Genomic DNA, 57,671 nt, shown 5'->3' with positions numbered 1-57,671 from the left:
CCGTCGCCTTATCGGAGGCAGACGCAGTTACGCCACCGGGCAGTGCCACGGGTACGTGCGCCTCATTGGACTGGCGCGCAATCTGAACGGTCTCATTAATCCACTCGGTCACGGTGGCGAATACATCCGGGTTCAGGGAGTAGAGGCGACGCTGCCCTTCCACGGTCACGGAGACCACATCTGCATCACGAAGGACTTTCAGGTGCTTCGAAATGGTCGGCTGGCTCATACCCAGCTTTTCAACCACTGCACCCACTGTGTGGGTTTGCTCAGCGAGAATACGCACAATTCGGCGGCGAGTCGAATCTGCGATGACAGAAAAAACATCAGAATGCATATAGCGATTATGACATATAAAGTGGCGTCTCAAGCTTAGAATGAGGCTGATACAGAAATTACCTTCAAAAATTCTGAATAGCCCCTGAGCACTAGCCCAACATGAAGTTCTGAAAGGGAGAAAAGCATGAAGTGCCTATCACATCTAATGTTGATTTCCTGTATCTCATCCCAGGCATATGCGAACCAACCAGCCTCTCAATACTTATATAGCTAATGCAGAATATATAGTTTTCGTGGTTCCACCCACAAAACCAGTCACACGCCTTCTCCAAGCTCACATATTTAGCCCCAAACCACCAAAGCCTCAACCCCCTCAGCAGGCACCCAGCGCGATACACTAGAAGGCGTTAAACACAGGCTCAAACCGCCACCCAACGTACCAATACCCAGACACCGCTGAAGGAGGCGCATGGGACGCATCATCCGCCGCACCCGGCGCCGACACCACCACCCCCAGGGCCAGCTCAACCGCCGCTGGGATACCCTCAGCGGCACCACCTCCGAGCCCCAAAAGCAGCAGACTCGCCAAAGCCGCCGCGACCGTCTCGAAGCTGAAAACCTCAGTATCCTCAACAGCGTACCCGGCATTAAGCTCGACCGCATGCCCGCCCTGCGCGACCACACCCACGAGAGTCCCGATGCTCAGCACAAACGCAACCTGCTAGAGCTCGACCGGAAAACCCTCGAACGCTTCCGCGACTTCATCGACTCCTCTGTTCTGGCGTCCCCCTCGCGCACCGCAATCAGCGCCTTCATCCTGGTCATCAGCTTCTTCACCATCATGCTGTCCCTGCCAATTTCTTCGGCAGACGGGCAGCGCATCGCGCTACACCACGCAGTCTTCACCTCAACCAGCGCGGTCACCGTGACCGGTCTGACCACGGTCTCCACAGCAGATCAGTGGTCAACCTTCGGTCAGGCAATAATTCTTCTCGCCTGCCAAGTGGGTGGCCTGGGCACGCTGACCATCACCTCCCTACTCGCGCTGGCTATCGGCCGCAAAATGGGTCTGCGCACTAAACTCATCGCGCAGGAAGACCTCAACATCAGCCGACTCGGTGAGGTCGGCGGCATCGTCAAAGCAGTAGCGTACGCATCTTTCTCCATCGAAGCGTTCATTGCTATGCTCCTCACCCCGCGCTTCCTCGCGCTCGGTGAAGCACCACACGAGGCTCTATGGCACGGCGTTTTCTACGCCATCTCCGCCTTCAACAACGCCGGATTTACCCCACACTCGGACGGTATCGTACCCTACGGCCACGACCTGTTCATTCTCGGACCCATCTGTGCCGCCGTATTCCTGGGTTCACTCGGGTTCCCCGTATTCATTGCGATTCAGCGTAGCCCCTTGCACCCCTCACGCTGGCAGCTGACCGCAAAACTGACCGTGGTCACAACCCTCTTCTTCTTCGGTCTTGGCGCCTTCTTCTGGGGTCTTTTCGAATGGAATAACCCCGCAACCATCGGCTCCTACTCCCCCGGCGATAAAATCCTCAACGCCATCTTTGCCTCCGTGATGATGCGTTCGGGCGGGTTCAACCTAGTTGATATGGACACCATCACGCCCGTCTCCACCCTGCTGACGGACATGCTCATGTTTATTGGTGGCGGCTCCGGCTCGACCGCGGGCGGCGTGAAGGTCACCACCATTGCCGTGATTGCTCTGTCCATCCTTGCCGAAGCGCGAGGCGACCAGAAGGTCGTCGCGTTCAACCGCACCATCCCCGAGTCATCCCTACGCATTGCTATCTCGGTGCTTGTTATGAGCGCTACCATGGTGTGTATCGGCGCAGCGACTCTGGTTATGATTAGCGGCGCAGACCTCAAGGAAGTCATGTTCGAGGTCATCTCCGCCTTTGGCACCTGCGGCCTATCCAGCGGGCTCTCCTCAAGCCTGCCACCTGCGGGCGTGTACGTGCTCAGCGTGCTCATGCTTATTGGCCGTATCGGCACGACCACCGCCGCAACCGGCTTGGCGATGCGTTCACGCCGCCGCCTCTACAAGTTCCCCGAAGAAAGGCCCACCATTGGCTAGTGCACATAACGCCCCCGTCCTCGTGATCGGTTTGGGCCGTTTCGGTGCTGCTGTTGCCGCGCAGCTGCGTGTGCAGAATAAAGAGGTCCTCGCCATCGAGAAGGACCCCGAACTGGTACAGAAATGGTCCGGCGTGCTGACCCACGTGGTCTCCGCAGACGCGACCGATATCAACACCCTGCACCAGTTGGGTGCTGACGAGTTCGGCTCCGCCGTCGTGGGTGTGGGCACCTCCGTGGAGGCGTCTGTGCTGATTACCGCAAACCTCGTAGACATTGGTGTGGAGCGTATCTGGGCGAAGGCTATCACCCCCGCACACGGCAAGATTCTGGAACGTATTGGCGCACACCACGTGATCTACCCGGAGGCGGATGCCGGCCGCCGCACCGCGCACCTCGTCTCGGGTCGATTGCTGGACTACATTGAGTTTGATGACGACTTCGCGATTGCGAAGATGCGCCCGCCGAAGGAAACCCACGGCTTCACCCTCGCCGAGTCGGATATCCGCTCCAAGTACGGCGTGTCCGTGGTCGGCATTAAGTCCCCCGGTGAGGACTTCACCTACGCGGACGCGACCACCAGCATTCACTCGCACGACATTCTGATTGTGTCCGGCCAGGTGGATTTGATTGAGCGTTTCGCGGCACGCCCCTAAGAATATTTTTCCTCGCTACCTTGAGGAGCCCGCGTTTGAGCAACCCGCGAATAGACACAGAAAACAGCCTCTTCCCGTTCTGCCGGGAGGAGGCTGTTTTTTCTATAGTTTTACCCAATCAGAGGGATGCTACCGGGCAGTATTAGTCCCCGCTGGTTAATTCCCGCTGATTAGTCCTCGTCAGCGGTGTACAGCTGACTCATTTCCGCCGAACGGGTGGTGCAAGCGCGCATCGCATCATTGGTCAGCTGGAAGAGGCCACCGTCCACGAAGGTGTTCAGTGCACGCTCGGTGGTGCCGTTCGGGCTGGTCACGGCGCGACGCAGGGCGGGCGCATCCGGGTTGGTATCGAGCAAGAAACCCGCTCCGGCGACGGTTGCGCTGGCAAGCTTGAGAGCGGTCTCATGATCCAGACCGAGCTCCGCGCCCGCGGCAGCCATCGCCTCCGCGAGCAGGAACGCGTATGCCGGACCGGAACCGGAGACAGCGGTGACCGCATCCATCTGGTCCTCGCGAACCTCAACGACCAGACCGACAGTTCCCAGGATCTCTTCGACGAGCTTCTTCTGCTCATCCTTCACGGATTCGGTGGTGGAGATCGCTAGCACGCCCTTGCCCACGGAGGAGGGGGTGTTCGGCATGCAGCGAATAATGGGCTGACCTGCAGGAAGGCACGCGGCGAGGGTTTCGAGGGTCACACCAGCAGCAACGGACACCACGACAGTATTCGGTGCGAGGGCGGGCGCAATATCGCGGGCAAGCTCGACGATGCCGTAGGGCTTCACGCCGAGCAGCACGACGTCTGCGTGGGCGGTTGCCTTGTGGTTGCCGTCTGCTTCGCCGCCGGTAGTGATGATTTCGACCTTGTCGCCAAGGCGCTGTGCGAGGGCGGCGCGAGATTCTTCGCTACGCACGGTGGCGCGGATGTGGGCGGGGTCGTGGCCTGCAGCGAGCAGACCTGCGGCGATGGAGCCGTTCATGGAGCCGGTGCCGAGAAAAGCAATAGTTGCGGTCATCGTTGATCCTTCCTAATGGGGTGCCTGCGCCGGGTGCCGGCATGCGTGCCGCCGGTGTGTTCCGGGGCTACTGTTCGGTGCGCGGTGGGCGCGTGGAGACGTACCCTTCCAGCATAGCGGGTACGGCTACGGGCATGTGACCTGGCTCGTGTTTCTGGTGCTTTTTCTGGGCGGCAGACTCACTCTGCGTGCCCCACCATGTACCGCCCCGTTTCTCAGCTTGTGGCCCGCCCACGAGCCGTAGAACGCGCGGGCGTAGAATGAAAGCAGCTTCAGCGGCAGCAGTTTTGTGCCGGGTATGAAGCGCCCAACCAACACACGACACCCCTCATTTTTCTATGTCTTCCCATACTGCTTCCTCCTCAAATAGCCCGCATATTCCTGCGGGTTCCCACTCTTTTTCGTTTCGCCTCCTGATGGGGCTGACCCTTGCCGCACTGGTCACGGGCGTGTTCAGCGGTCTGGGTGCAATTGCCCTGCACTATGTTCTGGACTTTATGCAGGAGCTGACTTTCGGTCAGGCCGAGGGACATCACCCGATGGTCACTGACGGCGCTGACCCGGCACGCCGCGCCTTGATTTTGGCGGCATTGGGCCCGTTTGTGGCGTTGGTGTGGTACTACCTGCAGTCGGGCGGTCGGCGTGTAGTCGGCGTGAATTCGCAGATTGCCGGTGCTACCGAGGAGGACCGTACCCCTTCGCTGTGGCAGCAGATTTCGCATTCGGTGATTCAGATTGTTGCGGTGGGTGCGGGTTCCCCGGTGGGTAAGGAGGTCGCGCCTCGTGAGCTGGGTGCGCTGGCTGCGGGTCGGTGCGCGTGTTTTCTGGAACGTATGGGTAGTACTCGCCCGGATGGTGCCCCGCTGCTGGGTGCTCGTGAGCGTCGTCTGCTGGTGGCGGCGGGTGCGGCGTCCGGTTTGGCGGCGGTGTATCAGGTTCCGATTGGTGGCGTGGTGTACCTCGTGGAGGCGATGGCTGTTGGTTTGAGCCTGTGGTCGCTGTATGTGGGTGCGGTGACGGTGTGGACGGCGACGGTCACGGCGAATCTGGTGATTGTCAATGAGCCGACGTACCCGGTGCCGCAGCTTCCGTTGGATGCGACGACGTTGACAGTGGCGGCGCTGACGGGTGTGGTGTTGACTCCGTTGGCGTTGGGTTTTAGGGCGTTGTCGCAGCGTGCGGAGAAGATTAAGGCGAAAGACCGTTCTCTTTTGTGGCGTATTCCGGTGGCGTTTGCGCTGGTCGCGGTGGTTTCGCTGTGGCTTCCAGAGATTTTGGGTAATGGTCGTCTGCTGACTCAGCACACTTTTAATGAGGCACTGGCGGGCGGCCTGGGTGCTGGGGCGGTGGGTTATGTGGCGGCATTGACTGTTGCGAAGGCTGCCGTGGTGGTGTTGAGCCTGCGTTCGGGTTCGTATGGCGGTACGTTGACGCCGGGGTTGGCGTTGGGTGCGGCGGCCGCATTTTGCATGGCGGCGCTGGTACTGTGGGCCTTCCCGGGTTTGGGCGGGGTGCCGGGTGGCGCGTCGATGGTGTTGTATGCGGCGGCATTGACGGGTACGGCGGCGTTTTTGGGTGTGTCAATGAATGCGCCGTTGTCTGCGTTGGCGTTGTTGATTGGTTTTACGGGTCAGGGTGCGAGTGCGTGGCTGCCGATGGCGGTTGCGGTGGGCACGGCGGTGCTGACCCGCTGGGCTTGGACGCGGGCGTTCGGCGCTAAGAAGTAGGTTCTGACAGGTGGCGGGCAGCCCCGGATGCGTGTGTGCATCCGGGGCCGTCCGCTTTTTAGACCGAGGTTTTCGATAGGTTAGTGTCTTTGGTCGTAGTTAAAAACCATGGCAGAAGACACTAAACCATGGCACAAATTCTGCGGGGGGGTACAGCTCCCTCATAGCGAAAAGCCACATGTGTTTCGAGAAGCCACCTATGATATGGCTGTTAGAAACACATGTGGCTTCTCATATCTCCACTCAGCACATTTAGAGATAACCTGAGCTGAGAGGACAGTAAAAAATATTATTCAAGCTCCAGTTTTTTCAAGAACTCAGCCAAGGTTTCTCCAAACTTTTTCTTCAATTTAATTTTCCCCTTCAAATCACCATTCAATTTATCGTCTTTATACGAACCCCATAAAACTTTAGTCTTACCTTTCAAACTACGCCTCACATAATGCCCAGGGCAGAAGTAGCACCAGAATTTATGCCACCTCTTCTTAAACCACCCCTTGCCCGCCCAAGGACAATGCACATAATCTGCCCACTCATCTAACAATATCGAATATCGCAGTCTTTCTGTCATGAGCTTTTTTTCCCAGTATTCATTCGTCTTCAAAGAAGAAGGATCATAATTTTTACCTAGCAATTTATATTTATTTTCAAGGAATCCAACACGCATCTTTCTTATGCAAAAATTTGCTTCAAGAACCCCGCTATCACGGTTTGGAAAAATATTAAGAAACATAGGTCCCAAAAGAACGATTACAATTATTGAAAAAGCAAGAGCACCCCATGCTTCTTCCCAAGGGATGCCAGAAAGCACATTTATCAAGACCGGAACTAAGGAAACTATAATTATAATTAGGTAAATAAACCATGTAATAAAAGAAGATTTTGGCCTAATATAATCATCTACAGAAAGCTCAATTCCTCGATTTATATCCGGGTTATTGATTTCATATATTTTCGACTCTGGAAGTTCCATTACAAGTTTTTGTGCCTGAATATTAGAACATTCAGAAATAACCTTCCGTTCCCATACAGCTCTCTCAAGAGCAATTCTCCGAGATGCTTCAATCTCCCTATATTCTCCCGAAGCTATAGAAAGCGCATCTACATTCTCAAGGTTAACAAGCCCTTTATACTTCTCGGATACTTCGAGCCAGGTCTTATATCGAGTCAGCTCTGGTGGAGTAGCTTGTTTAGACAGTTCCATTTGTTTGTCAGTCTTCCGACCACTCCGCCAAGCAACAAGGAGCGTTCCAAGAAGAGCAATTACAGCAGGAACCCAAGCCGCCCACAGCGGCGCACTCGTTGCTTTAGCGTCCTGATTCCCATCAGCAAACAAATGCGCCAATAGTATGAGATTCATATTCCTTATTCGTCCCTTTCCGACAACTTTGTGGGTGGATAAACTTCCTAGACAGCCGCATTTTACATCGTTGTGCAGCTGTCAGCGTTCACAGATTATCACGAAATGATAAAGAGCATCATGAACTCAACGCGCGGAAAACCCCGCAGGCCGGTGCCCATCACACACCAGCTTGCGGGGTTCATCACCATGTTCTACTCACACAGGAGGGTCTTCGGGTTGACCGGAGTACCCGTACCCTCCGCCAGGTGCTCAATACGCTTCAGGATCAGGCCCTCACGCAGCGCCCACGGGCACACACGCATCGTCTCAATGCCGAACGCCTCCATCGCCGCCTCCGCAGCAATAGCACCCGCCAGCATCTGCTCCGCACGTGCCTTCGAAACACCCGGCAGATCAGCACGCTCAGACACCGTCATCGCCTCCATGCGACGAGTCCACAAACGCAAATCCTGCAGATGCATCTCACGCTTCACATGCGGGCCCGCCGAATACGGCGCCGCACCACAAATACGCGCCAACGAACGGAACGTCTTCGACGTACCCACCGTCATATCCGGCGCACCATAACGCAGCAAATTCTCCGCCACCGGGGCGATCTGCTCACGCACATACTTACGCAGACGCTTCACCTGCTTCGGCTTCGGCGGCTGCTCATCAAAAAACTCACGAGTCAGACGGCCCGCGCCCAACGGCACACTCATCGCCGCATCCGGCAACGCATTCGTGCCCGTCGAGAACTCAAACGAGCCGCCACCAATATCAAAATTAAGGATGCGGCCCGCACCCCAGCCCTGCCAGCGGCGCACCGCAAAGTACGTAATCGCCGCCTCCTGGTCGCCCGAAATACCGTTCAGGCTCACACCGGTCTGCTCACGCACCTGATGCAGCACCGCCGCACCATTACCCGCCTCACGGATAGCGCTCGTGGAGAACGCCAGCAGGTCCTCCGCCTCATTCTCGATAGCGAAGTCGCGGGCACTGGTTACGAAGCGGGTCAACGCATCCGCACCTTCCTGCGAGATATTGCCCTCAGCGTCGAGGTACTGCACGAGCTGCAGCGGAATCTTGTGCGACGCGTACGGCTCGGGGCGCGCTCCAGGGCGGCCGTCAATCAGTAGCAGGTGGACCGTATTCGACCCGACATCCAGAACTCCCAGGCGCACGATGCGCTCCCCTCCCCCGCCGCGCGGCGGGATATTGTCTGTGTGCGGTACCGCAGGTGCGGCGCCTCTTCCAGTCTGTCAGAGGCGCGGCTCACTCCGCAAACAATCCGGGCGGATGCCCAGCATCAGCACAGCACGGGCATAAGAAACACAGCGCGGGCACAAAACGCGCCGAACCTCCGAACGCGCCAGGCACGCATTCCTCGGGTACCGTTCCCCGGGCATGTAAAAGGCGCAGGAGGCGCCCCACCCCCACGCGGGGAATCAGGGGCGCATCCTGCGCCTTCAGTAGAATAGCTACTCGGCGGTCTTCTTTGCCGCGGTCTTACGAGTGGTCGTCTTCTTCGCGGTAGTAGTAGACTTCGCAGTCGTCTTCTTAGCCGTAGTCTTCTTAGCAGTGCTAGTTTTCTTAGCCGTAGTGGTCTTCTTCGCGGCGGTCTTACGCTTGACCGGGCCCTTCGCACGCTTGTCAGCAAGCAGCTGCACCGCACGCTCGTGGGTCAGAGACTCCACCGACTCCGCACGCGGAACCGTAATGTTCGTAATACCGTCGGTGATGTACGGGCCAAAGCGGCCGTCCTTTACCACGATCTTCTTCTCGCTGACCGGGTCCACGCCCAGCTCAGCCAGCGGAGGCTTAGCCGCCGCACGACCGCGCTGCTTCGGCTGGGAGTAAATCTCCAGCGCCTGCTCCAGCGTAATCGTGAAGATTTCGTCCTCGCTGCCAATCGAGCGGGAATCCGTGCCCTTCTTCAGGTACGGGCCAAAGCGGCCGTTCTGCACGGTAATTTCCGCGCCCTCAGCGTCGGTACCGAGTACGCGCGGCAGGCTCATCAACTGCAGTGCCTGCTCCAGGGTCACGGTCGCCAAATCCATGGACTTGAACAGGGACGCGGTACGCGGCTTGACGGGCTTCGGCTTCTTCTTCGGCTTGGGCTTGCCGTTCTTGTAGTATTCGGTCGGCTGCGCGTCCAGGTACGCCTGAATCTGTTCCTCGGTCATCTCTTCGATAACTTCGGTGACGTAGGGGCCGTAGCGGCCGTCGCGTGCCACAATCTGGTTGCCGGAGACGGGGTCCACGCCGAGCACGCGGCCGTCGGACTTGCCCTGTTCGAGCAGTTCACGTGCCTTCGCTTCGGTCAGTTCGTCCGGTGCCAGGTCGGCGGGTACGTTCGCGCGGATTGGTTCGGTCAGTTCGCCGGTCTCGGTGTCGAGGGTGCCTTCGGCTTCCAGGTAGGGGCCGAACTTGCCCACACGTAGCACAATGCCGTCCGCAATCGGGATGGAGTTGATGCTGCGGGCATCAATCTCGCCGAGGTTGTCGACGATGGGCTTCAGGCCGCGCTTGGAGCCACCGCCGAAGTAGAACTCGCCCAGCCATTCGACGCGAGATTCTTCGCCGCGGGCGATGCGGTCGAGGTCTTCTTCCATCTGCGCAGTGAACTCGTAGTTCACGTAGGGTCCGAAGCTGGATTCGAGCAGGCGCACCACGGAGAACGCGATCCAGGATGGAATCAGCGAACCAGAACGAACGTTCACGTATCCGCGGTCCATGATGGTCGAGATAACCGCCGCGTAGGTGGACGGGCGGCCAATGCCCAGCTCGTCCAGGGTCTTCACGAGGGACGCCTCGGTGTAGCGCGGGGGCGGCAGGGTCTCGTGACCGGCGGGCTCAATCGCCTCGGCGGTCAGTGCCTCGCCGGTGGTCAGGTTCGGCAGGCGCTTCTCAGCGTCCTTCGCCTCACGCTCAGCCACGCGGGATGCGTCAACGCCCTCCTCGTAGGCGGCAAGGAAGCCGCGGAAGGTGATGACGGTACCGGATGCGGCGAACTCGGCGTCCTGGCCGTTAGATGCCACGGCGCCCAGGCGTACGGAGGCGGTGGAACCGGTCGCGTCAGCCATCTGGGAGGCGACGGTACGCTTCCAGATCAGTTCGTAGAGGCGGAATTCGTCGTTGGACAGGGAGCCGCGCACAGCGTCCGGGGTGCGGAAGGTGTCACCCGCGGGGCGGATTGCTTCGTGGGCTTCCTGGGCGTTCTTGCTCTTGGAGGTGTACACGCGCGGTGCGGAGGGCACGAACTCGGCGCCGTACAGCTCGGATGCCTGGCGGCGTGCGGCGGAGATTGCCTGCTCGCTCAGTGCCACCGAGTCGGTACGCATGTAGGTGATGTAACCGTTTTCGTAGAGGCGCTGCGCCACCTGCATGGTCACGCGGGAGGAGAAACGCAGCTTACGTGCGGCTTCCTGCTGTAGGGTGGAGGTGGTGAACGGCGCTGCCGGGCGGCGCTTGTACGGCTTGGTCTCAACGGAGCGCACCGAGAACGCGGCGGGCTGCAGGGCTGCGGCGAGCGCGCGGGCGGCTTCCTCGTTCAGGTGGGTGACCTTGGAGGTGTTGAGGGTGCCGTCGTCGGCGAAGTCCTTGCCGGTTGCGATGCGGTTGCCGTCTACGGCGACCAGCTTGGCGTCGAAGCCTTCGGAGGATGCGGTCAGGAAGCGTCCGGACAGGTTCCAGTAGTTGGCGGCGACGAATGCCATGCGTTCGCGTTCGCGCTCAACAACGAGGCGGGTTGCGACGGACTGCACGCGACCTGCGGAGAGGCCGCGGCCGACCTTGCGCCAGAGCACGGGGGAGATTTCGTAACCGTAGATTCGGTCGAGGATACGGCGGGTTTCCTGTGCGTCGACCAGGTGCAGGTCGATATCGCGCAGTTCACCGAAGCCACGCTGAATGGCTTCCCGGGTGATTTCGGGGAAGGTCATGCGGTAGACGGGTACCTTGGGCTTGAGGACTTCCTTCAGATGCCACGCAATGGCTTCACCTTCGCGGTCACCATCGGTTGCCAGGTAGAGCGCATCTACTTCTTTGAGCTTGCGCTTGAGTTCGGCGACCTTTTTCTTTTTATCGGGGTTGACCACGTAGTAGGGTTCGAAGTTCTCTTCAACGTTGACAGCGAACTTGCCCACGGGGCTCTTTTTGAGGTTTTCAGGCAGTTCGGAGGGCTGCGGAAGGTCACGGATATGGCCCATGGACGAGTCGACAAGGTAGTCCTCGCCGAGGTAGCTGCTAATGGTTTTGACCTTGGAGGGAGACTCCACAATCAGCAGGGCTTTTCCGGTCTTTGCCTGAGCGGGCACGGCACTCCTCTATCTGTGTATTGAAAAGCTACATATTCAACCATAACCTACGCTGGCGCTTGTGAGCGTCGGCAGGTTGTGATGTACGTGGGTGAGTGGTGGGTGGGGATGTAGTTTGTGTTGAGTTGATGTGGTGCGTTCGGGGCATTTCATGCGGCGAGCGCGCGGTGTCCCGGCGCGAGGCGAGCTGACCCGGTTCTGGTTTATGTGGGCCGGGAGTGTTGAGCTTGCATGAGTGCGCGGGGTACTCGGTACATCATACGGTACCGGAGCGGTGGTGTGTGCACGGGCACTGGAGCGCACCGCACCCGCTTACCTGCGCTTCTAGCTGGTGAGGGTGTCAGAGTCTGGGTGGGTTCCGTCCAGGTATGCGGGCAGCAGCGGGTATTCGCGGCCGTACACAGTCTGCGGCACGATACGCACCCACTGCATTTCGTGGGTTTCGGAGTCTGGCAGGTCGAAGGTGCGCACGATCTGCGGGGTCATTTCCGGCGGTAGCCAGTGGGCTATACCGACCACGATGACGGATCGGATGCCGTCTTCAAGGGTTTCGTCGATTTCGAAGGCGACGCGGCGGCTGACCACCACGGAGGAGAACTTGTTACCGCGGGTGGTGCGGATGTAGATTTCCTGTTTGTCGTCTTGGTGGGCAACGGCGTAGAGCACGGGCAGCACATCGACGTGCTGTCCGTCAGTGAGGATGAGGCGGCCGAGAGTGTTCGCGTGCAGACGCTCCCAACACTTGTCGACGCTAATACTTTCATCGGGGTACAGGTTACTCATGGTTTCAGTGTATGCGATGGGGTGACTGCTCTTGGAGTAGGTTACAGTTTTGGTCAGCAAGTGGAGCGCTGTTCGAGTGCGTAGAATGGTGTGCATGACTATTTCTGCCGCCACTTTCGCTCCCGAGTACGCCGCTGTTGCGGATGCTCCCCGCAGCGATGATTACGCCCGCCTGACCCGCATCCGTGAACGCCTGCTGGCGTTGAACTACAGCTATGACGCTGTGCAGGAGCTACTGGGCGTTGAGGCGGCTGAGGCATTAGCTCGTGACCAGGTGGTGCCGGGCCTGTGGCGTGTGGAGCAGATTCTGCGCGGCGATTACAGCGTGGAGGAGAAGAACCTGGCGCGCCTGCTGGCGTTTTTCCTGCTGGCTCGCCCGCTCACTGAGGCTGAGGCAACTGAGGTTTTCGGCAAGGCTCTGGTTGATTTCGAGGATGCCGCGCTGATTGAGCGCGACACTGCGGATTCTGCCCGCTGGTCCGCGAGCGTTGATTTGCGCCCGCACGCCGCCGATGACGGCACCGAAATCTTTGTTGCCGCCGACCTGGGTGCGCATCAGCGCCCCGGCGTGCTCCGTAAGGATCACGTGCTCGGCATTGGTCATGCCTCACTGACTCTGGCGCAGATTACCGAGCGCACCCCGGTCAAGCGTGCCCTGGATGTGGGCACCGGCTGCGGTATTCAGACCTTCCACCTGCTCGCCCACGCTGAGCACGTGACCGCCACCGATATTTCGGAGCGTGCCCTGGCGTTCACCCGTTTTAATCTGCTGCTGAACGCGCAGACGCTGAACATTGATCCGCAGAACCCGCAGGCGCGCGTGAGCCTGCGTGAAGGTTCCCTGCTGGAGCCGGTTGCCGGTGAGCTTTTCGACCTGGTGGTGTCGAACCCGCCGTTCGTGATTACCCCGCGTGTTGCCGGTGAGAACGCACAAGAGCAGTTCACCTACCGTGACGGCGGCCTGCCCGGTGACGAAATTGTGAGCACGATGGTGCGTCAGCTGCCGTCGGTGCTGGTGCCCGGTGGCCGCGCGCAGATGCTGGGCAACTGGGAAATTATTCGCGATTCGGAGGACCTGGAAGCACCGCGTCCGTGGGATGAGCGCCCGCGCGCCTGGGTTGCCGACGGCGGCGCGGAGGCGTGGTTTATTCAGCGTGAGGCGCTGACCCCCGCCTCCTACGCGGAGACCTGGTTGAAGGATGCGAGTGAGAACCGCGACCGCAGCCACTACGAGCAGACCTACGTGGCGTACCTGAACGACTTCGCTTCCCGGAACGTTCATTCTATTGGTTTCGGCATGATTTGGTTGCGCCGCCCGACCGAGGCGACCGCGGCAGGCCTGACCGAGCCCCTGCAGCGTTTCGAGGAGATTACCTACCCGATTCAGCAGCCCATCGCCCTCGCCCTCACTGAGTCTGTGCGCCGCTACGACCGTCTCGCCGCTATGGACGATGAGGCAATCCTCACCGCACACCTGGAGGTCGCCGAGGACGTCACTGAGGAACGCCACGGCCGCCCCGGCGCCGAGCATCCCAGCGTCATTTTGTTGCGTGCTGGTTCGGGTCTGTGCCGCACCCAGCTGCTCTCCACCGAGACGGCGGGCTTTGCTTCGGCGAGCGATGGTGAGCTTGCCGTGGGTCAGATTGTGGCGGCTCTTGCCATGCTACTGTCATGGCCCGAATACGATGAGGCTGCCGCCGCGGCACGCGGTACGCAGGAGCAGCATCCGCGCGACACTCTGCTGCACGCGGTGCGTGAGCTGGTGCTCAAGAGCTTCTTGCACTTTAGTGACGAGCACGCGGGCGCAGAATCGGCTGGTGAAAATGCCGCTGAGGCACATGCGGCAGAAGCGCAGGGCTAGGCGTGCGTATTTGGTCCCTTCACCCCTGCCTGCTCGATCGGCGCGCCCTGGTCGCTTGTTGGCGTGAAACCCTGCTGGCGCAGAAGGTTCTGCGGGGTCTGACTCGCGGGTACACGAACCATCCGCAGCTGATTCGTTTTCGCACGCATCCGCAGCCGCTGGAGGCGGTTGCCGCCTACCTGTCCGGGCTGGCGGATGAAGCGGATGCCCGCGGATACTCGTTCAACCGCGCACTGATTGGTGCGGGCAAACACGGTGCGGGCGAGAACGATGCCGACAAGACAGAAAGCCCGTACACTTCGGTGGCACTGATTCCCGTTCCTTTGGGTCAGCTGGAGTACGAGCTTGCCTTTCTGCTGCACAAGGTGGCGGGGCGCGACCCCGAGTGGGAGCACCGGTTGAACAAGCGCCTGGCGGCGCGCGGCGAGCTGGCGGCGTGTGCGCATCCGCTTTTCGAGGTGGTTCCGGGCGCTATTGAGCCCTGGGAAAAGACGAAGGACTTTTAGACAGAAGGATTTCTAAGAAGGTGAGCATAGTAATGCCCCGGCGGAACCCTTGCGGGTGCCTGCCGGGGCATCGCTGTATGTGTGGCTAAGCTGTATGGAAACAAGCATCTCAGCGCATTACAGAGCGCTGGAAACAGCATGGCACGGGGTCTTTACCCCAGGACCTTCACCTCAGGGTCTTTATTTGGTGGTCAGTGCGGGCTTATTCTCCTTCACGATTGCCTCAAGCATCTTCATGTTGAAGTCCACACCCAGCTGCAGTCGACCCGCCGCAATGAGATCGGCCATGGCGGCAAGTTCAGCCATGTAGAGCGGGTTTTCGTAGCGCATATCTGGGTTGCAGCACTGGCTCTTCATCGTCGGGTGACGGGTCAGTCGTCCTCGTCTTCGAGGTCCCCTAGCACTTCGAACGGCGACTCGACGTCGCCGCGCCAGGCCTCCAGGCCTTCGCGCACCGCGAGCACCGCCACGACCAGCGCCGCGACCGAGTCAGCCCACCACCAGCCGAACAGGCTGTCGAGGACGAGGCCGATGAACACTGCACCGGAGAGGTAGATGCACAGGATGAGCTGCTTGGCGTCGGCCATCACGCTCTTGGAGCCCAGCTCCCGCCCGGTGCGGACCTCAATCCACGCCAGCAGAGGCATGACGACCAGGCTCAGCGCGGTGATACCGAGACCCAGCGGGCTGTGGTCGGGGCCCTCCTGGCCGACCAGGGCCAGCACCGCGTCGATCGAGACGTAGGCCGCCAGCGTGAAGAACGCGATGCCGATGGCCTTGACGGTGACCGTTTCCCACCGCTCAGGGTCCTTGCGGGTGAACTGCCAGGTGACGGCCGCGGCCGAGAGTACCTCGACAACCGAGTCGAGCCCGAAGCCAATGAGCGCCGCGGACGAGGCGAGGACGCCTGCCCAGACTGCGACGATTGCCTCGATTACGTTGTACGTGATCGTGAAGCCGACGATGAAGCGGACGCGCCGGTGCAGCATCGCGCGGCGCGCGGTGGTCAGAGTCTCGCTCATGCCCCCGCCGCCGTTCCACAGCAGCCCGACACCGAGCATGCCGGGTCGATGCACGGCGCGGCCTCGTCCACCGCGAGCGTGACGTCGATCAGGGACGTCAGTGCCGCGGCGAGGTGCGGGTTGGCGATCTCGTAGCGCGTCTGGCGGCCCTCGGGCTCGGCAACGACGATTCCGCAATCGCGCAAGCAGGTCAGGTGGTTGGACACGTTCGAGCGGGTCAGCTCCAGCTCGCGCGAGAGCACGGCTGGATAGCTCGGGCCGCCGAGGAGGGTCATCAGAATCCGGGAACGTGTCGGGTCAGCCATGGCGCGGCCGAGCCGGTTCATGACGTCGAGGCGTGAAGCAATAGTCAACATACGATAACTATACAGTGATTACTGACCAATCGTCCACTTGTGCGGGCTGCCGCACGCGCTCCGCGCCCTTGCCCTCGGGAGGCGGCAGAGTTCGCGCTCATCAGCAACCACCGCCCATCACGGAAGCGACGGCGGCGCGCGGCGAGCTGGCGGCCTGTGCGCATCCGCTTTTCGAGGTGGTTCCGGGCGCTATTGAGCCCTGGGAAAAGACGAAGGCTTTCTAGACAGGGGGACTTAGAACTTCTGCTGTGCCTGAAAACCTTTGCACAAGCTTTTAAAGCGCGGTAAAAGCCCCGCTCCCAAACGATGGGGGCGGGGCTTTTACGATGGCAAGAGAGTGCTGTCTTCTACACCGGGCAGCGCCGGAGCAAGTCACGTATGATACGCGATGCACCCGGACCCTATCGACTGAGTGTGAAGGTACAGGGCTTGAAAACCATTACGTTTGCGCGTAATCTGACAGATCGTTAATTACTGTCTGCGCCGAACGTCGGCTCCAATATATTCCCTGTTGTATTCTCTTCAGTCGCCCTAGTGTAGGAGACGTATCCTCTGGATTAGCAGTGACGAATAGTCGAGGTAGTCTGCAGCTCGTTATTCAGCTGAACGGCCGGCACCTCAGCACCCGAGTAGGTGATGGTAGCCGAATCCACCTGCGAGGTCAGCGTGAAGCTATTGAAACCGTATGCACCGTTAACCTGAATCACACCGGGCAGAATAAGGACCTGGCCGTAGTACTTAGTACCGGACTGGGTCAGGGTGTAGTCCTTGCTGGTGGTGTAGGTAATGGTGCCAGTAAGGCTTGCGGTACCGTCGCCGTTATCCTTGACGGTGGGTGCAGAAGCAGCCCAAGTGCCAGCCACGTTCGCGTTAGCAAGGTAGGTAGCAGTGGGTGCCGGCAAATCGACCGAGCGGCCAGTAAGAGCCTTAGTCCACTTCTGGGTATAGCGCCCAAGACCAATGTCCTTGAGGGTATACTGCCAGTAGCCGGTGGTCGGGACCACTACGGTCACCTGGGTGCTAAAGCGTGCGCCTGCCTTCAGAACCGCCTTAGAACCGGGCACGTAACCGGTACCGGTCTTTACCGCAGTGGTGGGCACAGAGAACCAGAAGCCGGTCGAGCTAACATAACCACCGCTAACACCGCTACCACTGTTGGTCACGGGAGTGTAGCTACCCGCACCAACCTTCCCCTGGCCATTGGCGGCGCAACCGTTAGAATTGACGTTCATGGTCGGGGTGTAGGTACCACCGTTAGCCCAGTATGCCTCAGGGCTGGTGGGGCCGTTAAAAGGACCGTCATCGCTCTGAGAATAACCGACAAAACCGCCGTTACAGATAGTGGTCACGAAGAGACCGTATTCACTGCCAGCGGTGTTACCGGTGCTCGCCGCGTATGCCGGAACGACGGCGGATGCAGCGATAACGGGGGTCGCCCAGGCTGCACCGGCAGCCAACTGGCGACGGCTCAGACCGGACTGCTGAGCCTCGGTGGACGATTTTTCAAGGGTCATGAGGAGTAGTCCTTAATCTTGTACGTTGAGTGATAATTCACGATGCGCTACCGGAGATGCTCCGAAGGGCAACCGTAGGAAGAAATGCTCGCCCACAAGATCATTTTTATCCTTAGGTGAGCGTCTGGCTTACCCACTCCGCGATGCATGATTATCGCTGGAGAATCCTGGGTGGCGTATTAACAATAGACAAAATCCAACGATATTGAAAGTGCATGATGATGTGTTGGTGAAAATAATTTGCATTACGCACCTTGAGCGATTTATTTTCACCAGGGAAGATGTGTGGCTTTAATCTGACACGCAATACATAACAGCCCTCACCAGGAACCTAAACCCAAATAAACCCACAAAACCGCCCCCCATCCCCCCAGAAAACCAACATTGACTTTTAAGTAGAGGGGGAAACTTTTTCTATCTCTATGATATTCATCACTTACCACCTGTTGAAGTTTAACATCCTTCAACAAGCTTGCCCTACATCACTCAATCACCAAGTCAGATAACTTTATGAAGCATAACCTACTCCCTATTTTAAATGATTCAAGGGCATGTCATAACAGGATCAAGCCCCCCTTTGGTAGTCAGCGCGGGCTTAATCTCCTTCACGATTGCCTCGAGCATTTTCAGGTTGAAGTCCACGCCCAGCTGGTTCGGGATGGTCAGCAGCACGGTGTCCGCCGCCTGAACCGCTTCATCACGGGCAAGTTCTTCGGCAATATCCGCCGGGTCACCAATGTAGCTACGACCAAAGCGAGAGAAGCTGTTGTCGATAATGCCGGTGTAATCCTGCGAGTCCTCCGCGGCGCGGCGACCGAAGTAGCGTGCCGAGATTTCATCAATAATGGGCAGCACCGAGCGAGACACCGAAACACGCGGAACACCCGAATTACCCGCCTTCACCCACTCGGAGCGGAAGAGGCGAATCTGCTGCGCCTGCTGCTGATCGAAAGGAATGCCCTTATCCTCCAGCATCAGGGTTGAAGACATGAGGTTCAGACCCTTCTGCGCGGTCCACACGGCGGTGCTATCAGTGCCTGCACCCCACCAGATGCGCTCACGCAGACCCGGCGACTGCGGCTGGACGGGGGCGTACTTACCCGCCACGCGAGCACTGGGCGCCATGCCCTCACCCTCAATTGCCTTGAGGAAAATATCGAGGTGGCGGCGCGCCATGTCGCTCTCGTTTTCACCTTCTGCCGGGTAGTAGCCGAAGCTCTCAAAACCGCGGATGACGGATTCGGGCGAACCTCGGGAGACACCCAGCTGCAATCGGCCCGCCGCAATGAGGTCTGCTGTAGCGGCAAGTTCCGCCATGTAGAGCGGGTTTTCGTAGCGCATATCAATGACGCCGGTGCCGAGCTCAATGCATTCGGTCTTGGCCGCGATTGCAGATAGTAGCGGGTAGGGAGTTGCCTGCTGCTGGTCGAAGTGGTGCACGCGGAAGAACGCGCCGTCCAGTCCGATGTCTTCGCCACCTACGGCGAGGTCGATTGCCTGGTGCAGTGATTCTGCGGCGGAGGGTACACGGGAGCCGGGGACCTCAGCCCAGTGGCCGAAGGAGAGGAAGCCGAGCTTCTTCTCGTCGCCGCGCTTAGGTTCGAGGTGGCTGATGCGAATGGATTCGTCGAGCTGCGGGTCGAGTTGCGGAGTGCCGGGGTTGTTCATAGTTTTTCCTTTGTGGGTTGCGCTCGGGCTTACGTAGTACCGGGCTGGTGGTTTAAATTTAAACCCCAATACTTTACAAGTCAAGTATTTATTTCGGAGTATTACGCACAGAGCACCGCTCCCCTTCACCGCACGTATCACCCACCCCAAACCCAAAAAAGGGACACAGAAAAGCCCCGCAGCACGAACACATCGCACCACCGGGCCCTTCCTCAACAGCTAAAACTGCAACTATAACGACAGAAACAAACTGCCCTAGGAACGCTTCGCCAACGGAACCCACAGCTCCATACGGTAATCAGCCGCCTGCATATCGCCGCGACCGTACACCTCAAGACCACCCACCGGGCGGTACTGCGGATTCTTCGCGAAGAACGCTTCCTCAAAGCTGGCAAAACCAGCCGGAATGGACTCCGAAATCGGGCCGGTCACCTCAACCACCGCATAGGTACTCGCAGGCAACTCCAACACGCCCAAACCAAGCTTCACCGCGCTCGCCGGCTCCGACACCAGGAAGCCCGCTGTGTAGCGGACCTGCCCCTTCGGGTTCGGCTGAGTGCACATACCCAGGTACTGGGTCACATTCAGAACATCCAGCATCGCCGGGGACGCCTTCTGATTCAGCTCATCCCACAGCGAGGAGAAGTCGCCATCCAGGGGGAACACCTGCGAAACCCCGGCAACAATCAGCGCCGGGTGCTCCTCAATGCGAGGTTCAGAAATCTGAATCGCACCGCCCTTAGCGAATGCCATTAGGCATTCACCTCAGCTGATTCACGGTCCACCGAGCACTCGGGCACACAGTGGCGCTTCGCGTCATCAGCTGCGCACTCGGGGCAGAGCAGAACCAGCTCGCGGCAGGAGTCATTGGAGCAGTTCTCGAACTTATTAGATGGAGCGCCGCACTGTTCGCACTTGCCGATGGTGACGGTGTCCGGGGTGAACTCCATGTGCATACGCTTGTCGAAGACGTAGAGCGAGCCTTCCCAGAGTTCCTTATCGCCGTACTTCTCGCCGTAACGCACGATGCCGCCGTCAATCTGGTAGATCTCCTTGAAGCCGCGGTTCTTCATGAGCGCGGAGAGAATCTCGCAGCGAATACCACCGGTGCAGTAGGTGACGACCGGCTTGTCCTTAATGTGGTCGTACTTGCCGGACTCGATCTCGCGGATGAAGTCGTGGGTGGTGCGCACGTCGGGAACGATAGCGTTCTTGAACTTGCCGATCTTCGCCTCGAACGCGTTACGGCCGTCGAAGAAGACCACGTCGTCGCCGCGCTCATCAACAAGCTTGTTAACCTCTTCAGGCTTCAGGTGCACGCCGCCGCCAACGACGCCGTTCTCGTCCACCTGCAGCTCGTCGGGAGCACCGAAAGCCACAATCTCATCACGTGCCTTCACGGACAGGCGGGGGAAGTCTTCCGCGCCACCCTCGGACCACTTGAACTCTATGTTCTTGAAGCCGGGGTACTTACGGGTTTCCTTGGTGTACGCCTTGACCGCGTTGATTTCGCCGCCGAGGGTGCCGTTAATACCGTGCTTGGAAATGAGGATGCGCCCGCGCAGGCCGAGCTTCTCGCAGAGGGCACGCTGCCAGAGCATGACCGCCTGTGGGTCGGCGATGGGGGCGAACTGGTAATACAGAATAATCTTATTTTGAGCCACGAAACTATTTTATCGTCATATACGCCTAAAGCATGCAGATTTTTTGATACATGCGCGCTGGCTACGGGGTCGGCAACACAAAAGCGGTACCGGGGCGGGATTCGGGCTCAGAGTTAGGCTCGGGGTCGGGGCAGGAGCCGAGCGGATTCAGCGCCAGATTCCGAGCCGTCGTTCAGGGCAGTGCATGACCAGAGGCAGGTCGGGGTGTAGCCGGCCGCTCTACAATGGAACCCATGCCGCACAGCACCCCTTCGCAGAACACCAACCAGCACCCCGAACAGCAGCCCACGCACCAGCCCGAGCAGGGGCATGCGGCGCGCCCAAAAACGCTCCGTTACCGTGAGCTGCCCACGAGTGCACAGCAGGTGCTGGCGCCCCTCCTGCCGGAGGCGGAACACACCGGAACCCTGCCCGAGCAGGTAACCCATATTCACACTATCGCCGCTAGGGAGGCGAGCTACGCACCGTGGCCGCAGTGGTTGCATCCGCGTGTGGTGGAGACTTTTGAATCACTCGGCATTGCCGAGCCCTACGCCCACCAGGTGCAGGCAGCGAACGCTGCCCATGCCGGTCTCGATGCGGCGCTGGCGGCGAGTGCGGCGCGATACGGCTGGCAGGCGGGGCGCATCGAAGCTGAGCGTATTGAGGGGTCGGCGAAGGCTCCGCACGCCGAAGACGCAAAAAGTGCAGGCAGCGGCGGACACGTGATTGTGGCGACGGGTACCGCCTCGGGCAAGACCCTGAGCTACCTGATGCCCACTCTGGACGCTATTTATCGCGCATCGTACGGTGAGCCGGTGAGCTCAACTTCCTCGTATTCTGGGGTGGAAAACCTTAATAATAGAGCGAATATTCTCTATATTTCGCCGGCGAAGGCACTCTCCGCCGACCAGCTCACCGCCCTCACTTCCTACAACCTACCCGGACTCCACGCGGCAAGCTACGACGGGGACACCCCCATCGGCGAACGCCGCTGGATCCGCGAACACGCCAACTTCATTCTCACCACCCCGGACATGCTCAACTACTCAATTCTGAGCAATCACCGGCAGTGGGCGTCCTTCCTGCGCGGACTGCGTTACGTGGTGCTTGACGAGGCGCACAGCTACCGCGGCGTTTTTGGTGCGCATATCGCCAACCTACTGCGCCGCCTGCGCCGCGTCTGCGCACTCTACCGCACCGTACCCGTGTTCTACGGCGCCTCCGCAACCAGTTCCAACCCGGTCGAGTCTTTCTCCAAGCTCATTGGCGTGCCACAGCAGGCGGTCACAGCCATTACCGAGTCCACCTCCGCACGCGGTAAAACCACCGTCGCGCTCTGGGAGCCTGAATTCATGCCACCCAAGGCGCACGATCAGCTCGCCAAGGGTGCCCGCAGCACCCAGCAGCAGGCGGTCCAGTCGAAGGCCGAGCAGGAGGCGCCGCGCCGTGTCTCCCCCGTGGAGCAGGGCGCGCAAATGCTCACCGATCTGGTGCTTTCCCGCACCCGTTCCCTGGTTTTCGCCGGTTCGCGCCGCAGTGTAGAAATCCTCTCACAGAAGACCCAACGCTACCTCGACGAGGTGGAGGCGGGCCTCGCCCACCGCGTCGCTGCATACCGCGCCGGATACACCCCCGAAGAGCGCCGCGAACTCGAACGCAAACTCCGCAACGGCGAACTGCTCGGCTTGGCCAGCACCTCCGCACTGGAGCTGGGCATTGACATCTCCGGACTGGACGCTGTACTCGTGGCGGGCTGGCCGGGCACCCGCGCCTCCTTCATGCAGCGCGTGGGCCGCGCGGGTCGAAGCGGTCAGGACGCGCTCGCCGTGCTCATTGCCGACGACAACCCGCTCGACACCTACCTGGTGCACCACCCGGAGGCAATTTTCGGGCAGGAGGTGGAGGCAACCGTTTTCGATCCGACGAACCCGTACGTGCTCTCCCCGCAACTGTGCGCCGCCGCGCAGGAGGCACCCATCCGCGCCGAAGAGCTGTCCCTCTTCGGGCCGCACACCGCCGCCCTGCTTGATCGACTGGTACAGCAGGGGTACCTGCGTCGCCGCCCGGACGGCTGGTACTGGACGCACGCCGAATCAGCCGCTGACCTGGTCGATATCCGCGGCACCGGCGGCGGACCCTACCAGCTCATCGACACCGAAGACGGCACCGTGGTTGGCACCATGGACGCCGCACACGCCATGAGTCAGGGGCACCCGGGCGCAATCTACATTCACCAAAGCGCGCAATACGTGGTCGAGTCCCTCAGCGAGGGCGAGCGCGTGATTCTGCTCAGCCGCGTCTACCCGGACTACTACACGCGCGCCATTGAGAGCACCGAGGTGCGTATTCTGGCAGAGCGTGCGCGGGTTAGTTACGGTACGCAAAATGTTGGGAAAGCGGTTCCCAGCGAACCTGCTCCCGGTGATCCCACTCCTGGAGAGCATATTCCCAAAATCTCTATCCCCGAGATTGACACGCAGCAGCTCGCCCCGCTCACCATGCACCGCGGGCAGGTTCAAGTCACCGACCAGGTCACCGGCTACCGGCGATTCTCCGTCTACGGCGGCGAATACCTGGGTGAAGAGGCACAACCCATGCCACCGGAAGTACTCATGACCGAGGCGGTCTGGTTCACCTTCGAGCCCAGCTATCTGTTCGGCGCGGGCGTGACCGAAGAGGACGGCCCCGGCACCCTCCACGCCGCCGAGCACGCCGCCATCGGACTGCTGCCGCTTATCGCCACCAGCGACCGCTGGGACTTAGGCGGACTCTCCACGCTGCTTCACGTGGACACCGGCAGGCCCACCATTTTCGTTTACGATGCCGCACCCGGCGGCGCGGGCATTAGCGAGCGCGGCTTCAACGCGGTTGCGCAGTGGCTGAGCGCAACCCTCGAAGCGATTGAAAGCTGCGGATGCGAAAACGGCTGCCCTTCCTGCGTGCACTCGCCCAAATGCGGCAACCGCAACGAGCCGCTCAGCAAGCACGGCGCACGGGCGCTACTTACGGCGATGCTGCAGAGCATTGTGGAGGCGTAGGTTACTGCAGGAGGCGTAGGCGTACTGGGATGACAACTACCGATGAGCGTAAATAGCCTAGTCGGCTATGCTTTCTGGCGCAGGCGGGTTTTCTGACTCGGGAGGTTCGGGGGCTGAGTTCTGCTCAGCTTCCAGCTCTTCCTCCAGATCGGCAACCTCCGCAGAACTCAGCTCCTCCGTGCTCCCCGTCGCGTGTTCTTCTTCGGGGCGCCCTTCTTCGATGTACTCAGCCCCGGCGCGGGCACGCACCCTCGCCGGACCCAGCGTGCCCATGGGGCCTGCAACCGGGACGGCGACCGTCACCTCCACCGTTTCGGGGCGATCCGGAAAAGTGCAGGATTCCAACTGCGCGCCGTAGCGTTCGGCAAGATTCGCAGCAACCGCACACGGGTCCCCCTCAGTGAGCCCGCGGTAGGCGTCCGCTGCCGCAAGCGCACTCAAATCAGCGGCTGCGGACGCCCTGCGGTTCGCGGACACCACCCCGATGAGCCCGGCAATCACCACGGTCAGAACCAGTAGCGCGGCAATAATGGTGAGGGCGAGGACGGTGCCGCTACCCTCTTCAGGGTGTTCTTCCGCGTACCGGGCAAGGACCGAGCTTTTATTCACCATCATCGCCGGTACTTTCTTCGCTGCTGGCGCCACCTTCAACGCGGGCGTGGGCGTCCGCCCGCAGTACCCAGCCGGTTGCTGACCCGATCACGCCGGGGGCGGGACGGCTCACCCGCACGTGCACTTCTCGGACGCGACCCACATCCGTGGCGACCACATCATCAGAAGCGGCAGCATCAGGAGAAACAGAAATCTGCACCCTCTGCGCGGGGTCGACGCGACTGACGGCGGAGCGAATCTGCGCCTCGGAATCTCCGCGGGCGGCAGCTCGTGCAGCCGTTCGCGCGGACTCCTCTACCTTGATCTGCGCAACGCCCGTGGAGGCAGCACCCAGGCAGAGGGCGAGCACCACCGTCACGGCGGGTAGGGCGACCGCAAATTCGGCGGTAATCACGCCCTCTTCTGCGGGGCTCTTACGCGGGGTCGAGGGTGCCGGTTCCGCCCCGGCTTTCCCCGCGGAGCAGGTGCGCCACAAAGCACCCAAATTCACATGATCGTTCATTCTTTATTCCTCCCTTCTGACTTGATTTTCCAAAGAACCTAGCATCTAGGGCAAAACCCTACGGAGGGTTTTCTGATACCCCTAGAACAGTCCCGTATTGCCCGCAATCGACAGGGCGTTACGCACAATATCCAGGAGCATGGAACGCACCTCATCTGACTTGAGAATCAGCACCAGCAGACCCGCAAAACCGACCGCCGCAAGCATCACAATGCCGTACTCTGCTGTGGAGGCACCTTCCTCAGGATCCCCCGTCGGGGCGTACTCTTCGAGCACTTTGTCGCCGCTCCCAGCGGGTACATGTTCGGCGCAGCCGGGCGCGTGCTCACCCAGACTGCGGCAGGTGGCGCCACATTCGTCCAGGGTGCAGCCCTCGGCGAGCGCGCGGGCAATAGTCAGCGCCTGCTCGGGGTTCAGATTGTTCGTGTTCATATCAATCTCCATTTCGTGAGGGTCAATCTTAGGGCCGGTGTGGTTCAGCTCAGCATCGCTAAAAAGCTCAGGGCATTCTTCGCGCAGCTGCTTCATGGTGGTTGCGATGGCAATGGACAGCGGTACGGGACCCAGAATGGTCTGCGTTTCTGCATCGGGTACGGCGGGCTGAATTTCAGACGGAGCGCCGACCGGAGTATTTACCGGAGCGCCCACAGTGTGCAGGTCGTGGCGGATTGCTTCGCAGAGGGTGTTCGTCATTGGTTTTCCTTTCGTTACGCCCTGAATATTCGGGGCGGGGCGGGTGCTCATCCGCGTTGACGGCAGATGGGCGAGGGTCTAAACTTTTGGGCATTTCAGCTAGCCAACAGCGCTTATACGCATGGTTCTTTAGCTGGTCAGCGTGGGCAGTAGCGAAATGAGGATGGGCACAATGCCCAAGCAAATAAAGGCGGGCAGCGAACACAGCCCGAGGGGCACCACGAGCGCTACTGAGAGCTTTCCGGCGGCGCGTTCTGCCGCACGGCGCTCGCTGAGGCGGTGCGCATCAGCAAGGGAGAGCAGCAGCGCCGTGCTGGGTGCACCACCCGTGTAGGCGGGGGCAAGCGCATCCCGCAGCTCGCCGAAGGTTCCCGCGGCGGAGCCTGACCAGGCACTCCCCCAGCCGCTGCCCATCTGTAGGCGCTGGCAGACCGTGTGCAGAGGTCGACTATTGAGTGCCTCGGCAAGGGTGCCCAGGGCAGCAAGCGGCGCAAGCCCAGCTCGCAACTGCGCGGCAAGTAGCTCCAGCACGAGAGCGGTATCAATGGGCACGGCACCGGCTGGTGAGGCAATCTTTTCCGTCTCAGATTCAGCATTCGCTGTCCGCACACTCTCCACCTCTGCCCGATGCACCAGCGCGGCGGTCCAGCGGCGCCCGGCGAAGGCGAGCCCCAGCCCGAGCAAACCGGTGAGCACCCCGAGAATGGAGCCGGTCAGCACGCCCACGGGGTCACTTCCCATGAGCACACCCAACCCCAGGCCGAGCAACGGTAGCCAGGAGAGGATCCTGCCGGTGGCACGCGGCGCGGCGAGAGCGCTCTGTCGCCCCAGGAGCGCATCAATGCGTTCTTCGGCGTGTTCGGCGGCACGTTCCAGGCTCGTGGCGAGCGGCGCGCCGGCGCTCTCGCTCATACGCAGGCTCAGTTGCAGGTCATGCAGGCGTTCGCGGCTGTGCGGACGCATCCGAGTGTTACTTTCAAGTAGCTGCGCGCAGGCAAGGTGTGCGGGGGCACCCCAGGAGGTGACCGTGGCAAGCGTCTGCGTGAAACGGCGGATATCTTCGGCACAGCGCTTATGCTCGTAGTCTTCGAAAGAGAGACCTCGTACCCGTCGAGTCTGGGCGCTTTTCCTGGCACTTTTCCGGACGGTTGTTTTCTTCGCGTGCGTTTTCCCTGCATCCGGCACCGGTTCATTCTGTCCGAACTGCGCAAACTGTCCGGAGCCCGGGTTGGCGTGCACCGCTTCCTGCAGGGGAATACCGGCGCGTAGGTTCAGGGCGAGGGTGCGTAGCATGAGCGGCCACATGCGCATTTCCTCGGCGCTGGCTGGCCCAGCTAGGCGCTCAGCCCAGCGTTCGCGAAGGCTTCCGTTACTCTTCTCGTTCTGCTTCATTGCTTCCTCCTTTCACATTTTTTGTTTCCCCTTTACGGAGTTAGTAGCCAACTTCAGAACCCACAGAAATACGCCTGACCTGCAGATACTCTTCGCTCCCCTCAACTGCGGGGTGCAGGCTGTAGACGCCCTCGATACGGCGGCGTCCGTCCCGGTGTTCCAGGTGGATAATGCGCTCAAAAGCCGTCGCCGTATGTAGAGCGACCGTTCTACTGTCCAGTCCGGCGAGCGCACCCAGGGCGCACAAACGCAAGGGCACCGCCTGCGCGCTATTGGCGTGCAGGGTCGTTCCAGCACCGCGGTGACCAGTATTCATGGCGGTCAGCAGGTGCACCACCTCCGCACCGCGGCACTCGCCGACCACGAGCCGATCCGGGCCCATACGCAGCGCCTGCACAATCAGCTCACCCAATCCAATTTCACCGACCCCTTCGGAGTTGGCGGCACGGGTTTTGAGGGCAATAACCTGTTCATGCTGCGGCGCGAGTTCCGCGGTGTCTTCGAGCAGAATGAGGCGCTCCTGCGGCTTGCACAGCCCCAGCAGGGCGTTGAGTAAGGTGGTTTTGCCGGTACCGGTACCTCCGCTAATGAGGAATCCGCGGCGTTCGGTCATCATGCGGTGCAGGTAGGCGGCAGTCGCCTCATCGCACAGCCCACCGGCCTGTAGCTGCGCTAGGGTGGGGCGCTCGCGGGCGGGTAGGCGCACGGAGAGCCGGGTGCGTTCACTCAGCGGCGGGATAATCGCATGGATGCGCCTGCCGTGCTCGTCGCTAATGTCAGCCGCCGGATGCGTGGCATCCAGCTGCCCGCCGTACCTGCGGATGAGCCGCTCAGCGAGCTCACGCACGCGCCGCTCATTGCCGAGGCTCAGCGCCACGGGGCGGGTGGTTCCGTTGATGCCCATCCAGATATCGCAAGGCGAATTCACGTAGATATCGGTGATGGTTCCGGCGCGTTGCCCCTCTTCAAGGAGCAAGTCGAGGGCGCCGAGGCCGTAGAGTTCCGTAGCGAGGTAGCGCAGCGCGGTCTGCCGGTTGACGGGCACGTATTCCACGCTGGGGTAGCTCCAGGAGACGGGGGCGGCTTGCACCGTTTTGGCGCGGAACTTTCGGGGCTTCACTACCCCCGTTCCCTCTTTGCTCGCGTTCCCCAGGTATCCGCCATCGATGGTGCAGATTGCCTCGTCCACGGCGTTTTCGAGAATCTCACTGAGGGGTTGGGGTTCTTGGAGTAATCCACCGTCCGCGGCACTCGCAGTGTTTGAGCTGCCTGCGGCAGTTCCCCCCTCTACAGGTGGGCGCTCCCCTGCAGTCTCAACACCAGCACTGAGCCCGGCGCTCAAACCACCCAGAGCTATAGCGCTCATCTGCGGCGATCGCAGGATCAGTTCGCGGGCGTGCAGGGCGACGGCGCGGGCGCGATAGTCTTCGGGAATGAGCAGGGCAGGCAACGAGTGCGCGCGGGTATCCGGCGCATACATGGTTGGACTCTGCGCGGTGCGGGTCGGGTAGCCGTTAGGGTTTGCGGTGTGGCTAGCTGTGTGCTCGGTGGGATTGTTGGAGGGGTTCATGACTCTAGGAGAGCATTGCGCCCGCCTCAATTTTTAAGAGAATGAGCGTTCTGTGGATAACTTCTCATGCACCCCGAATTATCCACGATGCACGCACCTCAAACGAACAAAACGCAGGCATCCGACGCTTTTATGACAAACCGCCTGTAAATTCTGGTGTTGGACACGCACCACCCGTTCTACCGACACATCCTCGATAATGGAAGAATGTACATTCTGCTCAGTCCTGCCACCGGCGCGGGTATTACCGCCCAGACCGGCACTCCCGAGCACCCGGTCACCTCAGCTATTGCCGCGGGTGCGTCTTCGCACGGTGCTCAGCCGGTAACCTCGTGGGGTGCTTTTCATTTTTCGGCGCCGACCGCTGAGCAGTTGCAGGACCCGACCTTTATTCCGCGGATTACGCGCGCTGACAGAGTAAGCGCGGCGAATCTTCCGGCGTATGTTCGAGAGGTAGAGCGGCAGGCGGCAGATTCAGCACAGGGGCGTTTTCCCCGCTGGATTTGGGCTGATACCCGCCACGTTGACCCGCTGCTTCTGCGCCGCGGGGTGCGGGTGCATCTGTGCCATGATTTGCGTTTGGTGCAGCGAATTTTGGTGACTGCAGCTACGCATCCGAGCGGTTTTGTGGAGTACAGCCCGGTGCTGGATCTTTCTGATGTGTGTGAGGCGGTGGAGCCTCAGGGGTATCTGCCGGTGGCGCGGCAGATTCAGGGTCAGGAGGAGCTGTTCGGTGCTGATTTTTTGAGTGCACCCGCTACCAACGCCACCCAGTCCCCCGCAGATTCCTCCCCCGATTTCCTTGAGGCGGCGCCTCATGAGCCTTTTGCCCCGCAGTTGGCGGCGGGCCCGGTGACTCTGCTTCCGGAACATCCGGTGGTGCGCGTGCTGATGCGTGAGTGGCTGGCGCAGGCACGCGCTATCGGTGCGTCGAGGCACCCGGAGCGGCTGCGTCTTTTGGCGGCGGCTGAGTCTGCCGGCGCGTTGGTGGCGGCTGAGATTGGCTATTACGGTATCCCGTTTAATGTGCAGGCGCATCATGAGCATCTGTGCGAGTTGTTGGGTCCGCGCCCGGTGCTTGGGGAGCGTCCGCAGAAGATGCAGGAGTTGGCGGAGCAGATTCAGCGCATGCTATTTATGCCGTCGTTGAACCCGGATTCGCCGCAGGATCTTTTACGTGCTCTGCAGTCTGCGGGGGTTTCGGTGAAGTCTACGCGCTCGTGGGAGTTGAAGAGTTGGGCGGATGCGATTCCGGCTCAGCGGGAAAAGCGTTGGGCGCTGATTGACCCGATTCTGCGCTATAAAAAGCTGTACCGCATTTGGACTGCTAACGGCTGGACGTGGACTGATACCTGGGTTTCTGAGGGTGCGTTCCGCCCGCATCTTGAGGTGGGTGGCGCCGCGACCGGGCGCTGGGGTGCTTCCGGCGGTGGTGCGTTGCAGCTACCTGCGGAGATTCGTCAGGCGGTGCAGGCGCCGGAGGGTCAGGTGCTGACAGTGACGGATGGCTCGCAGATTGAGCCGCGTATTCTGGCGGCGTTGAGCCGTGATGAGGCGCTCGCTTCAGCGGGTCGTGGCGCTGACCTGTATGCGGGTATTGCCGAGTTGGCACGTATGAAGGGTGTGGGTTTGACGGAGCGTTCCCACGCGAAGGTGGGCATGCTGGCGATTATGTACGGCGGACGCAGCGGTGAGATTGGTGCTCTGTTACCGCATGTGGCGGAGCTTTTTCCGCAGGCGATGGAGTTTACAGAGCGCGCGGCTCGTATTGGTGAGGCGGGCGGTCAGGTGACGACTTTTTTGGGTCGTACATCCCCACCGGTGGATGAGCGTTTCCGTAAGATTGTGTCTGATCGGTCTTCACCTGCGGCTGAGTCGCGTGCAGTGTCGACTGCGCGTGCTCACGGGCGTATGACCCGCAATTTTATTGTGCAGGGCACAGCAGCTGAGTGGGCTCTGTGTTGGATGGGCGCGGTGCGTTCTCGTCTGTTGTCGGAGCGGATTTTTGGTATGCCGATGCGCACCCGCATTGTGTATTTTTTGCACGATGAGCTTCTGCTGTGCGGTCCTGAGCTGGAGGCCGATCGTGTGGAACGTATTGTGCGTGAGGGCGCTGCGGAGGCAGCACGTCTGCTTTTCGGTCGGGTTCCAGTTGATTTTCCGGTGTCGGTGGCTCGGGTGCGCAACTATGCAGATGGTAAATAATCAGCGGTAAATAATCAGCCGCCCATAAGCGGCACCGTACAATGGCGAAAATAGGGGCGGTAAGTAGCTTCATCCAAGCTATCTGCCGCCCCTATATGCGCACTATTCTGCACCCTAATATCCGCTGGTCAGGCACTTATTCCAGTCGGTTTTTATTCCACTCGATTTTTATTCCTCATAGCCGGGTGCCGGGCGCATCTTTTTTGTATCCCAGGGCACGGTCCAGCCGAGCGAGTCGAAGATCCGGTCCAGCAGAATCGCGGTGAATCCCCACACGGTGAATTCCTCGCCGCCGGGCATATGCACCTCGAAGGCGGGGGTGCGGTGTGAGGTGCGGCCGCGTTTGACGTAGGCGGTGTGCCGGTTAGCGGGGTTGAGCAGATCACGCACGGGCACGCGGGCGATGCGCGCGGACTCGTTGTGGTCGACGACTTCGACGGGCACGGGGCTGTTCCACCAGCCGATGACAGGGGTGACCATGAAATTGCTGATGGGTAGTGGCAGGGTGTGCAGCTGGCCGAGGATCTGCACGCCGACGGGGTCGAGCCCGGTTTCTTCGACCGCCTCGCGCAGGGCGGCTATGTGGGCGACGGGTTCGCCGGTGGTTTCGGCGAGCGCGTAGTCTTCGGGGTCGATTTTGCCGCCGGGGAAGGCGGGCTGACCGGCGTGTGAGCGCAGGGTTGCGGCACGCACGAGGAGCAGTACATCCAGGTCGGCGCTAACGTTCTCGGGGCAGCCTTCAAATTCGCCGGTGGAGGGCGAGTTGTCGAGCACGCCGAAGAGAATCAGCACGGCAGCTTCTTTGCTCAAAGGGCTGGCGGGTGCACTGCGCAGCAGGGCTTGGACGTCGAATTCCACGCCGCCCTCTGCGAGAGCCGCCAGTGCCTGCTGGGCGGGGTGCTGTGCATCCTGCTCCGCCTGTTCGGGTTGTACCGCCTGTTCGGGTGCGCTCATCTGTGTACCTCTCTTCTGCGCGGCTGCATTCCGGTTCGGTTCAGTCGCCGTTAGGCGCTGAGCGGGTAGCCTTCTGCCATGAGTTCGCGGCGGGTTGCGCCCTGCAGGAATCGCAGGTGCAGGTCTTCTCGACCGGGTGCCATTTCGTATTTCATGAGTTTACGTGCTGCTTGTTCGTTCGTCTCCCCGGCTCCATAGGACGGGCAGAGGTCGGCGACAGGGCATACGCCGCAGGCAGGCTTTTTGGCGTGGCAGATGCGGCGGCCGTGGTAGACCATGTGGTGTGAGAAAAGCGTCCAGTCTTTGCGTTCGATGAGTTCGGCGACGTCTTTTTCGACTGCTTCGGGGGCGTCTGCGGTGGTGAACCCCATGCGGCGGGCGAGACGGCCGAAGTGGGTGTCTACGGTCAGTCCGGGCACGTCAAAAGCATTTCCGAGGACGACATTCGCGGTTTTGCGGCCGACTCCGGCGAGTTCTACGAGCTCTTCGAGAGTTGAGGGCACCTGCCCGTTATAGCGTTCTACAAGCTGCTGGGAGAGGGTGACGATGGAGCGGGCCTTGGCGCGGTAGAAGCCGAGGGACTGAATGTAGGGTTCGACCTCTTCGGTACGTGCGGAGGCGAGCGCGGCAGCGTCCGGGTAGCGTACGAAGAGTGCACCAGTGACGGAGTTAACGCGCACGTCGGTGGTTTGTGCCGAGAGCACGGTGGCGATGAGCAGCTCGAAAGGGTTGTCGAAGTCGAGTTCTGCGACGGCGTAGGGGTAGGTTTCGCCGAGGATGCGGTTGATTTTGCGGGCACGGCGCACGGTGGCGAGGTGGCTTTCGGGTGCGCGTGCATTGAGGCGGCGGGCGGCGGCTGCGGCTTTGAATTCGGGAACGAATCGGATCTGCAGGAGCGATTCGGTATTCTCTGCCGCAGTGTTGCGTGCTGCGGTATTCTGTACGTCTGCTGCGGGCTGGGTGGCGTTCTCGGTCATAGCGCGAGGGTACCGGGTTCAGGTGCGTGGGCGGTAGCGAGGTTCACCGTACTTGGCTCGCTCACCATCATTTTTCTGGGCAGTTCGCGTCGACTATCGCTCAGCGGGCGTCTGCTGTGCCACACTGGTTTTATGTCAGATACGATTTTTGTGCTTAATGGACCGAATTTGAACCTGCTTGGGCAGCGCCGCCCCGAGGTGTACGGCTACACCACTCTGCACGATATTGAGCGTATGGTGCGTGAGCGCGCGGCGAATCATGGTTTTGACGTTGAGTTTATGCAGTCAAATCATGAGGGGGCACTGGTAGATGAGATTCAGCGTGCTCGTACTCGTGGCGCGGCGATTATTATTAACCCGGCGGCGTACACGCACACTTCGGTGGCGCTGCACGATGCGCTGGAGGCGGCTGAGCTTCCGGTGGTTGAGGTGCACCTGTCGAATGTACATCGTCGTGAGCAGTTCCGTCATCATTCGTTCGTGTCGCCACAGGCTACTGCGGTGATTGCCGGTGCGGGTGCGTACGGATACGTCATGGCGGTTGATTTCCTGTCACAGCACCTCGCGGAATAACAGTGCAGCATCTGGTGGAATAGCCCAGCGCGCCGCCTCCTTTCGTTAAATAGTTCAGGCTCCCGCTCCTTACTTGAGGGCGGGAGCCTGAACCTTTATCGCTATCTAGCGGCTGGTTACTTACGGCAGGATCCGGTGGAGACTGCGGCGGTGTTCTCGCCCCCTTCAGCCAGTGCCTGCTTGAGGGTGCTTGCGGTGACGGCGTAGCCGGCCTTACCGGTGGTTGCCTTACCGAAGATCACGCCGACCACGTTGCCGTTATCGTCGAGGACGGGGCCACCGGAGTTGCCGTGCTGCACGTCGGCTGCCAGCTGGTAGACCTGGCGCATGGCGTTGGCGCGGCCGGTGTCGGCGTCGATGGTCTGGGTGTTGCCGATGCCCTGCACGGTGGCGGGTAGTGCTTTGAGCGGGCCGCCCTTGGGGTAGCCCATAAAGGTTACGAGGCTACCTGCGGTGGCGTTGTTGCCGATGCTCAGCGGTTCGAGCGGCAGCTTGGGGACGCTGATGAAGGCGATGTCCTGTTTGCTGTCCATGTAGACGACAGTGCCGGGCCAGGTGCGGCCGCGGGAATCCTGTACTACCGGGGAGGTTACGCCGGCAACCACGTGTGCGTTGGTGACGACCAGGCCGTTATCAGCTACGAAACCGGAGCCGGTGGAGGTGTAGCCGCACTGCTCGGCAGCGCCCAGAATCTCAACCACGGAGGCAGCCGCCCGATTCAGTGCCGCGGATTCTACGGTCTGGGTGGGGGCACTGGTTTCGGGAGCGATGAGCTCGCTGACTTCCGGAATGGTCCCGAAGGCGAGCACATCATTGCGTACCGTATTGATGCGGTCCTTAACAATCTCGGGGGTGGAGGCGACCATCCAGGAGAGGGTCTTGGAGTCGCTGAGCGCAGTGTTAAGCTGCGGGATGGGTACGGTGCGCATGGAGATGGTCAATACGACCATGACCAGGGCGCAGGCGGCGAGGTTCAGCACGCCGCCGAAGAAGCGTTCAATTCCCTTGAGCGGGGTGATGTCGGTGACGCGGCGGATGGTACGTCCGGCAAGGAGACCGAGCCACTGTCCGATGGTCAGGCAGATGATGAGCACACTGACGGCGGTCATGAGGCTCCACTGGGATCCCACGGATGCTACTGCGAGGGGTACGAGCCAGGCTGCGGCGCAGACGCCCAGACCCAGGCCGAGGAAGGTTCCGAGAGTGGTGAAAAATCCGCTGCGGACTCCGGCGAGGAAGTAGAGCAGCAGGATGATGGGGATAGCAATATCAAGCAGGTTGATGCCAGTCGTCATGACTAATTGCCTCCTTGGTGGGTAGAAGTGGTCACGGTGTGCTCATTGTGGTTGGTGTGGGCTGTGCCCGGTGAGTGTGGTGGCGCGTTAACACCCGGTGGTGGGTGCGGCGAGCTGGTATACCCGGGGCGTGGAGACAGTAGCTTCCTTGTCATGAGGGCGTCAGCATGCTTAGTGCCGATAAAAGTACACACCTGAATGCCTGATATTAGGTGGTGAACCTGTGGGGAAGCTTTGAATTTACTCGAAAGAAATAACTTTTGTTGCAAAGCTCGCTGTATCGGAATGCGTGAAGCGCTTTTTTAGGGTACGCTCATATCAGTTGAATATGTCACACCAGCTTGACCCTTCTCACATTTTAGATGTTGAGACGCATGACATCGGTTCGGGCTCACTCACTGAACATTTATGAGTTTCGGCTCATCACCTCATATCTAGGAGAACTTTATGGATCTCGAGATCCTCCGTCGTACCCCTCTCTTTGCTAACCTCGACGACGCAGCTTTCGCTCTGCTGACCGATGATATTCAGGAGATTGACCTCTCCCGCAACGCGGTCCTCTTCTACGAGGGCGACCAGGACGACCAGCTCTTCGCTGTGCTCTCCGGTAAGGTCAAGCTGGGTCGCACCGCCGCTGACGGCCGCGAGAACATGGTCGCAATCATGGGTCCCGGTGACGTCTTCGGCGAGATGGCTCTCTTCGATCCTTCACCCCGTTCGACCAACGCTGTGGCTGTCTCTGAGACTCGCCTGGCTGCCATCAAGCACGAGTCCTTCAAGCGTGCACAGCAGCTCGATCCCACTATCTCCGATCAGGTTATTAAGACTCTGGCTCGCCGCCTGCGCCACGCTAACGAGGCATTGGCTGACCTGGTCTTCTCCGACGTTCCCGGCCGCCTCGCTAAGGCACTACTGGACTTGGCTGATCGCTTCGGCCGCCCCGCGACCGACGGCGTGCTCGTTGCTCACGAGCTGACTCAGGAAGAGCTGGCACAACTGGTTGGTGCATCCCGCGAGACCGTGAATAAGGCTCTTGCCGAGTTCGTTTCCCGCGGCTGGATTCGCCTGGAGGCACGCGCAGTTGTCATTCTCGACCTGCCCCGCCTGCGCCAGCGTTCCCGCTAAAGCCTTTTTGCGTTAGGGCGTTCTAGGGCGCCTTCATTGAAAGACATGCGACTTAAATAGATTAGGAGCCGTTTCCCATGTAGAGGGAAACGGCTCCTAATTTCTTTCACGCTTTTATCGTATGGGCGCGCATTGCGGCAGTTCGTTAGAACACACCCATTGCACCGGTATACACGCTACCAGTGGTTGCCGGAACCACCTCGGTGAAGGAGAGCATGCACGCACCATTGTGGGTCACGAGCACGGGCTTCTTCACCTCAATATTACGGCGCTTGGACAGCCACGCCACGGAAGTCTGTGCCTTCGCCAGCGATTCAAGCATGCACATCACCCCGGGGGTAATAAGCTGGTCGAGGGTACGGCCCACCGTGTTGAACTGTCCGATGCGGTCGCCCAGTTCACTGGTGTCCTTGGCTTCAAGCAGTTCACGCACGTTCAGCCAGTCACCCCACACACCCTTACCGAGCAGTAGCTTCGGGTCCTGGCCCACGGGCAACGCCGTGGTGAAGTAGGCGATATCGTAACGCTTGAGGAAGAAATCCGGGGACTGCCAACGCGCGACCGGGCGTAGCAGATCAGCGCGTACGCTCAAACCGCTGGAGGTCAAGAAGTCAGAGAAGCTCTTCTCCTGCTTGGCAACTGCTTCACGCCACGCCATGAGCTCAGGGGTGCTAGAGCGCTCCACTACGTCCTGTTCGTCCTCGCCGGCAAGCAAAATGCCAGTCTCTTCAAAGCATTCACGCACGGCAGCCATGACGCTGCGGCGTGCCTGCGCAATATCGGAGAAGTGGAATTGGTCCTGCCAGTAGTCGGCGCCGGGACCCACCCAGGAGGCAGACTCATCATCACCGGGAAGAGCCGTACCGCCGGGGAAAGCCACCACCCCCAGCGGAGAGGTGCCGGGGCGGTAGGTCAGAATCGTTTCGAGGCCGTTGTCGCCATCGCGCACAAAAATTACGGAGGCAGCCTGACGCATCGTGCAGCCGACGGTGCATTCGTTGCCGCCTGCACGCCAGCTTTCGGCGGCGGTGCGCATGAACTCAGGAATCGTGTAGAGACGCTGAATGGCTGCGGTGCGCGGACCTGACTGGCGGCCGGTAAACATGCGGGGGCGCTGCACGCCCTCAGCCGGGGTGGGAGTGCCGAAGCGGCGTTCCTGCGCCGGCAGGGGTAGAGTCTTGATGTTTTGGGCGGTACCGTTGTCCTGTGCGGATTCGGTACGTACAGTCTTCTCAGGAGCGTCCTGCGCTGCCCGCTGAGCTTGGGCAGCACGAATAGCAGATAGTGGCAGAGCGCCGGTGTACAGTTTAGACATACTCAACGATAATCTCGACCTCTACGGGCGAGTCCAGGGGAAGAACGGGAACGCCCACGGCGGAGCGGGCATGCTGGCCTGCCTCCCCGAAGATTTCGCCGAGCAGTTCTGAGGCGCCGTTAATGACGGCGGGCTGAGCGGTGAAGTTCACCTCGGATGCTACGAAGCCAACAACCTTCACCACGCGCTGCACGCGGTCCAGGTCGCCAATAACGGACTTGACTGCTGCCAGAGCATTGAGCAGACAGATACCCGCGTACTTCTTAGCGTCCTCGGGGGTCACGAAGCCTTCAGCGCCAGAGTCGGAAACCTTACCGATTTCGGGCAGAGCACCGTCGACGAAGGGCAGCTGACCGGAGGTGTACACGTAGGAGCCGGAAGTAACAGCCGGAACGTAGGCTGCAACGGGGGCGGGTGCTACGGGCAGTTCGTAACCGAGTTCGCGGATACGTGCTTCAATACGGGATTCAGTCATGATTACTCCAGAAGGATGGCGGGTGCTGGCACCCAAACGGTGATGTGGGGAATGCCGTCAATCTAAACGCTACTGATATTCAAACAGCTGTTAAACGGCTAACCGGCGGTCTGCCTCAACTATTCCCATCCTCCCCTATATGTAGAGGAGAAGTGGGGTTGAGGTGACCGCCGGGTACGCTGCTCTTAGTCAGCCTTCTCGCGCTTAAAGTAGGCGATGGGGTTGCCCTGAGTCGGAGCGACCATGTTCGACGCGGGGGTTGCACCAGCAGGTGCAGATGCACCGGGGAGAACAGTTACGAGCTCCCAGCCGTCTTCACCCCAGTTATCGAGGATCGCCTTGGTCGTGTGGATCATCAGCGGTACAGTTGCGTATTCCCATTTCTTCATACCCTCTAGACTATCGCCCGGTATCCAATAAGTAAAAGGGATTCACTATGGTTTTGGTCAATGTCCGGCGCTTTTGGGGGCTTTATTCTCAGGGCTGAGGCATCCGGCTCCCTGTGGGGTGCCGAGACGGGCTTCTTCTCACAGTTTCATGGGATAAACTGAATGAATGGCTTCATCTAAGAAAACCCGTTCGCATCACCGTCCGGGAGATTTTTTGCAGTTCCTCGCGTTCAGCGTGATTGCCGGTTTCCTCGCGGCAATTATTATCGTGCCCCCTGCCGTGAGTTTGGGTATGGTCACGAACGCGTCGATGTCATGGTTCCAGGACCTTCCTGATGACATTGCCGATGGCATCTCTTCCCGTCCTTCTACTATTTACGCTGCTGACGGTAAGACCGAAATCGCGACCTTCTTTGAAGAGAACCGTGAACAGGTCAAGCTGAATCAGATTTCTCAGCAGATGAAGGACGCTATCGTCTCGGTTGAGGACCGTGATTTCTACAATCACGGTGCTGTCTCCGCTATCGGTATCGGTCGTGCGTTCCTGAACAACATCATTAACTCCAACAGCGGCCGCCGTCAGGGTGCATCTACCCTGACTCAACAGTACGTCAACAACCTCATTGTTGACTCCGCTGTGGCTCGCGGTGAGGACGCTACCGCGACCCTGAACGGTAACAAGACCTACGCCGCAAAGATTCGCGAGATGAAGCTTGCGATTTCTATGGAGCAGAACAAGTCCAAGGACGAAATCCTTGAAGGCTACCTGAACATCGTGAACCTTGGTGGTTCGAACTACGGTGTTGAGGCTGCTGCACAGTACTACTGGGGTATTTCCGCTAAGGACCTGAACGTGGCTCAGTCCGCGCTTCTTGCCGGTCTGGTGCAGGCACCGAACGTGTACGATCCGACCGTGAACCCCGAGCTCGCCCGTGAACGCCGCGACATCGTTCTGGGCACTATGCTCCGCGACGGCAAGATTACCGATAAGGAATACAGCGACGCTATCGCCAGCGACATTAAGCTCAACGTCCACCCCAAGTCCCAGGGTTGCTCCCTGGCAGGTGATAAGGCGTTCTTCTGCCGCTACGTGGTCAACTACCTGCTGCAGGATGAATCCCTCGGCGCAACCGCTGAGCTGCGTAACACCGCCATCAAGCGTGGCGGCCTGAAGGTGATCACCACCCTGAACCCCGAGGCTCAGACCGCGGCAAAGCAGGCCGTGGACTCCACCCAGCCGGCTGCAACCAACTGGAATGACGTCAACTCCGCACTAACCAGTGTTGAGCCTGGCACCGGTCGCGTCATCGCGATGGCACAGAACACTGAGCTCGGTAGCCCCACAGACGCAAACGATCACTCCAAGACCGAGTACAACTACAACGTTGATGTAGCGTACGGTGGTACCCCTGGCTTCCAGCCGGGTTCGACATTCAAGCCGATTATTCTGGCACAGTGGCTCATCAGCGGCCGCGGCGCTAACGCTAGTGTGAACGGTACCCAGCTCTTCTGGCCCACCAGCTTCGGCTGGAATGCCAGGTGCTTCGAGGGCGGCAAGTACTACTACACCGGTCAGGCAAATGGCTGGTCCTACAAGAACGCTGTGAACGGCGGTCTGACCTACGGTACCGCCGCATACGGTATTCGCCAGTCCTTGAACTCATACCTGTACGGCATGCTCTCCCACCTTGACCTGTGCGATGTACACGACTTGTCAATCAAGATGCACGCTCTGGACGGTACCGGCGAGCCGCTACACAGCATCCCCGATTTGGGTACTAACATTGGTGGTACCAAGTACGGTATCTCCCCGCTGACCAGCGCATCCATGTACGCTATCTTTGCTTCCGAGGGTAAGTACTGCACCCCCCGTCCGATTGAGAAGATCACCAAGACCAGCGGTGATACCCTCAAGGAATACCAGAACCAGTGCGAGCAGGTTCTGGATCCGGACATTGCTAACGGTGTCAGCTGGGTTCTGAAGGGCGTTATCCAGCCTGGCGGTTCCGCTTCTCAGCGCGGCATTGGTCTGCCGAACGGTTCGGCTGCGAAGACCGGTACGAACGATAACTCCTCCCAGACCTGGCAGGTTGGCTACACTCGCGGCCTGTCCACCGCGTCTTGGGTTGGTTCCAACAACCTCGGCTTCCGCTCCCTGAACGGTGTGGGCATTAACGGTCGAGTCCTTCAGTACGTCGATGGTGCAACCTACGCAGGTGCACAGTGGCAGTCATTTATGAAGACGATGGTACCGAAGTACAACTCGAAGGACTTCACCATCCCCGGCGATAAGATTCTGGCATACAAGTAGAATCACAGCTCATCAGCTGAAGCCTGAAAGGCGATTGATTATGTGTGAAAACGCAATCAACGCCCGCGTCCCCGTGGCGGTCCCCGGCGCACGCGGCTCCTCCCCGCTCCTGAAAAAGGTAGCGGGGGCGGTAGCCGCCACTGCAGCCCTGGGGGCCGCCACGGCGGCGTATGGGCACTTTATTGAACTGAATAATTTTCAGCTCCGCACCGAGTCCCTGCCGGTGCTGTCTGCCGGTAGCCCCGACTTTAGGATTCTGCATATTTCGGATATGCACATGATTCCGGGTCAGCAGAAGAAGATTGACTTCATGCACTCACTGGCTGTTCTGGAACCGGATTTGGTGATGAACACGGGCGATAATCTCTCCCATGTGGACGGTATGGGTCCGCTGTTGGAGGCGCTCGACCCGCTCATGGACTTCCCCGGCGTATTTGTGCCCGGCTCCAATTGCTATTTCGCGCCGATTTTTAAGAACCCGGCACGCTACCTGTGGCAGCCACGCACCCCGCAGATGATTGAGAAAGGCTCACGCATAGCCCTACCCATTGAGCGGATGCACGACGCCTTCGAGTCGCGCGGCTGGACGGGCCTGATTAACCGCTACGACACGCTGAACCTCAATGGTCTGCGCCTGGAATTCTCCGGTGTGGATGACCCGCACCTGCGCTACGATGAGCACCCCGGATTTGCCCCCGGTGCCTTCGATGAGAGTGATGAGCCGAGCGTTCGTATTGGCGTGGCGCACGCCCCCTATATGCGTACCCTGCACCGCTTCGTGCAGGACGGCGCGCAGGTTATTTTTGCCGGTCATACGCACGGCGGTCAGGTCTGCCTACCCGGCGGTCATGCTCTGGTCAGCAACTGCGATTTGCCACCTTCGCGTGCGAAGGGTGTCAGCGAGCAGTCCGGTATTCCGGTTCAGGTTTCTGCCGGTTTGGGTACCTCTCGTTTTGCGCCGATGCGTCTGTTCTGCCCGCCGGAGGCAATCCTAGTGACCCTCACAGCTGGCGATAAGGGGCACGGCGCCTCCGTCACCTCGGCGGGTGGTCGTCTCTAATGTCTGAGCCTTCTACAGCACACACGACTAAGCGCCGCCGTAATCCCTTCCTGGAGACGGCGCGCGAACCGACCCCCAACCCGATTGACTACGCGCACGGTCAGCGTGCCCCGCGCACCCTCGCCGCCTATGCACATCCGATTCGTGCGCGGTGGGGGTTCGGCCTACTCGTGGCGTTCGGTGCCGGTGCCCTTGAGATTTCCATCCCGCAGGTACTGCAGATTATTGTGGATCATCTCTCACAGAGCACCACCGAGAGCGCTATCTGGATTGCCGGCAGCTTGGTGCTTCTGCTGGGTATTGCGCACGCCTCCTTCATGTACTGGAGGCGCTGGCTGATTGTGGATCCGACCTCCACGATTGAGCTGTCCATGCGCATGAACTTCTTTGACCGCCTGCTCAGCGCCCCGCTTTCTCTGCTGGATCGTTGGCCCTCTGGTCAGTTGCTGACCCGCTCCATGAGCGATTTGGGCACGATTCGCCGTTGGTTGTCCTTCGGTATTGTGCAGCTACTGACTATTGCGGTGATGTTCCTGGTCGGTGGCTTCTTCATGCTGCGTTCTTCACCGTCGCTGGCGCTGGTGTTCGTGGTGACCGTGCCTATTCTGGTGCTGTCGCTGGTGAACTTCACCCGCAAGTACTACCGCGCCTCGCATGAGATTCAGCAGATGACGGGTGATCTCTCCACCCGTATTGAGGAGTCTGTACGCGGCATCCGCGTGATTAAGGCGCTGGGTCGCTCCCCCGAGCAGATTCAGGAATATGCCAAGTCGGTGGACGCCCTGCAGGCGCGCGAGTACGGCAGGTCGATGCTGGTGGCTCGTGTTGCCCTGTACCAGGGCCTGATTGTGGGTGTCTCCACGGCGGTGGCGCTGGCTGTGGGCGCTTCGCAGGTTGCGGCGGGCACCTTGAGTCTAGGCGCGATGACCGCCTACTTTGCGGTACAGACGACCGTGCTCAGCCACGTGACGCGCTCGACCGCGCTGATGTCTGCCTATTTGAGCTATAAGGTGGCATTGGAACGCCACAACGAGGTCATGGACGAGCCCGGCTTTGAGGCGGTGCCGCTGGTTCGTGGCTCCGCGGCTGTGTCTGTGCCCGAGCATCCGCAGGGTGCTTCTGATTCGTCAACAGTAGCTGGAGTGTCTGCCGAGGGCGGCTCCGGGAAGGAAACTATGCAGTACCCCAGCGGTGGCGCAGTATCTGTCACTTTCGATCACGTTCAGTTCAGCTACGATGCTGCCGAAGCACCTGTTCCTGCAGAGGCTGCCGGTGCAAACTCTGAGGTAAAGGCACCCGAGGTTTCCGTGCTGAAGGACGTAAACTTCAAGGTCTTCCCGGGCGAGATTCTGGCGCTGGTGGGTGCAACCGGTAGCGGCAAGTCGACCGTGCTGTCGCTGGTTCCGCGTTTCTACGAGCCGACCTCCGGCTCCCTGCGTTTTGGCACCCGAGACACCGCCGACATGTCTATTGAGGAGGTGCGCGCCCAGACCGCGTTCGTCTTTGAGGAGGCGGTGCTCTTCTCCGGCACGGTCCGCGAGAACGTGCTGATGGGCGTTGCCGAGCAGTACGAGCACGGCACCGAGGATGAGGATTACCCCGCCGCAGAAGAGCTGGAGACCACCCTCCAGACCGCGTTGCAGCTGGCTGCGTGCGATTTCGTGGCGGAGCTTCCGCAGGGTCTGGATACCGTCATTGGTGAGGAGGGTCTGAGCCTTTCGGGTGGTCAGCGTCAGCGTCTGTCCTTGGCGCGTGCCCTAGCGAAGCGCCCCTCCGTGCTGCTGCTGGATGATCCGTTCTCGGCGCTGGACGTGAACACCGAGGAACGTATTATTACCGGCCTGCGTGAGGGGCTGGAGGGCCTGGGCGGCGCTACTACCCTGCTGACGGCGCACCGCCCCTCCACCGTCGCGTTAGCGGACCGCGTACTACTGATGGTTGACGGCTCCGTGGTCGCTGAGGGTACTCATGCTGAACTGATGGACTCTTCGGAACAGTACCGCCAGCTCATGACGATAGAGGAGGGCTAATGGCCCATTATCGTCCGGTGGAGCCACGAGAGCAGATGAGCCCGCAAGAGCGCGCGGAGACCCGTGAACGCTCGATGGCTCTGCTGCGCCAGATGTTGCGCCCACACCGTGGGGCGTTGGTTCTGTCGATTATTTCGGTACTTTTGGTGTCGGGGTCAGCCGCGGTTGTGCCGATTCTGATTGCCCGCGTTTTAGATAGTTCCATTGAACCGCTCAGACAGGGTGACGCTTCTCCCCTGCTGACTCTGCTGGCTTTTTTTGTGGCGGCTACCGCGGTGACCGCGATCTTTTCGTGGGTCAACGTGGCGTACACGGTACGTGTATCGCTGGGTGTGGTGGTGTACCTGCGTAAGCGGGTGTTCCGTCACGCACAGTCGCTTAGCGTGTCGTTCCATGAGCGGTACACCTCGGGTAAGGTCATTTCGCGTCTGACTAGCGATATCGATACGGTCCGCAGTTTCTTGGATAGCGGCATCAGCCAGTTGGCGATTACGTTGCTGTCCATGGTGATTTCTGCGGTCGCTATTTTCCTTCTGGATTGGCGTATTGGCCTGTTTATGCTGGTCATGGGCGTGCCAATTTACTTCTTGACGCGTTGGTTCCAGAAAACCGCGGTACCGGTTTTCCGCACGATGCGTACCGAGTCTGCGCATTTGACGAGCCGTTTTGTGGAGACGTTTACGGGTATCCACGCGGTGAAGGCCTTTGGGTCGGAGGCACAGAAGCGTTCTGAGTACGCTCAGGCGTCGGAGCGTTACCGTCTTGCGGTGATGGATTCGATTAAGATTTTCGGCATCTACTCGCCCGTGCTGATGCTTTTGGGCAATGTGTTTATTGCCGGCGCGCTGGTGCTGGGTGGTTATGCGGTGCTGGGCGGCACCATGCAGATTGGTACCCTGTTGGCACTGGTGATTTACGCGAACCGCGTGTTTGAGCCGGTCATGCAGCTCTCTGAGTTTTACAACATGTTCCAGTCGGCGATGTCCGCGCTGGAGAAGCTGTCGTCGTTCTTGGCTGAGGAGCCGGAGGTTGCTGAGCCGCAACATCCGCATGAGCGCGCTGTAGAGCCTGCAGCCGAGTCTGTTCCTGGTGTTTCTGGTGGCATGAGCGGCACGGTTCACGGTGCCCTGGTGGAGCTAGATTCAGCTGTCTTTGGGTACACGTCGGATCGTCACGCATTGAAGGAGACCAGCCTGCGCATTGAGCCGGGTACAACCGTGGCGCTGGTGGGTGCTACGGGTGCCGGTAAGTCGACTATCGCTAAGCTAGTAGCTCGTTTCTACGATGTTTCAGCCGGTCAGGTGCGTATTGACGGCGTGGATGTTCGTCAGCTGGCAGATGTGCAGCTACGCCATGAGGTGCTCATGCTGACCCAGGAGGTGTTCCTGTTCTCCGCGTCGATTCTGGAGAATATCCGCATGGGTAACCCGCAGGCCTGCGATGAGCAGGTGAAGGCTGCCGCGAAGGCGGTGGGAGCTGATGCGTTCATTAAGCGTCTGCGTAACGGCTACGAGTCGCAGCTGGGTCGCGGCGGTATTACCCTGTCGGCGGGTCAGCGTCAGCTGGTGTCCTTTGCTCGCGTGTTCTTGGCGAATCCACGGGTGCTGATTCTGGATGAGGCAACGGCTTCGCTGGATATTCCGAGTGAGCGCGCGGTGCAGGCGGCACTGCGAACCGTATTGGCGGGGCGTACGGCGCTGGTGATTGCGCATCGCCTCTCGACGGTTCTGGGCGCTGATCGTGTGTTGGTGATTCATGAAGGCTCCGTGGTGGAGGATGGTTCCCCGCAGCACCTGATTGCCTCCGGTGGTCGTTTTGCGGCGATGCACGCCTCCTGGGATGAGCTGAATCAGGTTCAGGAGACTGAAGCCTAGAAACTTTATCTGCCCCTCTCCAACCGGTGGCGTGCCGTTGTGTTGCGTTCTAATTTTTTTTGGGTTATCCTAGGTGAGTTGCCTACGGTATTTGCTGATAGGTTAACATCGGGATGTGGCGCAGCTTGGTAGCGCGCGTCGTTCGGGACGACGAGGTCGCAGGTTCAAATCCTGTCATCCCGACAACTAGCCCCGGTCCATTGGACCGGGGCTTTGTCGTACCCGCAGTATTTATGCTGCATGTCCCTCAAGCTGATTCTGTTGCAGATGCTGAGTGCATAGAAGCAACCCTCTATCCGCGCAGATACGCAGGCAGAGGGGCCGCTTTCTAGATTGTTGGTTTTCAGCCGCTTAGCCTCGTCCGGAGATGAGGGCGAGTACTGCCTCCAGAGGGCCACGTCCGGCAATGAAGCGCACCATGCGCGACCAGAGGGTGCAGAAGCCCAGGGCGATAACAGCGCCGAGCAGCAGGAAGGCGCTCCAGTACACGGCGGTGCCCCAGCCTCCGGTGGCGACGTAGTGCTCGCCCGCGGTGAGAGCCTTGACGGTGGGGCCTGCGTAAATAATGATTCCGCTCAGCACAATGGAGGCGCTCAGCGACATCTGGCCCAGGCGGGCGATGGGGGTGAGCATTCCGGCCTGCGCGGAGAGCAGGCGCGCGCATTCAGCCCAGAAGTACAGGGTTGCCGCCAGGTTTAGGGTCAGCAGCACCTGCGGGCTGTTGAGGAAGCCGAGCTCGGTGTAGGGGTTGAAGGTGCGGTAGACGGCGAGCGCCAGTACAGCGAGTACTACGGGGATTGCGAGCTTTGCCTGCAGGTTGTCGTAGAGGCGCACGAGCACGATGCCCAGGCACATGACCCAGATGAGTTGCGCGCTCTGCGCGTGGTTGACGCCGTGGTTTGCGAGGAACGGCAGCTGCATGGCGGTCCACTGATCGGCGTGTGCAGCTACGTCCATGAGGAGGGTGTAGGTCCAGGTGATGAAGGGGCTGGTGACCACCGCCAGCACGGCGACCGCCCACAGGGGCAGGTGCACGACGAATAGGGTTAGCAGGGTAAGCAGCGCCAGGTGCACGAGCATGTCGAAGGGCAGAGAGTATGCGAAGCCCTGCGCCGGTACGGTCACGCCGGCTTGCGGCAGGTAGGTAGCACCCTGCATGAGTGCCACACCCAGCAGAAGCAGCGCGAGGAATCGCACGATGGTTCCGGCGAAGAGTTGCGGGAAGTTCGCGGTGCGTGCGTAATGCCAGGCGGCTGCGCCCAGAATTGCGGCGAAGAGCGGCTCTGCCGGTACGAGGGTCTGCGGGATCCAGAACTTCCAGGACACCGGGATCAGTTGCAGCCAGTATCCGAAGGGGATGAGCAGGCTGAGCACGGCGAAGGCGCGGGCGAGGTCGAGCCCGAGGTCACGTCGGGTGCCTCCGAGGGAGGCGGCACGTGCCCCGCTGCTGACGGTGGGGATGGGTTGTGTGCGCCCTGCTGCCATGTCCTCGCTCCTTGTAGTGCCGTGTTTGAGAGTCTGTGCGCCCTGCCGGTGGTGTGTGCCCTGCCAGGGGATGTGCGCTGCCAGGGTATCTGCCGCATCCGGTGGTGTGTGCCGGATGCTCTGGCATAGGTGTTAAGTGTAACGGTGGAAGCTGTGTCTGGTCCGGCGGTGGCGCCGAGGTTTTGCTCTCATGCTGCCTCTCTGTCGGCTGCTGGCTGGAGCTTCTTGCCCTATTGGTGAGTGCTGTTCAAGTGTTATTGCACGAGGTTGGGTGTGTACCATTGGTACGTTCTTAAAGGTGGGGCAATCCCGCGGGAGCATAATTTCGCTCCTTTTACTGTCCCAAACGCGCCCCACCTGCACACACCACGTTGAGGTTTTATGTTTTCGACTTTTTCCCCGCTTTTCTTGACGGATTTGAGGGCGTCTGGTGCTCTTCTTGCTTCGGGTACGACTCTGTCGGAAGGGTCGAGCCACGATAGCGGCCAGTTTGTGTCTATTTTCTGGATTACGTTGGTTGCGTTGCTGTCGCCGATTCTTTCGCGGCTGACGGGTAAGAAGATCCCGGATGTGGTTTTCCTGCTCATTTTTGGTCTGCTGATTGGCCCGAATATGCTCAACCTTGCCAGCAGTGAGGGCGGTATCCCGCTGCTGAAGGAGCTTGGTCTGGGCATGCTCTTTTTGATTGCGGGCTTTGAGATTAACGTGTCCTCGTTGCGTAGCCGTCAGGGCTATAGCGCTATTGCCACCTGGGTGGTGTGCTTTGCCCTGGGTATGGCGGGTGCGGCGGTTATTACGTCGTTCTCGCGCGAGATGAATACGTATATTGCGGTGGGTGTGGCGTTGAGTTCCACGGCGTTGGGTACTCTGCTGCCGATGTTGAAGTCTCACGGTGCTGCCGGTACGCCGGTGGGTAATGCAGTGCTGGTGCACGGTGCTGTGGGTGAGCTTCTGCCGATTTTCGCTATTTCGTTGCTGCTGTCTTCGCGTTCGCCGGGCATGGCATTTGTGGTGTTGCTGGCGTTTATGGTGGTTGCGGTGATTGTGGCGCTGATTCCTCACCGTCTGTTTGCGCATGTGCCGGGTCTGCGTCAGATTATGGCTGCGGAGGCGAATACGACCGGCCAGACCATTTTGCGTCTTGCGATGTTCCTGCTGGCGACCTTGATTATGTGCACCGCCCTTTTTGATTTGGATGCGGTGCTCGGTGCTTTTGCGGCGGGTCTGATTCTGCGTACTCTGACCCCTCCGGCGGCTTTGCACATGATGACTCACCGCCTTGAGGTGGTTGGTTTTACGTTCATGATTCCGCTGTTCTTTGTGGTCAGCGGGATGGGTATTGATGTGTCTGCTGTGGTGGCTAAGCCTTTGGGTCTGTTTGCCGTGGTGGTGGGTATTCTGCTGTGCCGTGGTGTTCCGGTGCTTTTGGCGGAGCATTTCTTCGATACCCGTTCGGGGTTGACCACTCGCGCACAGAAGGCGCAGTTAGCGTTGTATTCGGCTGCGGGTCTGCCGATTATTGTGGCGGTGACGGAGGTTGCGACCAGTTCGGGTCTTCTGGAGGAGTCGACAGCTTCGCTGCTGGTTGCAGGCGGCGCCCTGACGGTGTTGTTGTTCCCGCTGTGGGCGTTGGGCATTCGTCAGGCATTTGGTGATGCAGAGCCGGTTCAGGAGGCCCCTAGCCGTAAGGAGCAGATGAATGCTCTGAAGGCTCAGCGTAATGCGCAGACGAAGCTGACTACGGGTATGATTCCGGTGGTTCGTTTGAAGTCTCAGGCTGATTCTGAATCTGATTCTGCCGAGGTTGAGGTTGCTTCGGCTGATTCCTGTACTGCGTCTCGGGATGCAGCAAAGAAGCACAGGGGCTCTGTAAAGAATACAGATGCTGCGCAGAAGTAGCTGCGGCTATGTGGTGGTTCGGTCTTTCATAGAATGAAATAGTTTGAGCAGGTGCCCCGCATACAGTCACATCGACTTTATGTGGGATTGCCCCGACAAAAACCACATAATAACAGGCAGCTACGCTATTCAATTTCACAAGGCATCCCACAAATAGGCTCAAAACTCGCCATGCCCTCACCGTAGGGTATGGCGAGTTTTTGCCTCTGAATCTCCTTATAAAATAGGGGAGGCACAAAAAATTTCCTTAAATTCGGATTTTTTATGCAAATATTCCAGAAGATGACGTGTCTTAGCTTTCTCGACTGACACTTTGTCCTATAAAATTGAAAGCACACAGGGTATTTCCCTAAAACACACATAAACCAACATACATGCACAGAGCCGCTTCCGCCCCAGCGGGAGCTGGTGCATCTCCCCCTCACACACGGGAGGTGCCCCTTTCGGGAGTATCCGCGACGATACCCCGGCGGCTCCCAACCACGGAGGAGGATCATATGGGTCAGAAAGGTAATTATTTCTAACCTCACATCTTAAGGCCTCGCACTGAATCCTATCGATTGTCTGCACACACAGTCATCTCTGAAGGAAACATCATGCACCAACTACTCCTCACCGCGAGCACTGGTGGCGTAGAGCTGGACTTCCCGTCATGGCTCCGAATTACGCACTTCATCAACTTCATTATGATGGGCTTCCTGATTCGTTCAGGTTGGGAAGTTCTCGCCTCTCACCCCCGTCTGTACTGGAACAACCACTGCACCCCGGGTTCCGAATGGCTCAAGTTCACCAAGGACAAGGTTTCGACTGTCCCCGGTGAGTTCACTGCCCGCGACGACCAGCGTCGACTGTCGCCGCTTATCTCCCTACCTGGTAACGGCCAGATTGGTCTGGGTCGTGCATGGCACGCTCTTGTGACTTTTATCTGGATTGCTAACGGTCTCGTCTACGTCTCCTTGCTGTTCCTGACCGGCCAGTGGCGCCGCATTGTCCCAACCAGCTGGGACATCATCCCACAGGCGTGGGAATCCATCCAGATTTATGCTGGCTTCCAGATTCCCTCCATTGAGCATTTCCAGCCGTACGATGCTCTGCAGCAGATTATGTACTTCACCGTGGTGTTCATTGTGGCACCGCTGATGATTGCAACCGGCCCGATTATGAGCCCGGCATTCTGCGGCCGCTTCCCCGGCTACGTGCGCCTCTTCCGTAACCGCCAGACCGCACGTTCCATCCACTTCCTGGGCATGGCCTTCTACTGCGTATTCACTGTTATTCACGTGGCTCTGGTGTTTGTGGTTCACCCCCAGTACAACATCGCTCACATGATGCTTAACAAGCCCTATAACGAGGTGGATGCAGCACAGTTCGCTCAGGCAGTCACCATGCTCATTGGCGGTATTGTCTTTGCCGTCGCTCTGTGGCTCTTTGCTTCGTACTGGTCCCTGCGCGACCTGCGATTCACCCAGACCTTCATTTGGGGTCTGACCCAGCCGATTCGTAATGTCCTGCTGGATCGTATTTCCTCACGTCAGGTGCAGAAGAAGACCTTCACCGATGCAGATATTTCTCCCTTCCACTGGGTTAACACTCGCCCGCCGACAGAGCGTGAGAGCACCGAGTGGAACCGCCTGAAGGAGCACGAGTTCGTTGACTACCGCCTGGAGCTGGGCGGTCTGGTGAAGGAATCCAAGTCCCTGAGCCTTGACGATCTCAAGCAGTTGGGCAAGGAAGTTAACATCACCATGCACACCTGCATGCAGGGTTGGACCGGTATCGCCAAGTGGGAGGGTGTGCGTCTGCGCGACGTTCTCGCACTGGTTGAGAAGACTGATGACGCTCGTTATGTCATGGTGACTTCCTTCGGCCACGTGGGCCACACCTACGACGGCCGACCGACCGAACCGTACTATGAGTGCCTGGATATCTCCATGGCTATGGAGGATGAGACCATCCTGGCTTGGGGCATGAATGATAAGCCTCTGCCGGATGTGTACGGTGGCCCGCTCCGTCTGCGTGCGGACTCTATGCACGGCTACAAGATGGTTAAGTGGGTTCAGAAGATTGAGTGGATTAAGGATTACCGCGATGTTGGCGATGGCCAGGGCGGTAGCCGCGAGGACTCCGGTCTGCAGCACTTCGACGCACGAGCCTAAGCACCCACGCGGAGGCATCGCTACAGTAGAGCCTTCAGCACTCCGCTAGGTAACGCATCGATAAGCAACCATATAAAGCACCGAACGGTGGCGGGAACATGGGCCCGCCACCGTTTTTGTACCCTCATGACTTATGCATATGCTTCAGAAGACTAGAGCCGCGAGGGCATAAAGAAACCGCCCGGGAGCTTTAGCTCTCGGGCGGTTTCTTTAGAGATTTGCCTTCTGGCGCTGCACCTTAGGCGTCGTAGATGATGACGTCCAGGGTACGGGGGCCGTGCACGCCCTCCACACGAATCAGCTCAATATCACTGGTTGCCGACGGACCGGAAATCATGGTCACGGGACGGATGTAGGTGATACGCTCAATCGACTCGGGAACCAGCTCCACCACGGTGGAACGGGGCACCACGCAGATGTGGTGGTCGGGCACCAGGGTAATGGCTCGGCGACCCTCGTCAGGGTTGGTGTTCAAGAAGATCGTGCCGGTCTCTGCGCAGGAGACGGTCGAACCGGTGACCACAGCGTCGACTGCATCCAGTTCCTTCAGACTCAGGCAGCCGGGCTTGAGGGTGCTACCGGAGTCGGTGACACGCTTGCGGTCAGCGGTGTCAGCCGGCAGCCACTCCATGTTCAGGCCCTCTGGAACCACGTAGGTGGACTTTTCACCCAGGCGCTCTGCGATGACCTCGGAGATGTTCTCCTTGTTCGCGTGGAACACGTTTGCCTTGTAGTCAATGAGGCGGTCGACGAGCATCTCAATGGTCTGTTCTTCGTTCAGCTCACTGACGCGGCGGTAGTTACGTACGGGCTCGGGTGCGACGGGTGCGTCAGCCAGAGACGAGCGGATACGTGCGAGGATATCTTCCTTAGCAGAGGACATTAGTTGTTCTCCTTAGCTTCACGGGCTGCCTGGGCGTCCATAGCTGCCTTGGCGTTTGCTGCCGCCTCAGCGACCTTACCCTTGTTTGCCTCGATGAGGGCCTGAATGTCAACGCGCTCAGCGTTATCGCGTGCCGGAACCTGACCCTTTTCCTTCTTCCACCAGTTGCGGAAGGATTCCTTGGGGGGCTCAGGGATGTCGCGGTAAGCGGTCCAGCCGCCGACGATACCGGGAACAGCGGTGATCTTGTGCTTGCGGCCGCTGATAAGGCGGGACATGGGCAAACCACGCTCTGCAATCGACATCATCTTACCGGAGGTGAAGAGCTTCTTCGCGCCGAGCATCATGCCGTCCATCTGCGAGAAGGGAGCCTTCTTGTTGCCCTCGAACTCGCGGACAGCGTGCTTGGACTCAACATCCTTAGCGCGCAGGTGCACGAGGACCTCGGGGAAGTTGATCTTCACGGGGCAGACCTCGTAGCAAGCGCCGCAGAGGGAGGATGCGTACGGTAGGGAGTTGTTCTCTGCTGCCTCAATACCGGAGAGCTGCGGAGACAGGATTGCACCGATGGGGCCCGGGTAGGTGGAGCCGTAGGCGTGACCACCTGCGCGCTCGTACACGGGGCACACGTTCATGCATGCGGAGCAACGGATGCAACGCAGTGCCTGGCGACCGAGCTCGTCGGACAGAACGGCGGTACGGCCGTTGTCGATGAGGATGACGTGCAAGTTCTGCGGGCCGTCACCGGGGGTCACACCGGTCCACATGGAGGTATAGGGGTTCATGCGCTCACCGGTGGAGGAACGGGGCAGCAGCTGGAGGAATGCCTCGTAGTCCTGGAAGGTGGGCAGAATCTTCTCAATACCCATGAAGGTAATGAGGGTGTCGGGCAGGGTCAGGCACATACGGCCGTTACCCTCAGACTCCACGATGGTCAGGGTACCGGTCTCGGCAATACCAAAGTTGGTGCCGGAGACTGCCACGGTGGTGTTCAGGAACTTATTGCGCAGACGGTAACGCGATGCCTCTGCCAGTTCTGCCGGCTCATCGGTGATGTCCGGGTTGATACCCTCAATTTCGCGCAGGAAGATGTCACGGATTTCGCGACGATTGCGGTGAATTGCGGGCACCAGAATGTGCGAGGGACGGTCGTGGCCGAGCTGGACGATTTCTTCCGCGAGGTCGGTCTCGATAGCGTTGATACCGTTTTCTTCGAGGAATTCGTTCAGGCCGGTCTCTGCGGTTGCCATGGACTTAATCTTGATGATTTCGTCCACGCCCTGCTCGCGGATCAGGTCCAGAGCAATCTGGTTTGCCTCGGTGGCGTTACGTGCCCAGTGCACGTGACCGCCTGCGGCGGTGAAGTTACGCTCAAACTGTTCGAGCAGCTCGGGCAGGTTCGCCAGAACGTAGTTCTTGACGGACTCACCGGTGTTGCGCAGTTCCTGCCAGTCGGGCAGTTCGCTGGTGACGTTGGCACGCTTGTTACGGATCGCGTGGGTCACGAAGCGCAGGTTGGCGCGCAGCTGCTCGTTCTTGAGCTCTTCCTTCGCGTACTTGGGGAAGGGGGTTTCTTCGAAAATGTTGCCCTCGCCGTAGTGAACGACCTTGGGCATACCAAGCTGAATAGCAGTCATGAGGTCTTATCTTTCCTTAGGCGATCGAGAGCTCGACGCGCTCAGAGCTAATCTTGAGCGGGTTTTCCTTGGTGGATGCGAGAATCTCTGCGAAGTGGATGGTCTGCACGTCCGAGTCGCGACGCATCAGCGCACCGCCAATGTTCATCAGGCAGGAGCAGTCGCCGCCGGTACATACGGATGCTCCGGTTGCTTCAATGTTGTCTGCCTTGTCGTTGACCATTGCGCCGGAGACGTCAGCGTTCTTGAAGGAGAAGGTACCGCCGAAGCCGCAGCACTGGTCCATGCCCTCAAGTTGGGTGTACTTGATGCCCTCAACGGTGCGGACCAGGTCCTGCTGGCGGGTGCCCAGGCCGAGCATACGCATACCGTGGCAGGAGCTGTGGTAGGTGACGTGCTCGGGGAAGTAGGAGCCGAGCTGCTCAGCGGCATTGGTGATACCGAGGATGTCGATCAGCAGCTGGGAGAGCTCGAAGGTGCGGGAAGCGATCTGCTCTGCTTTCAGAGCCAGTGCTTCGTCGCCGCGGCTACGTGCAACCATTGCCTGCTGGTGACGCAGGGAGCCAACGCAGGAGCCGGAAGGTGCAACAGCAACGTCCCAGTCCCAGGAGTCGAAAGCTTCAACGTGGTTCTTGATGACTTCGTAGCCGTCATCGAAGTAGCCGGAGTTGACGTGCATCTGGGAGCAGCAGGTCTGGTTCGGGGGGAAGACAACCTCGTGGCCCAGGCGTTCAAGAATTTCGACGGTGGCGCGTGCTACGCGGGGGTACATGCCGTCAACGATGCACGTGGAGAAGAGTGCAATGCGCATGACTTGTCCGTCCTTTCCTCTGTGTTCAGAGTTTCTCGGTCTCACCGCCTGCGTCTGGGGCAGGCGGGGCACAGTCCGAACACGTTCGGTCTTCCAGAAGAATCGACTCAGATGTTTTGAGTCGGGGAAGCTGGGCCGGTAGGTTCCGGCTGGTGTGCGCGCCCCAAGTGGAGGTGGGATGCGGTGGGATCAGAAACCGTGGTGATGTCTTTTATCTTCCTTGCCATTTAACACCGTTGTGCGGCTTTTCTCTAGTCGAAATAGCGCATACTTTCCTTGTTAAATAATCGGTTAGGTTACCCTGACCTTAAGGTATGCTTTCCCGCCTTTCGATATATATGACCTCATCTACTTTTTACCCCCACCCCTCTTTATCCATTGAACGTTTATCAAACACACACCTTCACTAGACAAACCCGACTAGAAATCCACCTTTCTGAAGAATTTATGATTGTTTTGTGGGACAACTCCTCTTTAATGCAACATTCTTTTCAAGAATGTGCCGACATCTGAAGAATCCCCACTGGACAAGGTAGCCACTCGTGCACCCAGTTCTTTACGCTTTCAGAAATATCCGAGTTTCAGAAGCTGGAATTAACTATCAGAGTCGCAATATTTCGGTAAATTCACGGGATACAAACCCGCTAAGCATCCCTTTGATACGAAAATGAGTCAGGTCACTTTTGGTGAAACACCGCACTATCCGGTACTCTTCTAAACATGCGATCAATGGTCTGACCACATCCCCGTATGGGAAACAATGACTCGTTCCCCCAACGGGCTTATCTATGGTCTGACCACACACAAGACACACCCTGAACCAAAGGAGTTCCAGTGGAAACTTATACCGCTGTAACCAATGCAGTGGGAGGTAGCCTCGGCCTCAGCGCACTCGTGGCAACCATTCCCCTCCTCACCTTCTTTGTGATGCTACTGGGCGTTAAGGCACGCGCTCACTGGTCCGCACTCGTGGCATTGGCAGCATCTATCCTCGTAGCAGTCCTGGGCTTCCATATGCCCGCTGACCTCGCCGGTCTGGGCGCCATTCGCGGTGGCATCTACGGCCTGGTCATCTGCTGGGTTATTCTCGGTGCAATCTGGTTCTACCAGCTCACCGTCCTCTCCGGCCGCTTTGAAGATCTCCGTCGCGTCTTCGACCGCCTCGGCGGCGGCGACCTGCGCATCCAGGCTATCCTCATCGCATTCTGCTTCGGCGGTCTGCTCGAGGCACTGGCTGGCTTCGGCGCTCCCGTTGCAATTACCGCAACCATGATTCTCGCCCTGGGCGTTAAGCCCCTCAAAGCTGCTATCACCGTTCTGCTCGCTAACACCGCACCCGTGGCATTCGGCGCAGTTGCTGTCCCGATTACCACCGCAGCTGACGTTGGCGGCAAGGACGCCATGACTATTGCAACCATCGTTGGTCACCAGGCTCCGTTCCTGGCAATGCTCGTTCCCCTCATCCTGCTGGTCATCCTCGACGGCGTAAAGGGCCTGAAGGACGCTTGGCTGCCCGCACTGGTCATCGGTGTTTCCTTCGCAATCGCACAGTGGATCACCGCTGCTACCCCCGCATTCAACCTGACCGACGTTGTTGCTTGCATCGTTTCCATGGGTGTTGCTGTTATCTTCCTGCAGTTCTGGAAGCCCCGCGGCGTCGCAGGCGTTCGTGAGCGCTACGGCCTGCCCGCGCAGACCGAAGAGAAGGAAGCTCTGCCCGCTGTCCGCGTCTGGATGGCACTGCTGCCCTACGTCATCGTTGTCGCGATCTTCGGTATTGCTAACCTGCACGCCGGCCTGAAGGCATGGCTGAAGAGCTTCGTCATCAAGATTGACATCCAGGCTCTGAGCTCCCGCCTAGTCACTGCTAACGGCAAGCCCGTCAAGGACGCTGTCTACAACTTCGCCTGGATGTCCAACCCCGGCACCCTGCTGATTATCTCCGGTCTGATTGTTGCTGTCATCTACTTCTTCTTCAACGAGAAGGGCCGCTACGCATTCAAGTTCCCGGCAATCTTCACCGAGTTCGGTTCCGTTGTCTACCGTATGCGCTGGTCCATCCTGACCATTGCTTCGGTTCTGGCGCTGGCATACGTCATGAACTTCTCCGGTCAGACCATTGCTATGGGTACCTTCCTGGCTGGCCTGGGCACCGTCTACGCGTTCCTCGCACCGGCTCTGGGCTGGATCGGTACCGCTGTGACCGGTTCGGATACCAGCGCGAACGCACTGTTCTCCAAGCTGCAGGTGTCTGCTGCTGAGAACCTGCAGCACGCAGGTATCCACGGCGCAACCCCCGAGCTCATGTTGGCTGCTAACACCACCGGTGGTGTGGTCGGTAAGATGATCTCCCCGCAGTCGCTGGCTATTGCTGCTACCTCCGTGGACATGGAAGGCAAGGAATCCGACATCCTCAAGGCTGTCCTCCCCTGGTCCTTCGGTATGCTCGTGGTCGTCTGCATCTTGGTCTTCCTGCAGACCAACGTGCTGTCCTTCCTGGTTCCCTAATCTGAGGCTCACCCCTTAGAGAGTTCTCGAGGTGAAAACCTCAAGGACCATAGGACATTCGCTCCGGTATTTTCCGGAGGCCATGGCGGGGCGGCGAACCTTCTCGGTTCCGCCGCCCCGCTTTTTATGCCCTGACCACTCAACGAATAGCCCGAAATATCTCGGAGATATCTCAGGCGCAGAGTATGTCTTTTTCGTTATCCGCCTCGTTATCAGGAGAGACCATGCCTCATTCTCATGACGATACCCAGCCTGCTAAAGCGCCCCCTGCGGTTGACCGCCAACCGATTCTGGCAGACCGCAGCTACAGCATCATCCTGGAGAACTTTGAGCGGCGCCTGCGCCTGGGTGAGTTGCGTGTGGGCGATAAGCTCCCCTCCGAACGTGAACTTGCCGCACGACACGGCATTTCCCGACCCTCAGTCCGTGAAGGTTTGAGGGTTCTGAACGCGCTGGGTCTGATTCGCTCCAGCACCGGTTCAGGCCCGAAGTCCGGTGCGATTATCATTTCGGAGCCGTCGGATGCACTCAGCTGGGCGCTACGCATGCACATTGCGACCCGTAGCCTGCCGGTGAAGGACGTTGTCTCAACCCGCCTGCTGTTGGAGGGCCCTGCGGCCCGTGCGGCGGCAGCGGCGCCGGACACTCCGGAGCGTGCAGCGGCGCTGGATCGGGCGCGCGTGCATCTGGCAGAGATGGATAAGAAGATCAGTAATGAGCGTTTCCATTTCTGCGATACGCGTTTTCACTATGAGCTGTCGAAGCTCGGCGGCAATATTGTTCTTGATACGGTAATTGACTCTCTGCACATGGCGACGATGAGTTATGTGCAGGAGGCGGTTCCTTTCTTGAAGGACTGGGAGGCGGTCAAGCGCACGTTGCAGCAGCAGCATTACGGCATTATTGAGGCGATTACCTCTCACGATGAGCAGGCAGCCTATGAGCGTGTGTGTGAGCATATTACGTGGTTTTATTCGCTGTCTGACCGTGCTGCGGAAGAGCGGGCACGGCAGCATCCGGCGCAGGATATTCTGCACGAGGATTTGTGCCGCGAGAACGTACATGATGAAGACGCGCACCGCGGCTAGGATGTGCCACTCAACCCCATAACCC

General features: G+C 59.5%; 44 protein-coding genes, 1 tRNA gene and 1 pseudogene (1 of these 46 running past the window's edge). 18 read left to right on the top strand and 28 right to left on the bottom strand.

Going from position 1 to position 57,671, the window contains the following annotated elements; genetic code table 11:
• A protein-coding gene (locus tag O3648_RS05115; protein WP_371568891.1) for a metalloregulator ArsR/SmtB family transcription factor crosses the window boundary here: on the bottom strand, positions 1-337 show its 5' end (the start). 1,022 nt of this gene lie to the left of the window's left edge; 337 of the gene's 1,359 nt are visible here — the first part of the coding sequence; it begins with the start codon at positions 335-337; the stop codon falls past the left edge of the window.
• A 411-nt stretch (positions 338-748) separates the two neighbouring features.
• Here O3648_RS05115 and O3648_RS05110 point away from each other — a divergent pair, with 411 nt between their 5' ends.
• Together O3648_RS05110 and O3648_RS05105 are read left to right on the top strand one after the other, a co-directional pair.
• A complete protein-coding gene (locus O3648_RS05110; RefSeq protein ID WP_279754811.1) occupies positions 749-2,374 on the top strand; it encodes a TrkH family potassium uptake protein in 1,626 nt (541 codons plus the stop codon).
• Positions 2,367-3,029, top strand: a complete 663-nt coding sequence (locus tag O3648_RS05105; protein WP_279740809.1) for a TrkA family potassium uptake protein — start codon at positions 2,367-2,369, stop codon at positions 3,027-3,029. Before O3648_RS05110 ends, O3648_RS05105 begins: the two co-directional genes overlap by 8 nt.
• Positions 3,030-3,199: 170 nt before the next feature.
• Here O3648_RS05105 and proC read toward each other — a convergent pair whose 3' ends face one another.
• The gene (gene proC, locus O3648_RS05100; RefSeq protein WP_279740811.1) at positions 3,200-4,045 is read right to left on the bottom strand and encodes a pyrroline-5-carboxylate reductase; all 846 of its coding nucleotides are present in this window, start codon (positions 4,043-4,045) and stop codon (positions 3,200-3,202) included.
• A gap of 416 nt (positions 4,046-4,461) precedes the next feature.
• On the opposite strand from proC, the gene O3648_RS05095 reads away from it, so the two are divergent.
• Positions 4,462-5,772, top strand: a complete 1,311-nt coding sequence (locus O3648_RS05095) for a chloride channel protein (RefSeq protein WP_279754809.1) — start codon at positions 4,462-4,464, stop codon at positions 5,770-5,772.
• A gap of 289 nt (positions 5,773-6,061) precedes the next feature.
• Here O3648_RS05095 and O3648_RS05090 read toward each other — a convergent pair whose 3' ends face one another.
• The 4 genes from O3648_RS05090 to O3648_RS05075 all read right to left on the bottom strand — a co-directional run bounded on the left by O3648_RS05090 (position 6,062) and on the right by O3648_RS05075 (position 12,216).
• Positions 6,062-7,132 (bottom strand): hypothetical protein, encoded by a 1,071-nt coding sequence (locus O3648_RS05090; RefSeq protein ID WP_279754808.1) that lies wholly within the window; start codon positions 7,130-7,132, stop codon positions 6,062-6,064.
• A gap of 194 nt (positions 7,133-7,326) precedes the next feature.
• Positions 7,327-8,298 (bottom strand): Ppx/GppA family phosphatase, encoded by a 972-nt coding sequence (locus tag O3648_RS05085; RefSeq protein ID WP_371568886.1) that lies wholly within the window; start codon positions 8,296-8,298, stop codon positions 7,327-7,329.
• 297 nt (positions 8,299-8,595) lie between these two features.
• Complete coding sequence (topA, locus tag O3648_RS05080) at positions 8,596-11,433, bottom strand: type I DNA topoisomerase (RefSeq protein ID WP_371568883.1); 2,838 nt, start codon at positions 11,431-11,433, stop codon at positions 8,596-8,598.
• A 324-nt stretch (positions 11,434-11,757) separates the two neighbouring features.
• Entirely contained in the window at positions 11,758-12,216 is a 459-nt protein-coding gene (locus tag O3648_RS05075) for a pyridoxamine 5'-phosphate oxidase family protein (RefSeq protein WP_279754805.1), read from the bottom strand.
• 94 nt (positions 12,217-12,310) lie between these two features.
• On the opposite strand from O3648_RS05075, the gene O3648_RS05070 reads away from it, so the two are divergent.
• Both O3648_RS05070 and O3648_RS05065 read left to right on the top strand, forming a co-directional pair.
• Positions 12,311-14,077: a methyltransferase gene (locus O3648_RS05070; protein ID WP_371568881.1), complete on the top strand. Its 1,767-nt coding sequence runs from the start codon at positions 12,311-12,313 to the stop codon at positions 14,075-14,077.
• A gap of 2 nt (positions 14,078-14,079) precedes the next feature.
• Entirely contained in the window at positions 14,080-14,583 is a 504-nt protein-coding gene (locus O3648_RS05065; RefSeq protein WP_371568879.1) for a pyrimidine dimer DNA glycosylase/endonuclease V, read from the top strand.
• A gap of 246 nt (positions 14,584-14,829) precedes the next feature.
• Here O3648_RS05065 and O3648_RS05060 read toward each other — a convergent pair.
• From O3648_RS05060 to O3648_RS05030, 7 genes and pseudogenes are all read right to left on the bottom strand, one after another.
• Positions 14,830-14,916, bottom strand: a pseudogene (locus O3648_RS05060) (luciferase); the annotation flags it as partial.
• 38 nt (positions 14,917-14,954) lie between these two features.
• Positions 14,955-15,605, bottom strand: a complete 651-nt coding sequence (locus O3648_RS05055) for a cation diffusion facilitator family transporter (RefSeq protein WP_279788496.1) — start codon at positions 15,603-15,605, stop codon at positions 14,955-14,957.
• Positions 15,602-15,961 (bottom strand): helix-turn-helix transcriptional regulator, encoded by a 360-nt coding sequence (locus O3648_RS05050; RefSeq protein WP_254755868.1) that lies wholly within the window; start codon positions 15,959-15,961, stop codon positions 15,602-15,604. The genes O3648_RS05055 and O3648_RS05050 overlap by 4 nt, the downstream gene beginning before the upstream one ends.
• Before the next feature lie 557 nt (positions 15,962-16,518).
• Entirely contained in the window at positions 16,519-17,475 is a 957-nt protein-coding gene (locus tag O3648_RS05045) for an amino acid oxidase (RefSeq protein WP_371568875.1), read from the bottom strand.
• A gap of 543 nt (positions 17,476-18,018) precedes the next feature.
• Positions 18,019-19,143: an LLM class flavin-dependent oxidoreductase gene (locus O3648_RS05040; RefSeq protein WP_371568872.1), complete on the bottom strand. Its 1,125-nt coding sequence runs from the start codon at positions 19,141-19,143 to the stop codon at positions 18,019-18,021.
• A gap of 255 nt (positions 19,144-19,398) precedes the next feature.
• On the bottom strand, positions 19,399-19,896 hold the full coding sequence (locus tag O3648_RS05035; protein WP_371568869.1) for a GyrI-like domain-containing protein: 498 nt from the start codon (positions 19,894-19,896) through the stop codon (positions 19,399-19,401).
• Positions 19,896-20,807: a rhodanese-related sulfurtransferase gene (locus O3648_RS05030; RefSeq protein ID WP_371568867.1), complete on the bottom strand. Its 912-nt coding sequence runs from the start codon at positions 20,805-20,807 to the stop codon at positions 19,896-19,898. Before O3648_RS05030 ends, O3648_RS05035 begins: the two co-directional genes overlap by 1 nt.
• A gap of 224 nt (positions 20,808-21,031) precedes the next feature.
• Between O3648_RS05030 and O3648_RS05025 the strand changes: the two genes are divergently transcribed.
• Positions 21,032-23,827 carry a DEAD/DEAH box helicase gene (locus O3648_RS05025; RefSeq protein WP_371568865.1) on the top strand — a complete coding sequence of 932 codons (2,796 nt, stop codon included), beginning with the start codon at positions 21,032-21,034 and terminating at the stop codon, positions 23,825-23,827.
• 57 nt (positions 23,828-23,884) lie between these two features.
• Here the strand turns inward: O3648_RS05025 and O3648_RS05020 are convergent, their stop codons facing one another.
• The 5 genes from O3648_RS05020 to O3648_RS05000 form a co-directional block, all read right to left on the bottom strand.
• A complete protein-coding gene (locus O3648_RS05020; protein ID WP_371568863.1) occupies positions 23,885-24,442 on the bottom strand; it encodes an Rv3654c family TadE-like protein in 558 nt (185 codons plus the stop codon).
• Complete coding sequence (locus tag O3648_RS05015; RefSeq protein WP_371568860.1) at positions 24,429-24,941, bottom strand: TadE family type IV pilus minor pilin; 513 nt, start codon at positions 24,939-24,941, stop codon at positions 24,429-24,431. Before O3648_RS05015 ends, O3648_RS05020 begins: the two co-directional genes overlap by 14 nt.
• 81 nt (positions 24,942-25,022) lie before the next feature.
• Positions 25,023-25,634: a DUF4244 domain-containing protein gene (locus O3648_RS05010; protein WP_279740842.1), complete on the bottom strand. Its 612-nt coding sequence runs from the start codon at positions 25,632-25,634 to the stop codon at positions 25,023-25,025.
• Positions 25,635-25,763: 129 nt separating this feature from the next.
• Positions 25,764-27,026, bottom strand: coding sequence for a type II secretion system F family protein (locus tag O3648_RS05005; RefSeq protein ID WP_371568858.1), 1,263 nt, complete (start codon positions 27,024-27,026; stop codon positions 25,764-25,766).
• A gap of 40 nt (positions 27,027-27,066) precedes the next feature.
• Positions 27,067-28,596: a CpaF family protein gene (locus tag O3648_RS05000; RefSeq protein WP_371568856.1), complete on the bottom strand. Its 1,530-nt coding sequence runs from the start codon at positions 28,594-28,596 to the stop codon at positions 27,067-27,069.
• A 207-nt stretch (positions 28,597-28,803) separates the two neighbouring features.
• On the opposite strand from O3648_RS05000, the gene O3648_RS04995 reads away from it, so the two are divergent.
• Positions 28,804-30,801 (top strand): bifunctional 3'-5' exonuclease/DNA polymerase, encoded by a 1,998-nt coding sequence (locus tag O3648_RS04995; protein ID WP_371568854.1) that lies wholly within the window; start codon positions 28,804-28,806, stop codon positions 30,799-30,801.
• Positions 30,802-30,969: 168 nt separating this feature from the next.
• Here O3648_RS04995 and O3648_RS04990 read toward each other — a convergent pair whose 3' ends face one another.
• Together O3648_RS04990 and nth are read right to left on the bottom strand one after the other, a co-directional pair.
• Positions 30,970-31,755 (bottom strand): CoA pyrophosphatase, encoded by a 786-nt coding sequence (locus O3648_RS04990; RefSeq protein ID WP_371568852.1) that lies wholly within the window; start codon positions 31,753-31,755, stop codon positions 30,970-30,972.
• 50 nt (positions 31,756-31,805) lie between these two features.
• Positions 31,806-32,732 carry an endonuclease III gene (nth, locus tag O3648_RS04985; RefSeq protein ID WP_371568849.1) on the bottom strand — a complete coding sequence of 309 codons (927 nt, stop codon included), beginning with the start codon at positions 32,730-32,732 and terminating at the stop codon, positions 31,806-31,808.
• 132 nt (positions 32,733-32,864) lie between these two features.
• On the opposite strand from nth, the gene aroQ reads away from it, so the two are divergent.
• Positions 32,865-33,305 (top strand): type II 3-dehydroquinate dehydratase, encoded by a 441-nt coding sequence (aroQ, locus tag O3648_RS04980; RefSeq protein ID WP_371568847.1) that lies wholly within the window; start codon positions 32,865-32,867, stop codon positions 33,303-33,305.
• Positions 33,306-33,421: 116 nt separating this feature from the next.
• On the opposite strand, the gene O3648_RS04975 is transcribed toward aroQ, so the two are convergent.
• A complete protein-coding gene (locus O3648_RS04975) occupies positions 33,422-34,600 on the bottom strand; it encodes a MarP family serine protease (protein WP_279754783.1) in 1,179 nt (392 codons plus the stop codon).
• A gap of 447 nt (positions 34,601-35,047) precedes the next feature.
• On the opposite strand from O3648_RS04975, the gene O3648_RS04970 reads away from it, so the two are divergent.
• Positions 35,048-35,725: a Crp/Fnr family transcriptional regulator gene (locus tag O3648_RS04970; RefSeq protein ID WP_012902921.1), complete on the top strand. Its 678-nt coding sequence runs from the start codon at positions 35,048-35,050 to the stop codon at positions 35,723-35,725.
• A gap of 145 nt (positions 35,726-35,870) precedes the next feature.
• Here the strand turns inward: O3648_RS04970 and O3648_RS04965 are convergent, their stop codons facing one another.
• From O3648_RS04965 to O3648_RS04955, 3 genes are all read right to left on the bottom strand, one after another.
• On the bottom strand, positions 35,871-37,040 hold the full coding sequence (locus tag O3648_RS04965) for an NUDIX hydrolase (protein ID WP_371568843.1): 1,170 nt from the start codon (positions 37,038-37,040) through the stop codon (positions 35,871-35,873).
• Positions 37,033-37,515, bottom strand: coding sequence for a RidA family protein (locus tag O3648_RS04960; protein ID WP_279754781.1), 483 nt, complete (start codon positions 37,513-37,515; stop codon positions 37,033-37,035). The genes O3648_RS04965 and O3648_RS04960 overlap by 8 nt, the downstream gene beginning before the upstream one ends.
• Before the next feature lie 185 nt (positions 37,516-37,700).
• Positions 37,701-37,904 carry a hypothetical protein gene (locus tag O3648_RS04955; RefSeq protein ID WP_005504647.1) on the bottom strand — a complete coding sequence of 68 codons (204 nt, stop codon included), beginning with the start codon at positions 37,902-37,904 and terminating at the stop codon, positions 37,701-37,703.
• Between the two features lie 166 nt (positions 37,905-38,070).
• Between O3648_RS04955 and O3648_RS04950 the strand changes: the two genes are divergently transcribed.
• The 5 genes from O3648_RS04950 to O3648_RS04930 all read left to right on the top strand — a co-directional run bounded on the left by O3648_RS04950 (position 38,071) and on the right by O3648_RS04930 (position 45,362).
• Positions 38,071-40,215: a transglycosylase domain-containing protein gene (locus O3648_RS04950; RefSeq protein WP_371568840.1), complete on the top strand. Its 2,145-nt coding sequence runs from the start codon at positions 38,071-38,073 to the stop codon at positions 40,213-40,215.
• A gap of 40 nt (positions 40,216-40,255) precedes the next feature.
• A complete protein-coding gene (locus O3648_RS04945) occupies positions 40,256-41,275 on the top strand; it encodes a metallophosphoesterase (RefSeq protein WP_371568837.1) in 1,020 nt (339 codons plus the stop codon).
• Positions 41,275-43,305, top strand: coding sequence for an ABC transporter ATP-binding protein (locus O3648_RS04940; protein WP_371568835.1), 2,031 nt, complete (start codon positions 41,275-41,277; stop codon positions 43,303-43,305). Before O3648_RS04945 ends, O3648_RS04940 begins: the two co-directional genes overlap by 1 nt.
• Positions 43,305-45,179, top strand: coding sequence for an ABC transporter ATP-binding protein (locus O3648_RS04935; RefSeq protein WP_279754775.1), 1,875 nt, complete (start codon positions 43,305-43,307; stop codon positions 45,177-45,179). The genes O3648_RS04940 and O3648_RS04935 overlap by 1 nt, the downstream gene beginning before the upstream one ends.
• 109 nt (positions 45,180-45,288) lie before the next feature.
• A tRNA-Pro gene (locus O3648_RS04930) sits at positions 45,289-45,362 on the top strand.
• A 168-nt stretch (positions 45,363-45,530) separates the two neighbouring features.
• Here the strand turns inward: O3648_RS04930 and O3648_RS04925 are convergent.
• Positions 45,531-46,664: a hypothetical protein gene (locus tag O3648_RS04925; protein ID WP_279754773.1), complete on the bottom strand. Its 1,134-nt coding sequence runs from the start codon at positions 46,662-46,664 to the stop codon at positions 45,531-45,533.
• A 381-nt stretch (positions 46,665-47,045) separates the two neighbouring features.
• Here O3648_RS04925 and O3648_RS04920 point away from each other — a divergent pair, with 381 nt between their 5' ends.
• Entirely contained in the window at positions 47,046-48,563 is a 1,518-nt protein-coding gene (locus tag O3648_RS04920; RefSeq protein ID WP_279754772.1) for a cation:proton antiporter, read from the top strand.
• 596 nt (positions 48,564-49,159) lie between these two features.
• Complete coding sequence (locus O3648_RS04915; RefSeq protein WP_279788461.1) at positions 49,160-50,719, top strand: molybdopterin-dependent oxidoreductase; 1,560 nt, start codon at positions 49,160-49,162, stop codon at positions 50,717-50,719.
• A 238-nt stretch (positions 50,720-50,957) separates the two neighbouring features.
• Here the strand turns inward: O3648_RS04915 and O3648_RS04910 are convergent, their stop codons facing one another.
• Genes O3648_RS04910 through O3648_RS04900 form a run of 3 tightly spaced genes read right to left on the bottom strand, consistent with a single transcriptional unit; the run spans position 50,958 to position 54,050 of the window.
• On the bottom strand, positions 50,958-51,602 hold the full coding sequence (locus O3648_RS04910) for an LUD domain-containing protein (protein ID WP_279754770.1): 645 nt from the start codon (positions 51,600-51,602) through the stop codon (positions 50,958-50,960).
• Positions 51,602-53,239 carry a lactate utilization protein B gene (locus O3648_RS04905; RefSeq protein ID WP_279754769.1) on the bottom strand — a complete coding sequence of 546 codons (1,638 nt, stop codon included), beginning with the start codon at positions 53,237-53,239 and terminating at the stop codon, positions 51,602-51,604. Before O3648_RS04905 ends, O3648_RS04910 begins: the two co-directional genes overlap by 1 nt.
• A 16-nt stretch (positions 53,240-53,255) precedes the next feature.
• Entirely contained in the window at positions 53,256-54,050 is a 795-nt protein-coding gene (locus tag O3648_RS04900) for a (Fe-S)-binding protein (RefSeq protein WP_279791078.1), read from the bottom strand.
• Between the two features lie 834 nt (positions 54,051-54,884).
• Here O3648_RS04900 and O3648_RS04895 point away from each other — a divergent pair.
• On the top strand, positions 54,885-56,558 hold the full coding sequence (locus O3648_RS04895) for an L-lactate permease (protein ID WP_371568830.1): 1,674 nt from the start codon (positions 54,885-54,887) through the stop codon (positions 56,556-56,558).
• A 224-nt stretch (positions 56,559-56,782) separates the two neighbouring features.
• Entirely contained in the window at positions 56,783-57,646 is an 864-nt protein-coding gene (locus O3648_RS04890; protein ID WP_279788453.1) for a FadR/GntR family transcriptional regulator, read from the top strand.
• Positions 57,647-57,671 lie beyond the last annotated feature (25 nt).

The sequence above is a fragment of the Rothia sp. 27098_8_161 genome (assembly GCF_041432905.1).
GTDB lineage: Bacteria > Actinomycetota > Actinomycetes > Actinomycetales > Micrococcaceae > Rothia.
Note: the sequence above shows the minus strand (reverse complement) of the source record. Positions and strands in the feature narration are given on the sequence as shown.

Excerpts from the sequence above, each read along its gene's own strand:
- O3648_RS05040 (WP_371568872.1), bottom strand. The coding sequence starts at position 19,143 with ATGAACAACCCCGGCACTCCGCAACTCGACCCGCAGCTCGACGAATCC.
- O3648_RS04905 (WP_279754769.1), bottom strand. The coding sequence starts at position 53,239 with ATGACTGCTATTCAGCTTGGTATGCCCAAGGTCGTTCACTACGGCGAG.
- O3648_RS05095 (WP_279754809.1), top strand. The coding sequence starts at position 4,462 with ATGGGGCTGACCCTTGCCGCACTGGTCACGGGCGTGTTCAGCGGTCTG.
- O3648_RS04970 (WP_012902921.1), top strand. The coding sequence starts at position 35,048 with ATGGATCTCGAGATCCTCCGTCGTACCCCTCTCTTTGCTAACCTCGAC.
- O3648_RS05045 (WP_371568875.1), bottom strand. The coding sequence starts at position 17,475 with ATGACCCTTGAAAAATCGTCCACCGAGGCTCAGCAGTCCGGTCTGAGC.
- O3648_RS05055 (WP_279788496.1), bottom strand. The coding sequence starts at position 15,605 with ATGAGCGAGACTCTGACCACCGCGCGCCGCGCGATGCTGCACCGGCGC.
- O3648_RS04910 (WP_279754770.1), bottom strand. The coding sequence starts at position 51,602 with ATGTCCTCTGCTAAGGAAGATATCCTCGCACGTATCCGCTCGTCTCTG.
- O3648_RS05020 (WP_371568863.1), bottom strand. The coding sequence starts at position 24,442 with ATGATGGTGAATAAAAGCTCGGTCCTTGCCCGGTACGCGGAAGAACAC.
- O3648_RS04995 (WP_371568854.1), top strand. The coding sequence starts at position 28,804 with ATGTACATTCTGCTCAGTCCTGCCACCGGCGCGGGTATTACCGCCCAG.
- O3648_RS05015 (WP_371568860.1), bottom strand. The coding sequence starts at position 24,941 with ATGAACGATCATGTGAATTTGGGTGCTTTGTGGCGCACCTGCTCCGCG.
- nth (WP_371568849.1), bottom strand. The coding sequence starts at position 32,732 with ATGACCGAGAACGCCACCCAGCCCGCAGCAGACGTACAGAATACCGCA.
- O3648_RS04960 (WP_279754781.1), bottom strand. The coding sequence starts at position 37,515 with ATGACTGAATCCCGTATTGAAGCACGTATCCGCGAACTCGGTTACGAA.
- O3648_RS04935 (WP_279754775.1), top strand. The coding sequence starts at position 43,305 with ATGGCCCATTATCGTCCGGTGGAGCCACGAGAGCAGATGAGCCCGCAA.
- O3648_RS04950 (WP_371568840.1), top strand. The coding sequence starts at position 38,071 with ATGGCTTCATCTAAGAAAACCCGTTCGCATCACCGTCCGGGAGATTTT.
- O3648_RS05010 (WP_279740842.1), bottom strand. The coding sequence starts at position 25,634 with ATGACGAACACCCTCTGCGAAGCAATCCGCCACGACCTGCACACTGTG.
- O3648_RS04975 (WP_279754783.1), bottom strand. The coding sequence starts at position 34,600 with ATGACGACTGGCATCAACCTGCTTGATATTGCTATCCCCATCATCCTG.
- O3648_RS04890 (WP_279788453.1), top strand. The coding sequence starts at position 56,783 with ATGCCTCATTCTCATGACGATACCCAGCCTGCTAAAGCGCCCCCTGCG.
- O3648_RS05110 (WP_279754811.1), top strand. The coding sequence starts at position 749 with ATGGGACGCATCATCCGCCGCACCCGGCGCCGACACCACCACCCCCAG.
- O3648_RS04925 (WP_279754773.1), bottom strand. The coding sequence starts at position 46,664 with ATGGCAGCAGGGCGCACACAACCCATCCCCACCGTCAGCAGCGGGGCA.
- O3648_RS04920 (WP_279754772.1), top strand. The coding sequence starts at position 47,046 with ATGTTTTCGACTTTTTCCCCGCTTTTCTTGACGGATTTGAGGGCGTCT.
- O3648_RS04955 (WP_005504647.1), bottom strand. The coding sequence starts at position 37,904 with ATGAAGAAATGGGAATACGCAACTGTACCGCTGATGATCCACACGACC.
- O3648_RS05050 (WP_254755868.1), bottom strand. The coding sequence starts at position 15,961 with ATGTTGACTATTGCTTCACGCCTCGACGTCATGAACCGGCTCGGCCGC.
- O3648_RS05075 (WP_279754805.1), bottom strand. The coding sequence starts at position 12,216 with ATGAGTAACCTGTACCCCGATGAAAGTATTAGCGTCGACAAGTGTTGG.
- O3648_RS04900 (WP_279791078.1), bottom strand. The coding sequence starts at position 54,050 with ATGCGCATTGCACTCTTCTCCACGTGCATCGTTGACGGCATGTACCCC.
- O3648_RS04965 (WP_371568843.1), bottom strand. The coding sequence starts at position 37,040 with ATGTCTAAACTGTACACCGGCGCTCTGCCACTATCTGCTATTCGTGCT.
- O3648_RS05000 (WP_371568856.1), bottom strand. The coding sequence starts at position 28,596 with ATGAACCCCTCCAACAATCCCACCGAGCACACAGCTAGCCACACCGCA.
- O3648_RS04945 (WP_371568837.1), top strand. The coding sequence starts at position 40,256 with ATGTGTGAAAACGCAATCAACGCCCGCGTCCCCGTGGCGGTCCCCGGC.
- O3648_RS04915 (WP_279788461.1), top strand. The coding sequence starts at position 49,160 with ATGCACCAACTACTCCTCACCGCGAGCACTGGTGGCGTAGAGCTGGAC.
- O3648_RS05070 (WP_371568881.1), top strand. The coding sequence starts at position 12,311 with ATGACTATTTCTGCCGCCACTTTCGCTCCCGAGTACGCCGCTGTTGCG.
- O3648_RS05025 (WP_371568865.1), top strand. The coding sequence starts at position 21,032 with ATGGAACCCATGCCGCACAGCACCCCTTCGCAGAACACCAACCAGCAC.
- O3648_RS05005 (WP_371568858.1), bottom strand. The coding sequence starts at position 27,026 with ATGAAGCAGAACGAGAAGAGTAACGGAAGCCTTCGCGAACGCTGGGCT.
- O3648_RS05090 (WP_279754808.1), bottom strand. The coding sequence starts at position 7,132 with ATGAATCTCATACTATTGGCGCATTTGTTTGCTGATGGGAATCAGGAC.
- O3648_RS04940 (WP_371568835.1), top strand. The coding sequence starts at position 41,275 with ATGTCTGAGCCTTCTACAGCACACACGACTAAGCGCCGCCGTAATCCC.
- proC (WP_279740811.1), bottom strand. The coding sequence starts at position 4,045 with ATGACCGCAACTATTGCTTTTCTCGGCACCGGCTCCATGAACGGCTCC.
- aroQ (WP_371568847.1), top strand. The coding sequence starts at position 32,865 with ATGTCAGATACGATTTTTGTGCTTAATGGACCGAATTTGAACCTGCTT.
- O3648_RS04990 (WP_371568852.1), bottom strand. The coding sequence starts at position 31,755 with ATGAGCGCACCCGAACAGGCGGTACAACCCGAACAGGCGGAGCAGGAT.
- O3648_RS05035 (WP_371568869.1), bottom strand. The coding sequence starts at position 19,896 with ATGGCATTCGCTAAGGGCGGTGCGATTCAGATTTCTGAACCTCGCATT.